Source organism: Paenibacillus harenae (assembly GCF_030812415.1).
GTDB classification, from domain to species: Bacteria; Bacillota; Bacilli; order Paenibacillales; family Paenibacillaceae; genus Pristimantibacillus; species Pristimantibacillus harenae_A.
Window position 1 is genome coordinate 230,686 of the sequence record NZ_JAUSST010000005.1, and the last position, 57,671, is coordinate 288,356.

Annotated in this window: 57 protein-coding genes (2 of these 57 only partly in view); 46 read left to right on the forward strand and 11 right to left on the reverse strand. The window is 51.4% G+C overall.

Annotation, left to right across the window (positions count from 1 at the left end; genetic code table 11):
• A protein-coding gene (locus J2T14_RS19200) for a response regulator transcription factor (protein WP_307473319.1) crosses the window boundary here: on the reverse strand, positions 1-512 show its 5' portion. 160 nt of this gene lie to the left of the window's left edge; the window shows 512 of its 672 coding nt (coding positions 1-512); its start codon is at positions 510-512; its stop codon lies beyond the left edge, outside the window.
• Between the two features lie 134 nt (positions 513-646).
• Here J2T14_RS19200 and J2T14_RS19205 point away from each other — a divergent pair, with 134 nt between their 5' ends.
• On the forward strand, positions 647-1,876 hold the full coding sequence (locus J2T14_RS19205; RefSeq protein ID WP_307473321.1) for an RNA polymerase sigma factor: 1,230 nt from the start codon (positions 647-649) through the stop codon (positions 1,874-1,876).
• 71 nt (positions 1,877-1,947) lie between these two features.
• Here the strand turns inward: J2T14_RS19205 and J2T14_RS19210 are convergent, their stop codons facing one another.
• Both J2T14_RS19210 and J2T14_RS19215 read right to left on the reverse strand, forming a co-directional pair.
• Positions 1,948-2,805: a class II fructose-bisphosphate aldolase gene (locus J2T14_RS19210; protein ID WP_307204558.1), complete on the reverse strand. Its 858-nt coding sequence runs from the start codon at positions 2,803-2,805 to the stop codon at positions 1,948-1,950.
• A gap of 477 nt (positions 2,806-3,282) precedes the next feature.
• Positions 3,283-4,338, reverse strand: a complete 1,056-nt coding sequence (locus J2T14_RS19215; protein WP_307204876.1) for an LLM class flavin-dependent oxidoreductase — start codon at positions 4,336-4,338, stop codon at positions 3,283-3,285.
• A gap of 503 nt (positions 4,339-4,841) precedes the next feature.
• On the opposite strand from J2T14_RS19215, the gene J2T14_RS19220 reads away from it, so the two are divergent.
• Positions 4,842-5,858: an SDR family oxidoreductase gene (locus J2T14_RS19220; RefSeq protein ID WP_307473323.1), complete on the forward strand. Its 1,017-nt coding sequence runs from the start codon at positions 4,842-4,844 to the stop codon at positions 5,856-5,858.
• Positions 5,859-5,912: 54 nt separating this feature from the next.
• Here the strand turns inward: J2T14_RS19220 and J2T14_RS19225 are convergent, their stop codons facing one another.
• Positions 5,913-7,610: a M3 family oligoendopeptidase gene (locus J2T14_RS19225; RefSeq protein WP_307473324.1), complete on the reverse strand. Its 1,698-nt coding sequence runs from the start codon at positions 7,608-7,610 to the stop codon at positions 5,913-5,915.
• Between the two features lie 204 nt (positions 7,611-7,814).
• Here J2T14_RS19225 and J2T14_RS19230 point away from each other — a divergent pair, with 204 nt between their 5' ends.
• Together J2T14_RS19230 and J2T14_RS19235 are read left to right on the forward strand one after the other, a co-directional pair.
• On the forward strand, positions 7,815-8,147 hold the full coding sequence (locus tag J2T14_RS19230) for an ArsR/SmtB family transcription factor (RefSeq protein ID WP_307473327.1): 333 nt from the start codon (positions 7,815-7,817) through the stop codon (positions 8,145-8,147).
• Positions 8,148-8,168: 21 nt separating this feature from the next.
• Positions 8,169-8,681 (forward strand): SRPBCC domain-containing protein, encoded by a 513-nt coding sequence (locus tag J2T14_RS19235; protein ID WP_307473329.1) that lies wholly within the window; start codon positions 8,169-8,171, stop codon positions 8,679-8,681.
• Between the two features lie 70 nt (positions 8,682-8,751).
• Here J2T14_RS19235 and J2T14_RS19240 read toward each other — a convergent pair whose 3' ends face one another.
• Both J2T14_RS19240 and J2T14_RS19245 read right to left on the reverse strand, forming a co-directional pair.
• Positions 8,752-9,552 (reverse strand): aldo/keto reductase, encoded by an 801-nt coding sequence (locus tag J2T14_RS19240; protein WP_307473838.1) that lies wholly within the window; start codon positions 9,550-9,552, stop codon positions 8,752-8,754.
• A 91-nt stretch (positions 9,553-9,643) separates the two neighbouring features.
• Entirely contained in the window at positions 9,644-10,855 is a 1,212-nt protein-coding gene (locus J2T14_RS19245; RefSeq protein ID WP_307204566.1) for an MFS transporter, read from the reverse strand.
• A gap of 158 nt (positions 10,856-11,013) precedes the next feature.
• Between J2T14_RS19245 and J2T14_RS19250 the strand changes: the two genes are divergently transcribed.
• The 3 genes from J2T14_RS19250 to rlmN all read left to right on the forward strand — a co-directional run bounded on the left by J2T14_RS19250 (position 11,014) and on the right by rlmN (position 13,834).
• Positions 11,014-11,406 carry a winged helix-turn-helix transcriptional regulator gene (locus J2T14_RS19250; RefSeq protein ID WP_307204567.1) on the forward strand — a complete coding sequence of 131 codons (393 nt, stop codon included), beginning with the start codon at positions 11,014-11,016 and terminating at the stop codon, positions 11,404-11,406.
• A gap of 29 nt (positions 11,407-11,435) precedes the next feature.
• Positions 11,436-12,272 (forward strand): YitT family protein, encoded by an 837-nt coding sequence (locus J2T14_RS19255; protein ID WP_307204569.1) that lies wholly within the window; start codon positions 11,436-11,438, stop codon positions 12,270-12,272.
• A gap of 461 nt (positions 12,273-12,733) precedes the next feature.
• On the forward strand, positions 12,734-13,834 hold the full coding sequence (gene rlmN, locus J2T14_RS19260; protein WP_307473331.1) for a 23S rRNA (adenine(2503)-C(2))-methyltransferase RlmN: 1,101 nt from the start codon (positions 12,734-12,736) through the stop codon (positions 13,832-13,834).
• A 64-nt stretch (positions 13,835-13,898) separates the two neighbouring features.
• Here the strand turns inward: rlmN and J2T14_RS19265 are convergent, their stop codons facing one another.
• A complete protein-coding gene (locus J2T14_RS19265) occupies positions 13,899-14,816 on the reverse strand; it encodes an ArsR/SmtB family transcription factor (protein WP_307204571.1) in 918 nt (305 codons plus the stop codon).
• 412 nt (positions 14,817-15,228) lie between these two features.
• Here J2T14_RS19265 and J2T14_RS19270 point away from each other — a divergent pair, with 412 nt between their 5' ends.
• From J2T14_RS19270 to J2T14_RS19300, 7 genes are all read left to right on the forward strand, one after another.
• Positions 15,229-16,554, forward strand: coding sequence for an ABC transporter substrate-binding protein (locus J2T14_RS19270; RefSeq protein ID WP_307204572.1), 1,326 nt, complete (start codon positions 15,229-15,231; stop codon positions 16,552-16,554).
• Between the two features lie 70 nt (positions 16,555-16,624).
• Positions 16,625-17,518: a carbohydrate ABC transporter permease gene (locus J2T14_RS19275; RefSeq protein ID WP_307473840.1), complete on the forward strand. Its 894-nt coding sequence runs from the start codon at positions 16,625-16,627 to the stop codon at positions 17,516-17,518.
• Positions 17,519-17,520: 2 nt separating this feature from the next.
• Complete coding sequence (locus J2T14_RS19280) at positions 17,521-18,354, forward strand: carbohydrate ABC transporter permease (RefSeq protein WP_307204575.1); 834 nt, start codon at positions 17,521-17,523, stop codon at positions 18,352-18,354.
• Between the two features lie 24 nt (positions 18,355-18,378).
• Positions 18,379-19,332: a glycoside hydrolase family 43 protein gene (locus J2T14_RS19285; protein ID WP_307473334.1), complete on the forward strand. Its 954-nt coding sequence runs from the start codon at positions 18,379-18,381 to the stop codon at positions 19,330-19,332.
• Positions 19,333-19,474: 142 nt separating this feature from the next.
• On the forward strand, positions 19,475-19,954 hold the full coding sequence (gene greA, locus J2T14_RS19290) for a transcription elongation factor GreA (protein WP_307204577.1): 480 nt from the start codon (positions 19,475-19,477) through the stop codon (positions 19,952-19,954).
• A gap of 230 nt (positions 19,955-20,184) precedes the next feature.
• Complete coding sequence (locus J2T14_RS19295; RefSeq protein WP_307473336.1) at positions 20,185-20,898, forward strand: hypothetical protein; 714 nt, start codon at positions 20,185-20,187, stop codon at positions 20,896-20,898.
• Positions 20,867-22,114 carry a polysaccharide deacetylase family protein gene (locus J2T14_RS19300; RefSeq protein ID WP_307473337.1) on the forward strand — a complete coding sequence of 416 codons (1,248 nt, stop codon included), beginning with the start codon at positions 20,867-20,869 and terminating at the stop codon, positions 22,112-22,114. Before J2T14_RS19295 ends, J2T14_RS19300 begins: the two co-directional genes overlap by 32 nt.
• A 58-nt stretch (positions 22,115-22,172) precedes the next feature.
• Here J2T14_RS19300 and J2T14_RS19305 read toward each other — a convergent pair whose 3' ends face one another.
• Together J2T14_RS19305 and J2T14_RS19310 are read right to left on the reverse strand one after the other, a co-directional pair.
• Positions 22,173-23,354, reverse strand: a complete 1,182-nt coding sequence (locus tag J2T14_RS19305) for an NAD(P)/FAD-dependent oxidoreductase (RefSeq protein WP_307204580.1) — start codon at positions 23,352-23,354, stop codon at positions 22,173-22,175.
• A gap of 31 nt (positions 23,355-23,385) precedes the next feature.
• Positions 23,386-23,820, reverse strand: a complete 435-nt coding sequence (locus J2T14_RS19310; protein ID WP_307204582.1) for a DUF1641 domain-containing protein — start codon at positions 23,818-23,820, stop codon at positions 23,386-23,388.
• Between the two features lie 436 nt (positions 23,821-24,256).
• On the opposite strand from J2T14_RS19310, the gene J2T14_RS19315 reads away from it, so the two are divergent.
• From J2T14_RS19315 to J2T14_RS19360, 10 genes are all read left to right on the forward strand, one after another.
• On the forward strand, positions 24,257-24,481 hold the full coding sequence (locus J2T14_RS19315) for a hypothetical protein (protein WP_307473339.1): 225 nt from the start codon (positions 24,257-24,259) through the stop codon (positions 24,479-24,481).
• Positions 24,482-24,598: 117 nt separating this feature from the next.
• Positions 24,599-24,886: a hypothetical protein gene (locus J2T14_RS19320; RefSeq protein ID WP_307473342.1), complete on the forward strand. Its 288-nt coding sequence runs from the start codon at positions 24,599-24,601 to the stop codon at positions 24,884-24,886.
• Between the two features lie 120 nt (positions 24,887-25,006).
• Positions 25,007-25,336 (forward strand): MGMT family protein, encoded by a 330-nt coding sequence (locus J2T14_RS19325; protein ID WP_307473344.1) that lies wholly within the window; start codon positions 25,007-25,009, stop codon positions 25,334-25,336.
• Between the two features lie 124 nt (positions 25,337-25,460).
• Positions 25,461-25,955: a glutathione peroxidase gene (locus J2T14_RS19330; RefSeq protein ID WP_307473346.1), complete on the forward strand. Its 495-nt coding sequence runs from the start codon at positions 25,461-25,463 to the stop codon at positions 25,953-25,955.
• A gap of 98 nt (positions 25,956-26,053) precedes the next feature.
• A complete protein-coding gene (locus tag J2T14_RS19335; protein ID WP_307204586.1) occupies positions 26,054-26,512 on the forward strand; it encodes a hypothetical protein in 459 nt (152 codons plus the stop codon).
• Between the two features lie 216 nt (positions 26,513-26,728).
• Positions 26,729-28,783, forward strand: a complete 2,055-nt coding sequence (locus J2T14_RS19340; RefSeq protein WP_307473348.1) for a methyl-accepting chemotaxis protein — start codon at positions 26,729-26,731, stop codon at positions 28,781-28,783.
• Between the two features lie 13 nt (positions 28,784-28,796).
• Positions 28,797-29,363, forward strand: a complete 567-nt coding sequence (locus J2T14_RS19345; protein WP_307473350.1) for a class I SAM-dependent methyltransferase — start codon at positions 28,797-28,799, stop codon at positions 29,361-29,363.
• Positions 29,364-29,721: 358 nt separating this feature from the next.
• A complete protein-coding gene (locus tag J2T14_RS19350; protein ID WP_307473352.1) occupies positions 29,722-30,516 on the forward strand; it encodes an ABC transporter ATP-binding protein in 795 nt (264 codons plus the stop codon).
• Positions 30,516-31,376, forward strand: coding sequence for an ABC transporter permease (locus J2T14_RS19355; RefSeq protein WP_307473355.1), 861 nt, complete (start codon positions 30,516-30,518; stop codon positions 31,374-31,376). Before J2T14_RS19350 ends, J2T14_RS19355 begins: the two co-directional genes overlap by 1 nt.
• A 32-nt stretch (positions 31,377-31,408) precedes the next feature.
• Entirely contained in the window at positions 31,409-32,446 is a 1,038-nt protein-coding gene (locus J2T14_RS19360; protein ID WP_307473357.1) for an ABC transporter substrate-binding protein, read from the forward strand.
• Between the two features lie 368 nt (positions 32,447-32,814).
• On the opposite strand, the gene J2T14_RS19365 is transcribed toward J2T14_RS19360, so the two are convergent.
• Entirely contained in the window at positions 32,815-33,861 is a 1,047-nt protein-coding gene (locus J2T14_RS19365; RefSeq protein ID WP_307473359.1) for an MJ1477/TM1410 family putative glycoside hydrolase, read from the reverse strand.
• 1 nt (position 33,862) lies between these two features.
• On the reverse strand, positions 33,863-34,840 hold the full coding sequence (locus tag J2T14_RS19370; RefSeq protein WP_307473362.1) for a BadF/BadG/BcrA/BcrD ATPase family protein: 978 nt from the start codon (positions 34,838-34,840) through the stop codon (positions 33,863-33,865).
• Positions 34,841-35,123: 283 nt separating this feature from the next.
• Between J2T14_RS19370 and J2T14_RS19375 the strand changes: the two genes are divergently transcribed.
• The 22 genes from J2T14_RS19375 to J2T14_RS19480 form a co-directional block, all read left to right on the forward strand.
• Complete coding sequence (locus tag J2T14_RS19375) at positions 35,124-35,936, forward strand: DUF6492 family protein (protein WP_307473364.1); 813 nt, start codon at positions 35,124-35,126, stop codon at positions 35,934-35,936.
• A gap of 14 nt (positions 35,937-35,950) precedes the next feature.
• On the forward strand, positions 35,951-37,066 hold the full coding sequence (locus J2T14_RS19380) for a glycosyltransferase (protein ID WP_307473366.1): 1,116 nt from the start codon (positions 35,951-35,953) through the stop codon (positions 37,064-37,066).
• 31 nt (positions 37,067-37,097) lie between these two features.
• A complete protein-coding gene (locus J2T14_RS19385; protein ID WP_307473368.1) occupies positions 37,098-38,483 on the forward strand; it encodes a sugar phosphate nucleotidyltransferase in 1,386 nt (461 codons plus the stop codon).
• Positions 38,484-38,597: 114 nt separating this feature from the next.
• Entirely contained in the window at positions 38,598-39,683 is a 1,086-nt protein-coding gene (locus J2T14_RS19390) for an MBL fold metallo-hydrolase (RefSeq protein ID WP_307473370.1), read from the forward strand.
• Between the two features lie 403 nt (positions 39,684-40,086).
• Positions 40,087-40,680 carry a TerD family protein gene (locus J2T14_RS19395; RefSeq protein ID WP_307204600.1) on the forward strand — a complete coding sequence of 198 codons (594 nt, stop codon included), beginning with the start codon at positions 40,087-40,089 and terminating at the stop codon, positions 40,678-40,680.
• A 41-nt stretch (positions 40,681-40,721) separates the two neighbouring features.
• On the forward strand, positions 40,722-41,297 hold the full coding sequence (locus J2T14_RS19400; RefSeq protein WP_307204601.1) for a TerD family protein: 576 nt from the start codon (positions 40,722-40,724) through the stop codon (positions 41,295-41,297).
• A gap of 119 nt (positions 41,298-41,416) precedes the next feature.
• Entirely contained in the window at positions 41,417-41,998 is a 582-nt protein-coding gene (locus J2T14_RS19405; RefSeq protein ID WP_307204603.1) for a TerD family protein, read from the forward strand.
• A gap of 110 nt (positions 41,999-42,108) precedes the next feature.
• Positions 42,109-43,380: a TerD family protein gene (locus J2T14_RS19410; RefSeq protein WP_307473373.1), complete on the forward strand. Its 1,272-nt coding sequence runs from the start codon at positions 42,109-42,111 to the stop codon at positions 43,378-43,380.
• Positions 43,381-43,417: 37 nt separating this feature from the next.
• A complete protein-coding gene (locus J2T14_RS19415) occupies positions 43,418-44,164 on the forward strand; it encodes a TerC family protein (protein ID WP_307204605.1) in 747 nt (248 codons plus the stop codon).
• A 283-nt stretch (positions 44,165-44,447) separates the two neighbouring features.
• On the forward strand, positions 44,448-45,593 hold the full coding sequence (locus J2T14_RS19420; protein ID WP_307204877.1) for an HpcH/HpaI aldolase/citrate lyase family protein: 1,146 nt from the start codon (positions 44,448-44,450) through the stop codon (positions 45,591-45,593).
• A complete protein-coding gene (locus J2T14_RS19425; protein WP_307473375.1) occupies positions 45,538-46,965 on the forward strand; it encodes a phosphoribosyltransferase family protein in 1,428 nt (475 codons plus the stop codon). Before J2T14_RS19420 ends, J2T14_RS19425 begins: the two co-directional genes overlap by 56 nt.
• Positions 46,962-48,125 (forward strand): cysteine protease StiP family protein, encoded by a 1,164-nt coding sequence (locus J2T14_RS19430; RefSeq protein ID WP_307473377.1) that lies wholly within the window; start codon positions 46,962-46,964, stop codon positions 48,123-48,125. Before J2T14_RS19425 ends, J2T14_RS19430 begins: the two co-directional genes overlap by 4 nt.
• The gene (locus J2T14_RS19435; protein WP_307473378.1) at positions 48,122-48,952 is read left to right on the forward strand and encodes an HAD family hydrolase; all 831 of its coding nucleotides are present in this window, start codon (positions 48,122-48,124) and stop codon (positions 48,950-48,952) included. The genes J2T14_RS19430 and J2T14_RS19435 overlap by 4 nt, the downstream gene beginning before the upstream one ends.
• Positions 48,949-49,983, forward strand: a complete 1,035-nt coding sequence (locus tag J2T14_RS19440) for an ATP-grasp domain-containing protein (RefSeq protein WP_307204610.1) — start codon at positions 48,949-48,951, stop codon at positions 49,981-49,983. Before J2T14_RS19435 ends, J2T14_RS19440 begins: the two co-directional genes overlap by 4 nt.
• Positions 49,984-50,115: 132 nt before the next feature.
• Positions 50,116-50,871, forward strand: coding sequence for a hypothetical protein (locus tag J2T14_RS19445; protein ID WP_307473380.1), 756 nt, complete (start codon positions 50,116-50,118; stop codon positions 50,869-50,871).
• Positions 50,872-50,956: 85 nt separating this feature from the next.
• On the forward strand, positions 50,957-52,045 hold the full coding sequence (locus J2T14_RS19450) for a toxic anion resistance protein (protein WP_307204878.1): 1,089 nt from the start codon (positions 50,957-50,959) through the stop codon (positions 52,043-52,045).
• 211 nt (positions 52,046-52,256) lie between these two features.
• A complete protein-coding gene (locus J2T14_RS19455) occupies positions 52,257-53,198 on the forward strand; it encodes a methylenetetrahydrofolate reductase (RefSeq protein ID WP_307473382.1) in 942 nt (313 codons plus the stop codon).
• A 314-nt stretch (positions 53,199-53,512) separates the two neighbouring features.
• Complete coding sequence (locus J2T14_RS19460) at positions 53,513-54,094, forward strand: hypothetical protein (protein ID WP_307204613.1); 582 nt, start codon at positions 53,513-53,515, stop codon at positions 54,092-54,094.
• A gap of 10 nt (positions 54,095-54,104) precedes the next feature.
• Complete coding sequence (locus J2T14_RS19465; protein WP_307473383.1) at positions 54,105-54,710, forward strand: sigma-70 family RNA polymerase sigma factor; 606 nt, start codon at positions 54,105-54,107, stop codon at positions 54,708-54,710.
• A gap of 17 nt (positions 54,711-54,727) precedes the next feature.
• The gene (locus J2T14_RS19470) at positions 54,728-55,339 is read left to right on the forward strand and encodes a flavin reductase family protein (protein ID WP_307473385.1); all 612 of its coding nucleotides are present in this window, start codon (positions 54,728-54,730) and stop codon (positions 55,337-55,339) included.
• A gap of 404 nt (positions 55,340-55,743) precedes the next feature.
• Positions 55,744-56,499: an RNA polymerase sigma factor gene (locus J2T14_RS19475; protein ID WP_307473843.1), complete on the forward strand. Its 756-nt coding sequence runs from the start codon at positions 55,744-55,746 to the stop codon at positions 56,497-56,499.
• An 845-nt stretch (positions 56,500-57,344) separates the two neighbouring features.
• Positions 57,345-57,671 carry the 5' end (the start) of a hypothetical protein gene (locus J2T14_RS19480; RefSeq protein WP_307473388.1) on the forward strand. It continues 720 nt past the right edge of the window, so only the first 327 of its 1,047 coding nucleotides appear in the window; it begins with the start codon at positions 57,345-57,347; its stop codon lies off the right edge, out of view.

Consider the following 57,671-nt stretch of genomic DNA (forward strand, 5'->3'; position numbering starts at 1 on the left):
ATGATTTTGCCGATATTCCGCATTAGCGTCTGCAGGATGATGAATTCGTTGCGGGACAGCTCCGCCGTCCGCGCTCCATACTGGACCGATGAGTTCGAGAGGTGGAACACGAGATGGCGATGCGCGATTTGGAGGCTGTCGTCCTGATACGTATAATTGCGCCGCAGCAGCGCGCTTACCTTGGCAACGAGAACGCCCAGGTCGAACGGCTTCTGTACATAATCATCGGCCCCCATATTGATGGCCATAATGACGTCCATATGTTGATCGCGAGAGGATAGGAACAGGATAGGAACTTTGGATACGGTTCGAATCTGCTGGCACCAGTAAAATCCGTCAAACACGGGCAGATTCACGTCCATCAATACCAAATGCGGCTGTTCTTCCGTGAACGCATCGAGTATACGCTCGAAGGAAGCAAGCTCGATAACCTCGTACTGCCATTTGCGTAAAGCGTCGGCGACGATATTTCTGATTTTCTCGTCGTCTTCGATGATCATGATTCGGAACAAAGCGATTCCTCCTGTGTAGAGGGATTGATTAATGGCATGTGTGCCTGTTTGAATTATATCATTTTTTGTTTGATGTGGCTTTTTGGCGTCTAACGGTGTCTAATCAATTGTAAGGTCAAGAGGAGGTTCTTACGATGTCAGGAGCTCATGACAAATACCCTGCTTATCCGGATGAGCAGGGCAAGATGAAACAGTTTGAAGCAGCGTACAGCCAATATCGCTCGGCGATATGCAAATATTTCACGGTTAAGATTAATCGCACGGTTGCCGATGACCTGACGCAGCATGTGTTCTTGAAGGCCGCCGAGAACCTTCACCGGTTCAATGCCAACTCCAGCTTGTTCACCTGGATTTTCAGCATTGCGCAAAATACAGTGAAAAATGAATATCGAAGCTTATCGCGCAAGAAGGATATCATTTCTGACTTTACAAGCATGGAGCCGCAATCGATCTCTCTTGACTTTGCGAGGTTTGTAGATATCCGTATTGATATCGGTTCTGCTTTAAAGCAACTGAATGAATTGGATCAGCAAATTATTACGCTTCATTATTTTGTCGATTGTACGTTGCTGGAGGTTGCGAGAATCGTCGGCATGCGCGAGAGTGCAGTAAAGAACAGGCTGTATCGTGCATTGGAGAAATTAAGGAAACTGTTGAAAGAATGGGGTGACATTGCCGTTATGTCTATTCAAGATAGAATATCAATTGTTAGCAAGAATGAGGGACAAAGCGCAGGTGTTAGCGAGAAGAAGGTACATCGGGACTTATTTGACGAGCTTAAGCGGAGCGTGGTTCAGCTTGTGTCTAAGTTCAATCATGAGCCTTCTCGGAAAGTCGTTATCGAAATCTACCCCGATTTGCCGACCTTCCACGAAGCGGTGGGAGAGGCGGGTGCGCCGAATTGGTTCATGGGTACGTACGAAGACAATACCCTTAAGATTGTATCCCCATTAAACCCTGGGCCGGAGCATACGTATGCGTCCATCCTCAAATCGACGACTCATCTATTTGCTATGTGGCTCGTGCGCGACATTAATCCGCTTGCGCCGAAGTGGCTGAGCCAAGGAATCGGCGGATACGAAGCGAAGCAGATGAGCGAATCTTACATTAGGGATACGACGGCGGAGGCGATCCGTAATGGAGCGATTCCGACGCTTGCGCAGCTAGAGAACGATACATGGGATTTTGAGACGATGGGCGGTTTCCAGTTCTCTTACCTTATGGTTGAATTCATCGATAAGCAGTACGGTCTGGATGCTTTGAATCAAGTGATTCGCAGACCGGACAATTGCAGAGGCATCTTCAATCGATCGGAGTCAGAGCTGCATGAGCAGTGGGTTCATTATATAAGCGCCCGTTTTTAAGCAAAAGAAAAAGGCTGGACTCGCTGCCTTAAGCAGCTTGTCCAGCCTTTATTGTCGCTCTAAGCGATTTATTAGGCTTTACCTGCAGAACCGAATTCGCGCATTTTGCCGGCAACCGTTTTCTTGATGGCATCGCGCCCTGGCGAGAGGAATTTACGCGGATCGTAAACTTCGGAATCCGAAGTAAGAATCTCACGAGCCACTTTCGTGAACGCGATTTGGTTTTCTGTGTTAACGTTGATTTTAGCAGTTCCCAGGGAGATCGATCTCTTGATGTCTGCTGTAGGGATGCCAGTTCCGCCGTGCAATACGAGTGGAAGCTTGATTGTTTGGCAGATTTCTTCCATTTCTTTAAAGCCCAGGTTCGGCTCGCCTTTGTAAGGGCCGTGAACGGAACCAAGCGCAGGAGCCAAGCAGTCGATGCCAGTGCGCTCTACGAGCTCTTTGCATTCTTGCGGATTAGCGTAGATAACGCCGTCAGCAACTACATCGTCCTCTTGTCCGCCGACTGTTCCAAGCTCGGCTTCAACGGAAACGCCGCGCTCATGCGCGTAAGCTACAACTTGTTTCGTTGTTTCTACGTTTTCTTCGAATGGGTGATGGGAAGCGTCGATCATAACGGAAGTGAAGCCAGCGTCGATCGCTGCTTTGCATTTCTCGAAGCTGGAGCCGTGGTCGAGGTGGATAGCCACCGGAACAGTGATTTTCATCTCTTCGATCAACGATTTAACGATCGCCGTAACGACCGTGAAGCCGCCCATATAACGAGCCGCGCCTTCGGATACGCCAAGAATAACCGGCGATTTCTCTTCTTCGGCAGCACCAAGGATCGCTTGCGTCCATTCGAGGTTGTTGATGTTGAATTGACCAACAGCATAACCTTCGTTCAAACCTTTAATCAACATTTCTTTCATCGAAACCAATGCCATTTGTTAAATCCTCCTTCAAAATAATTGCAACGTAAGAACTCGACTTTTCAATCATACCCCATTTGGCCGCCGTTTAAAAATCATCGTTCTAAGCCGGCGTACATACGAGTATGAACGGAATAATGTATCCCCGTCCACGCAGTTCCTTTAAGTCAATATGTTATCACAATTTTTATTATAAAACTACAAAATAGGCTCGTTTGATGCTCGGAATTGCATTGGTAGCGCTATCTTGGCGCATATCCGATTATAAATGCCGTCAGCATGCACGGCATGACGCGGCTATGCTGGATATCTGCTTTAAAAAATGCCCCTAGGAAGCAGAATCGATTGCTATGTTGGATTTCTGCATCAACTTCGGGACAGAAGGGCATATGAGGGGCTGTAATTTCGGAAGTTCCTGCAAATATCCAACATAGCTCCGGAGAGCCCCGTTTTGGGCCAAAAGTTATTGCAATTATCCATTATAGATTCGTCTTATTCGTTCGTGCCTTCCATCCGGGCAATCTCCTTGCGGACGATCGGCGCTACCTTGGTGCCAAGCAGCTCGATGGCGCGCAGCACTTCCTTATGCGGCATCGTGCCGACGTTGACGTGAAGGAAGAAGCGGGTGATGCCGAGATTTTTGCGCAGCAAAACGATTTTCTCCGCGACATACTCGGGATCGCCTACATATAGCGCACCTCTTAAGCTGCGGGCGGCGTCGTAAGCGTCGCGGTCGTAAGCAGCGCGCCAACCGCGTTCGCGTCCGATGACGTTCATCTGCCGCGCGGTTGGGAGGAAGAAGGAATCCGCCGCTTGCTCGTTGGTGTCGGCGACGAAGCCGTGGGAATGCGTCGCGACAGACAGCTTGCTCGGATCATGTCCCGCCCGTTCGGCTGCCTGCTTGTACAGCGATACGAGCGGTGCGAAGCTTTCGGGCATGCCTCCGATAATCGCGAATGCGACCGGCAAGCCGAGCGTTCCGGCGCGAACGGCCGACTCCGGGTTACCGCCCGTAGCGATCCACACCGGAAGCGGCTCTTGCACGGATCTCGGATATACGCCGAGATTGTCGATAGCGGGGCGCAGCCCGCCGGGCCACGATACTTTCTCGGATTCCCGAATCTTGAGCAGAAGCTCCAATTTCTCGTCGAATAGCGCATCGTAGTCGTCAAGGCTATAGCCGAATAGCGGGAACGATTCGATGAACGAACCGCGGCCTGCCATAATTTCGGCCCGTCCTTTAGAAAGTGCGTCGAGCGTAGAGAACGATTGGTATACGCGAACGGGATCGTCCGAGGACAATACGGTGACGGCGCTCGAGAGCCGTATCCGCTTCGTCACCGAAGCTGCAGCCGCCAATATAATAGCGGGGGCGCTGCCTGCGTAATCGGGGCGATGATGCTCGCCAATACCGTATACATCAAGCCCGGCTTGATCGGCCACGACGATTTCCTCCACCGCGTTGCGTATCCGCTCCGCATGGCTGATGACGATCCCGGTCGACGGATCGGGTGTCGTTTCCAGAAACGTACTAATTCCTATTTCCATATTTACTGTCTCATTAGACATTGATATTCGCCTCCTCAATAGCATTAGTTTACCATTTACCACATCACAATGTTAAGTACCTTACAACAATATAGCGCGAAGGATATCCCTCGCCGCTGATCGTAGACAAGCCTTTATTCGAAGAAGCGCTGAAGCTTGAATCTCTCAAGGAGCAGTCGAGGCAATTTCTGACGGGTAGAGATTTCTGTGGGTACGGGCAAGCCGGCAGCGTCGAGCAAGAGCGTATCTATTCTATTCTTTCCAGAAGCAAGATCCCTATGAGCTTATAGCCGAATTCCCGTTGTTCTTCACCGTATAAGGATTCATTTTCATATGAATAGGGAAATGCAGTTCCAGGGCCTTGCTAGGGCGCTCTTCTGTCGCTTTCTCGCAGTAGGAGGGTTTGCCGCACCAACGTCGAATAAGATGATGAACGCCTGTTCGCAATATTCGGAATGAGGAGAGGCGCTCTACCCGACCATACTTCGGAGGTGTACGAATTAATGAAAGCGTTATTCATTGGAGGCACAGGCACTATCAGCTCCGCCATTACGAGACAGCTGCTGGAGCGCGGCTGCGAGCTGTATCTTCTCAACAGAGGATCGAGAAACGAAGGGCTGCCGCAAGGCGTGAAGGTGCTGCAAGCCGATATTAACGATGAAGCGCGGGTAGCCGCGCTGATCGAGGACTTAAGCTTCGATGTCGTCGCCGATTTTATCGCTTTCGTACCGTCGCAGCTTGAGCGGGATTATCGTTTGTTCAGCGGCAAAACGAAGCAGTTCATGTATATTAGCTCGGCTTCCGCTTACCAGACGCCGTTGTCCGATTATAGAATTACGGAAGGAACGCCGCTGTCGAATCCGTATTGGGAATATTCCCGCAATAAAATCGCTTGCGAGGAGTACTTGATCAAGCAATATCGCGAGCAAGGGTTCCCTATTACGATCGTTAGGCCAAGCCATACGTACGACGAACGTTCGATTCCGCTTGGCGTTCACGGAAGCAAGGGTACGTGGCAGGTTGCGAAGCGGATGCTCGCGAACAAGCCGGTCATTATTCATGGGGACGGCACGTCGCTGTGGACGATGACGCATAATAGCGATTTTGCCAAAGGATTCATCGGGTTGATGGGCAACATCCATGCGATTGGCGAGTCCGTCCATATTACATCCGATGAGACGGTAACGTGGAATCAAATCTACGAGACCATAGCGGACGCGCTGGGCGTGAAGCTGAATGCCATTCATGTGTCATCAGCGTTCCTGGATGCTTGCAGCAAGGAAGACTATAGAGGCGGCTTGCTCGGGGACAAATCGAACTCGGTTGTGTTCGATAATTCGAAGCTGAAGCGGCTCGTGCCGGACTTCGTCGCGACGACGCGGCTTGACCAAGGGATTAAGAAGACGATCAACTACATATTGGAGCATCCGGAGCATCAGAAAGAGGACCCGGAGTTTGACGTTTGGTGCGATAAAGTTATCGCGGCGCTGGATGCAGCCATTGCGAGCATAAAGGAATAGCGATAGAAACGAGAAGGACGCCACTTCATGGGCGTCCTTCGTTGTTTGCTCCAGTTAAGCGAATGCCCGGTCATCCACGCTGTCCAGCCAGCTCTCGATGCTGCCGATGACGGAGGTTACGCAGCCGTCTTCGAACGGCGAGATCAGCCCGGCTTTCTTGACCAGTTCCGTGAAGGAGAGGCTTCCGCCCAGCTGGCATAGTCCAAGGTAATCGGCCCATGCGGCATCGCGGTCCTCGTGCATCTTCTTCCAGAACTGGAACGCGCAAATCTGCGCCAGCGTGTAGTCGATGTAATAGAACGGCGTGCTGAAAATATGGCCTTGCTTATGCCAGTAGCCGCCATGCTGCAGATAGGCATTATCCGCATAGTCGCGATGAGGCAAGTACTTCTTCTCGATGTCGCGCCAGGCTTGCTTGCGCTCTGTCGGCGTCGCATCGGGATTTTCATAGATAAAGTGCTGGAATTCGTCAACCGTCACGCCGTACGGAATGAAGAGCAGTCCGCTGGTCAGGTGCTGGAAGCGGTATTTGTCGGCATCCTCCTGGAAGAACAGGTCCATCCACGGCCATGTGAAAAACTCCATGCTCATCGAATGAATCTCGCATGCCTCGTGGGTCGGGAAGCTGTATTCCGGCACGGCGAAGTTTCTGCTCTCGTACACCTGGAAGGCATGACCCGCCTCATGAGTAAGTACGTCGATGTCGCCTGACGTGCCGTTGAAGTTGGAGAAAATGTACGGCGAGCCATACTCGCTGATATACGTGCAGTAGCCTCCGCTTTGCTTCCCCTTTTTGCTTACCAAATCCATTAAGCCGTTATCTTGCATGTAGCGGAAGAAGCTGTCCGTCTCCGGCGACAGCTCGGCGTACATTCGGGCGCCGTTCGCGACGATCCAATCGGGGGCGCCCTTCGGCTTCGCATTGCCGGATAGAAACGCGAGGTTCTCGTCGTAATACAGCAATTGATCGACGCCGATGCGGCTCCGCTGTCTTTCCATCAGCTTCGTCGCGGCAGGTACGATATGTTCGAGCACTTGCTTGCGGAAGCTTGCGACCATGTCGGCATTATAGTCGGTGCGGTTCATCCGCGCGTATCCAAGCTCGACGTAATTGCGGAAGCCGAGCTTCTTGGCAATCGTGGTCCTTACTTTAACGAGATCGTCGTATAACCGGTCAAGCGTTTCCTCGTTGTCGGCCATGAAGCCGAAGGACGCCTCCGAGGCGCGGCGGCGCATATCGCGGTCGGTCGATTGCTGGAACGGCGTGAGCTGGGGCAGCGTTCGCTCCTCGCCCTCGAAGAGGATTTTGGCGGAGGCGATCAGCTTCGAATATTCCGTCGTTAATTTATTTTCCTGCTGCAAATATTCAATGACTTCAGGGCTGAACGTCTTCAGCGACAGCTCGGCCAGCTGGAACAGCTGCTTGCCCCACTTGCTCTCCAGCTCTGTGCGGAAGCGGGAGTTCGTAAGCGCCCGGTAGTAGTCGGTTATGTATTCCTGCACGACAGGTCCGTTCTCATCGTAAAAGTCTTGCTCCGCCTTATAAAATTCATCATTGGTGTCAATGGAATGACGGATGCTCGCGATGGTCTGCAGCGTATCGAATTCGCTGCGAAGCTTATTCATGCCGGACATGGCGGCGTCCTGCTTCTCGTAGCTGTCCGCCGACGTGAAGCCGGCCAGCAGCTCCTTGAACTTCTGCTCGAATGCTTTGACATCGGGACGCTCGTAACGATACTCGCTGAATTTCATTAACGTGCACCTGCCTTTTCCGAAATAATAGGAGGATTGGGGATGAAGCCCATTTCAAATAGTCTATTCGAGATTCGGTTATGCTAATCCTGCTCTAGTGCGGTTAAAAATCTTTTGAATATTCCTTGACAGGAATATTCGGTATGGGGTATATTAAGGATGCGAGATACGAAAACGACTGAACAACAAAGGAACAAAAGGCAAATGGACACGACTACATTTAGCGCGCTTTCCGAGCCGAACCGCTTGCGCATCGTAGAGCTGCTGCAAGCAGGGCCGATGACAGTAGGGGATATAGCGGAACGTCTAGGTTTACGGCAGCCGCAAGCATCCAAGCATCTGCGTGTATTATTGGAGGCTGGACTGGTCGAGGTGCAGGCGGATGCCAATAGGCGGCATTACAAGCTCCGAGAGCAGCCTTTTCAAGCGATGGATGAGTGGCTGGATGCTTATCGCCGCATGTGGGAAGAACGCTTCGACAACTTAGACCTTTATTTGCAGAAGCTTCAAGCTGAGAAAAACAATAAGAATAACTAAAACATGGGAGGAATTACAAAAATGGCAAATCAAATGATTATGAAGGTAGAAGGTCAAGAGTTCGTTATGGAGCGCGTCTTCAACGCGCCGAAGGAGCTTGTATTCAAAGCGTTTTCCGAAGCAGAGCATTTGAAGCAATGGTGGGGACCCCGGGGCTGGACGCTTACGGCATGTACGATTGATTTCCGCCCGGGCGGCGTGTGGCATTATTGCATGAAATGCATCGACGAGAATCAAGGCGATTTCTTCGGCTTCGAATCTTGGGGGAAAGGCGTCTACGGAGAGATCGTGGAGCAAGAGAAAATTGTATATACCGATTATTTCTCGGATGCAGAGGGCAATGAATCGGAAGATATGCCGCCGTCGCTGATCACGTTAGTATTCGAGGAGCAGGACGGAAAGACGAAAGTATTGAGCCGTTCGCGTTTCCATTCGGCCGAGGCACTTCAAGCAAGCGTAGAGATGGGAATGGAGCAAGGCATTCGGGAAACTTGGGATCGTCTTGTCGAGCATCTGGAAGCGGTGCAGAAATAATCGGATGGAATGGAAGAAGAGCCTCGCTGCTGAACGATGCGGCGGGCTCTTCTTTTTTGCATGGCATGCCTTAAAAATCGAAGTTGTCCGGGTCGGGGCCGACGCGCCGGTTCTCGTTCAACGCTTCGATCTGTTCCATGTCGTCGCTAGTGAGCTCGAAGTCGAATACATTGGCATTCTCGATTATACGGTGCTCCTTCGTCGACTTCGGTATCGTAACGACGCCGCGCTGGAGATTCCATCGGAGGATCGCTTGGGCGACTGATTTGCCATGCCGTGCCGCGATCTGCCGTAGAACGGGATGCTCGAACAGTTGCCCTTGCATAAGCGGCGACCAAGCTTCAAGCTGAATGCCTTGCTCTTTGGTGAAGCTGTGCAATTCCTGCTGCGTCAGCAACGGATGCAGCTCGACTTGGTTGACCATCGGCTTGAATTCAGCCGTCTCCATCAGATCCTTCAGGTGATGGATTTGGAAGTTGCTGACGCCGATGGCCTTCACGCGTCCTTGCTTATAGAGAGCTTCTAGCGCTCGCCACGCTTCTTTATATTTGCCCGCAACGGGCCAGTGAATGAGATACAGGTCGAGATATTCAAGGCCCAGCTTGCCAAGGCTCGTCTCGAAAGCCGCGAGCGTCTGCTCGTAGCCGAGGTCGGCATTCCATACCTTCGAAGTGATGAAGAGCTCATCTCTAGTCAGTCCGGATTCGCCGCCGCTCAGCGCCTCACGGATGCCTTGGCCGACTCCGGCTTCGTTCTCGTAGATCGCAGCCGTATCGATGCTGCGGTAGCCGTGCTTGATCGCCGCTTTGATGGCTTCTACCAGTTCAGCGCCTTCTTCGACCTTGAATACGCCGAGGCCGAACCAAGGCATCCGAACGCCGTTTCTTAAGGTTGTCGTGGCTTGCAGGCTAGTTATTGGATTTGTTGTAGTTGTCACGATGGTACATCCTCTCGATGTTGTATTAGGCCGAAGCACGCAGCTTCTTCTCTTTCCTACTGTCCTTTGCCTCTAATGCGCGAACCCATCCGGTTAACATAACCGCACCGGCGACCATGAGCGATCCGATCCATGCGGTATGAATGATGCCGATGCCTCCGGCAATGACGCCGCCGAGATAAGCGCCGATCGCAATGCCCGCATTGAATGCGGCAATGTTGAAGGCAGAAGCGACATCGACCGACTTCGGCGTATAGCGTTCAGCCAGCATGACGACATAGAGCTGCAGGCCCGGCACATTCATGAACGCCAGCAAGCCCATGGCGATTATCGTCAGGAGACCGGCCGCCTTGAACGGTGCGGTGAACGTTAGCACGAGCAAAATGACGGCTTGCATTGCGAACATATAGAACAAAGCCTTCACGGGATTGCGGTTGGCGGCCTTGCCTCCAATAACGTTGCCTATGGCTATCGCAAGTCCGTATACAAGCAGAATGACGACAATCGCCTTCTCGCCGAATCCGGTTATATCGTGCAGCAGCGGGGATAAATAAGTGAAGACGACGAACGTTCCGCCGTAGCCGAGCGCCGTGATGGCGAAGGCCAGCAGCAATCTTCCGTTCGTGATCACTTTAAGCTGGTCGCGCATAGTGGTTGATGCCCCTTTGCGCAAGCCCGAAGGGACGAGAATCAGATTCGCAATGAACGACAGGATGCCGATGGCGACGATCGCGACGAAGGCGATTCGCCAGCCGAACTGCTGGCCGATCCAAGTGCCGATCGGCACGCCGGTAACGGTAGCGACCGTCAGTCCGGAGAACATGAGGGCAATGGCGCTTGCTCTTCGGTTCTCCGGCACGAGATCGGCTGCGATCGTTGAGCCGATCGACATGAATATGCCGTGTGCTAGCGCGGATACGAGCCGTCCGATGAGCAGGACGGCAATGCCGCCCGCCAGCGAGGCCAGCGTATTGCCGATGATGAAGACGATCATAATCGCCAGCAGCAGCTTTTTGCGAGATACCCTGGCGGTAAGCGATGTAAGGATGGGAGCGCCAAACGTGATGCCTAGCGCATATAGCGATACGGTTAATCCTGCAGTTGTGATCGATATGTGCAAGTCGTCGGCGATAAGAGGCAGCAGCCCCACGCTGATGAACTCTGTCGTCCCGATGGCGAAGGCGCTTATCGCTAACGCAAGCAGCGCAAAGGTACTTCTTCTTTGAGTCGTTGTCATACGTTTTTCCTCCATAGTAGTAATGACCGGCCGGTAAATGCTATTATGGATGAATCGAGCTGCGATGAATAGTACGTACTTTCAAGTACTATAGATACTGCGAAGTGCTATAGGTACCGAGAAGTGCCTATTAGACGGCAAGGAGGAATATGATCGATATGGTACAAAAAAAATACAATATATCGGTGGAAGCGACGCTTGAGGTGATCGGCGGAAAGTGGAAATGCGTCATTCTGTGCCATTTGACGCATGGGACGAAGCGTACGAGCGATTTGAAACGATTAATGCCTGCTATTACGCAGAAGATGCTGACGCAGCAGTTGCGGGAGCTGGAGCAGGACGGTATCGTCAACCGCATCAGCTACAATCAAGTTCCGCCAAAAGTGGAGTATGAGCTTAGCGAGTACGGCTGGAGCTTGAAGCCGATTCTAGATTCGCTCTGCAATTGGGGCGAACTCCATATCATTAAAGAGTACGGCGATATCAACGAGGTGCTGGAGGACAGCATCTTGAACTACAAGGATAAGGACGAGGAGACGGTTCTTCGTTAACTGCGGTTATACGGGACGGGTGATATGCGATGAAAAAAAGGCTTCTAGATATACTTATTATTGTGATTGGCGCGTTCCTGTTCGCGCTTGGCGTCAATCTGTTCGTCATTCCGAACGAGCTCGGCGAAGGCGGCGTTACGGGTATTACGATTATTTTGTACTACTTGTTCGAATGGTCGCCGGGTATCGTCAGTCTGGTCATCAATGGTATGCTGCTCATTGTAGGTTACCGGTTTCTCGATCGGACGGCAGTTCTGTATACGATCATTGCGGTTGCGAGCAACTCGCTGTTCCTTGTATTGACGGAGCACTGGCGCATAGAGTCGGATGAAATCGTCGTGAATGCCATATTCGGCGGCATGTTCGTCGGGATCGGCATCGGCCTTATTATCCGGGTCGGCGGCACGACGGCGGGTACGACTATTTTGGCCCGAATCGCCAATAAATATTTGGATTGGAATATCAGTTATGCGCTGCTATTCTTTGATCTGATCGTTGCGTTCTCTTCCTTCTTCATCATAGGAGCGAAAGCGCTCATGCTAACGATTATTATGCTCTATATCGGAACGAAGGTGATGGACTTCATCATTGAGGGCGTCAATCCGAAGAAGGCCGTTACGATCATCTCCAAGGAGCATCAGAAGATTGCCGACCAGGTCATTTCGATTATGGATCGGGGCGTTACGATTCTTCACGGGCAAGGCTATTATACGAAAAACAAGCAGGAGATTCTGTATATCGTGATCGGTAAACAGGAGCTCAGTATGCTGAAAAAAATCGTCAAGGCCGCGGACAAAAACGCGTTCATTACCATTCATGACGTGCGCGACGTATTCGGCGAAGGCTTTATCGATATATCGAAGTAATGGCATAAGTGCAACCGCACCGCAGCTTGCGGCTGCGGTTTTTGTTGTTTAGGGCGATCAGCCTTGGTCAAGCTCCAGCGGCGTCAAATAATGACTCGTATACGACATGGTCGAGGATGGCAGTTTGGCAACCGCTGAGGATGAGATTGATTTCGACCATCATATGGTGAAGATGGCGTTGGCAGCGACAAATTTCCGGACATAACGGGGCTTGCACGCGCTATGAAGGAGACCGGCGTGGAAAAGTACGATAATGAATGGTGGCTGGTCAGCAGCTAGTGGCGAACATTGCTATGATTGAAGAGACGCATCGCGTGCCATACCTAGCGGGAACGCGCAACTTTTTTATAATATGTCACGACTATATCCCTCCTTGTGTTCCGGCTGAAATTTTGGGACAATATGATATAGTTTGTATGAGGCGAACGAGGATCGATACAGCTTTGAAAAGAGGGCAATCAATGAGCAAACCATCCATTTACGGATTAACGCTTGCGCAGTTGACGGACTGGCTGCAAGAGCGTGGACATAAGAAGGGCAGAGCGGCGCAAGTATGGGATTATTTATACCGCAGAAGAGTTACGGCTTATACAGAGATGACGGAGCTGAATCCGGCATGCGCGGAGCTGCTTGCCGAGCAATTCACCATACAGACATTAACCGAGCATGTGAAGCAGCAGTCGGCTGACGGAACGGTTAAGTTTCTATTTCGTCTGACGGACGGCAATCTGATCGAGACGGTTATGATGCGCCATAAGTTCGGACTATCCGTCTGCGTGACGACACAGGTCGGTTGCAACATCGGCTGCAGCTTCTGCGCGAGCGGTCTGCTGGCGAAGAGCCGCGACTTGTCAGGCGGAGAGATCGTGGAGCAGATCATGAAGGTACAGTTCCATCTAGATAGCGCGGGCGCCGGAGAGCGAGTGAGCAATATCGTCGTTATGGGCATCGGCGAGCCGTTCGACAACTACGCCAACATGTCGGACTTTATCCGCGTCGTCACCGATCACAAGGGCTTGGCTATCGGACCGAGGCATATTACGGTTTCGACGAGCGGTCTGGCGAAGAAGATCGTCGAATTCGCGGATGATACCGATCTTCCGGTTAATCTCGCCGTGTCGCTGCATGCGCCTAACGATGAGCTTCGCACGCGCATTATGAAGATTAACAAAGCGATACCGATCGAGAAGCTGATGCAGGCTATCGATTATTACTTGGAGAAGACGAAGCGGAGAATAACGCTCGAATATATACTGCTGAAGGACGTTAACGACAAGAAGGAGCATGCGCTCGAGCTCGCCGAGCTGGTTGGCGCTCGCAAGCAGCTTGCCACGGTGAATCTCATTCCGTACAATCCGGTCGATGAGCATAGCCAGTATCAACGGAGCGAGCAGGAATCGATCCGGATCTTCTATGATACGCTTAAGAAGCAAGGCATTAACTGCAGCGTTCGTCTGGAGCATGGCGCGGACATCGATGCGGCGTGCGGCCAGCTAAGGAGCAAGCAGCTGCGCAGCGGCGACAACGATGCGGAGACGGAGCATGGAGCGGCGTTAGCCTGAAAAAACAACAAAACGGGGAGATGCCGAGGACTTATGTCCAAGGGATCTCCCCGTTTCTCGTTGATTAGCTTTCCTTCACGTCGAACAAAACGCGAGCCATCAAGTCCTGGCTGTAATTGCCGAAATGTTTGCCGAAGATCGTCAGCCCGCGCTTGTTGACCGTTTTATCCGTTACTGCAAGGCGGAATGTCAGCTCGCTCTTGTAATCGAGGTTGATCTGATCGATCGTAACATCCGATATGCGGCATCCGTCGATGAAGCTGCCTTCCTTATTGACCCGAATGAGCTTGAGCATGCCGTATTGATTCAGATGCGGCGGCCACCAGTCAGGGTTGAACGTTCCTCTCGTTACGCCGAAGTCACCCGGACTCGTCCAATACCCGATTTCAATCCCATTGATATAGAAATAGATGTCGGACGGATAGTTCTCGCAGATGCCGGGCGCTTCCGAACCAATCTCCATAGAGAACTGGATCTCGCGAAATCGCTGATTAGGCTTTAAGTAGTTAGGGATTCTGTATTCCAGAAATCCTTCGGTGAGCCAAATGATTTCCGAGTCGATACGCTGCGGATCGGCAAAATAACGCGGGTCGTCAAAGTCGCCGATAATGCTGTCTTTGGTAGCGAGTCCGCATGTCGGCGAAGCTTGATAATTGCTATAATGACCGATTTGCAGATTAACCTCGTACAGATTATCGACGTCTTTCTTCTGAATATCGATCATAAGCAAATCCTCGTTCAAATAACATAGCTTCTGGATGCCATGTTTGCCTACGGTCGTATTTATTTCAATTAGTCCGCTCTCTTCAAGCTTCTTCACATGCATCGTAATCGCTGCATTGCTCAGATTAAGCTTATTGGCGAGATCGTTCATGTTAAGGGATTGATTTTTGGCGAGTACTTCAAGAATTTCGATTCGAATCTCGGAGCTTAGCGCTTTGAACACGTTAAGGCCGCTCATTAAATCTTTGATGTAGATCATCTTAACAACCTCTCTCTAATGATATTATTAACTGATTCATATCAATATGAAATAAAGAAAGGTATCCTTCCTTTGTTCTACCCTTCACATCTTACTATATCCGTACTTTGCTTGTATACAATCCTTTAGTAAAATATTAAAAAGGGGTAAATCCGGTACTCTTAAAGCATATTATGGATCAACCGCCCAGAAAGGTTTACATTTATGTTAATAGATTCACATTTTTATGTTTACAACGACATCAACCTGTGATATTTTAGTTGTGTAAGCGCATTCCTCAACTAAACTATAAACCATTTCACTTAAACATGAAATAGGTAATCATTTCTTTCCATCGTTGATGTGAAGCCGTGATGAGATGGCGTAGTTGCGGGTATGCGCAATCAAGGAAGACAATTAGGGAGGGTCAAGCATGAAGAAAAAATGGGTAATTGTAATGCTGGTGGCTGCACTCGCCGTATGGTTGACAGGTTGTGGCAAGAGCAATAGCGGCGGAGAGAAATCGGTTATCGATGGCGGCGCTGGCGAAGGCGCAACCGAGCTAAGTTATTGGACGTTCGTTGAGCTGCACGGACAGCATTTCGAGACGATGCTCAAAAAATGGAACGAAGCAAATCCTGAACGTCAGATCAAGCTTAACGTAACGGTTATGCCTTACGACGATATGCACAATAAATTGCTGATTGCCGTACAAACCGGAGAAGGCGCGCCGGACATTGCCGATATCGAGCTCGGCAAATTCCCGAACTTCTTGGCTGGCACTCCCCAACTGGAGCCGTTGAACGACGTTGTAGAACCGTACAAGGATACAATCGTTCCATCGCGTCTCGATCTATACAGCAAAGACGGCACGAACTACGGCTTGCCTACTCACGTAGGCGCTACGGTCGCGTTCTACAACACTGAAATTCTTGAAGAAGCAGGCGTCGATTACAAAGAAATCGTAACATGGGATGATTACAAAAAAGCGGGCATTCAAGTCTATGAGAAAACAGGTAAATTCATGGGTACCGCCGACACGAGCGCAACTTGGCAGTCCGGCATGATGCTCGCTCAACAAGGTTCGGATTTCGTAGACGATTCGATTACGCCGCAAGTAGACTCGGAGCAATTAATCAAAGGCCTTAACATCCTGAAGGACCTGCAAGCAAGCAATGTCATCTCCACAATTGCCGGCGGACAGCCGGATACGGAGGAAGCATACGGCGAGTATAACGCCGGCAACTACGCTTCCGCTATGATGCCGTTATGGTTCATGTCCCGTTTTACGAACTACATGCCAGACCTGGCTGGCAAGATCGCAATCGCTCCGCTTCCCGTTATCGAGAAAGGCATGCCAAGATCGCTTGGCGGCGGCGGTACGGGTACGGTCGTGACGAAGACGGCGAAGGACGTCCAGCTGGCGAAGGACTTCCTCGCATTCGCGAAGCTGTCCTTGGACGCGAACGTCGAGATTTGGAACACGCTGGGCTTTGACCCGGTTAACAAAGAAGTGTGGGCGAACAAAGAGGTTACGCACAACCCTGAGAACAAATTCGTGAAATACTTCCAGAACAATCCGTTCGACGTATTGAACGAGATGCAAGACGAAATCATGCTCATTAAGTCCACTTCCGCATCGCCGACGATCAACAATATTTTGTGCACAATCGCATTGAACGAAATTTTCGAGGATGGCAAAGACGTTGCCGAAGCGCTGAAATCGGCGCAAGCGCAAATCGTGCAAGAGTTGAAGTAAACGATTCTGTGATCGAGGTAGGAGCTGCCCTGCATAAGGGCAGCTCTATCATGAAAGAAGGAGTTACATGATGATAAAAAAATTTCTGTACTCTCAAAAGGTCGCTCCTTATGTGTTCGTCTTGCCGTTTATAGCAGTTTTTGCCATTTTTTGGGCTTATCCTTTGGCAAGCTCGGTAGAGATGAGCTTCCAGCATACGATGCTCGGCCAAGAGGCGGAGTGGATTGGATTCGACAATTATACGAAACTCATGAGCGACGGCGTTTTCCTGAAGGCGGTTACCAACAGCGTGGTTTATATGGCGCTGACCCTTGTCATCCTAATTCCGTTGCCTATGCTGTTTGCCGTTCTAATAAATAATAAGTTTATGTGGGGCAGAGAGTTTTTCAAGTCGACGTTTTTCTTCCCGGCGCTTACTTCGGTTGTCGTAGCGGGAACGATCTTCCGCCTCATGTTCGGAGAGATGGAAGGCTCGCTTATCAACAGCTTCCTCGGCTTATTCGGAATTGAGCCGGTCAAGTTCCTTAAGGGGCAAGTAACGGGTTTTGTCGCGTTATTGGCGCTGGCGAGTTGGCGCTGGATCGGCGTTAATATGCTCTATTTCTTATCCGGACTTAAGAGCATTCCCGATGAGTATTACGAAGCGGCTTCGATCGACGGCGCTTCGTCGTTCCAGAAGTTCACGATGATTACGATGCCTTTGTTGAAGCCGACGACCGTTTACGTGGTAACGATAAGCATCTATGCCGGCCTTGCGATGTTCATTGAGAGCATGATGCTCTGGAACGGCAATAATTCTCCGAAAAATATCGGTCTTACGATTGTCGGCTACCTGTATCGCCAAGGGATCGAGAAGAATGATCTTGGATATGCGGCTGCGGTTGGAATAGTGCTGCTGTTAATCGCGATGATCATCAACATCACGCAGCTCATCTTTACCGGCACGTTCAAGAAGGAGGATTAACGATGAAGAAGCACCTGGTTGGCAAAACACTCCTTTTCGTTTTCTTTACCATTATATGCGCCATCATACTCGTTCCTTTCTATGCGATAACGATCGGGGCCTTCAAGCCGGGCAAGGAGCTCGTCAGGCAAGGGCTTAACCTGTCATTTGACTTGTCCGTGATGAGCTTCGATAACTTCGCATTTCTGTTTACGGGCGACCATGCCTACTTCACATGGTTCTTCAACTCGCTCCTGCTCACGGTCGTTCAGGTCGTGTTCACGCTGCTTGTCAGCGCGACAGTCGCTTATGGCTTCTCGGCCTATGAATTCAAGGGGAAAAACTTCCTGTTCATATGCGTGCTGCTCATTATGATGGTGCCTTTCGAAATTTTGCTGCTGCCGCTTTACACGTTGACGTTCAACCTCGGCATGATGAACAGTTATTCGGCCATTATATTGCCGGGCATCGCGAATGCCGCCACGATCTTCTTCTTCCGGCAGTACTTGCGCGGCATACCGAAGGAAATCATAGCTGCCGGGCGGGTTGACGGCGCAAATGAATACAGCATTTATATTCGTCTTATTTTGCCTATCATGAAGCCGTCGTTCGCCGCCATGGCGATCTTGAACGGCATGAATAGCTGGAACAACATTTTATGGCCGTTCATGGTCATTAGCGATGCCGGCAAGTATACGCTGCCCATCGGCCTGAAGACGCTGCTGACGCCTTACGGGAATAATTACGACTTGCTGATCGTTGGCTCGTTCTTCTCGATCTTGCCGATTCTCGCGCTGTTCCTCGCATTCCAGAAGTACTTTATTGACGGTATGACAGCAGGGGCTGTCAAAGGATAATGTGATCCAGAAGGAGTAAAACGTATGAACAACAACTTGATTAAGCTAAGCGCGGATCCTATTGTCTTGCAGCGCGCAGATCCTTGGGTCTATAAGCATACGGACGGTTACTATTACTTCACGGCATCCGTTCCGGAATACGACCGAATCGAGGTTCGCCGTTCGACGACGCTTGCGGGACTTCAGGACGCCGAGCCATCCGTCGCATGGCGAAAGTATGAGACAGGACCATTAAGCGCCAATATATGGGCGCCGGAAATCCATTATATCGATAATAAGTGGTATATTTACTTCGCTGCCGCCAAGTCGGCAGAGACGGATAACGGACTTTTCGACCATCGCATGTTCGTACTGGAGAATGAGTCTGCAAACCCGCTTGAGGGTATTTGGGTGGAGAGGGGGCAGGTTCGTACGCGCTTCGAGTCTTTCGCGCTTGACGCGACAATGTTCCGGCATCGCGATGTCCTTTATTATGTATGGGCGCAGAAAGACCCGAACATCAAAGGCAACTCGAATCTATACATCTCGGAGATGGCTAATCCCTGGACATTGAAAGGCGATCAGGCGATGATCTCTACGCCGGAGTACCCGTGGGAGGTTATCGGCTACCTCGTTAACGAAGGGCCTGCCGTTATTAAGCGCAACGGCCGTATCTTCATCAGTTACTCGGCTAGCGCGACCGATTACAATTATTGCATGGGATTGCTTACGGCAGACGAGAATGCGGACCTGCTTGATCCGGCTTCATGGACGAAGTCGCCGGAGCCGGTATTCCGCACGAATGAGGCAGTGGGCCTATATGGGCCGGGGCATAACAGCTTCACGGTGGACGAGAACGGGCAGGATGTGCTGATCTACCATGCGCGCGATTACAAGGAAATCGAAGGCGATCCGCTATACGATCCGAACCGCCATGCCCGTGCGCAAGCATTCGGCTGGAAGCCGGACGGGACGCCGGATTTCGGCTTGCCGAAATAATATTTTTATAATAATTATGCTCAGGAGAAGCGTATCTGGAAGGTAGGATATGCTTCTTTTTTTGGTAAATGAAGGATGAGCATTTCAATTTTGGACGATTATCGGTTAAACTAGATAGATATTGCTAATGGGAGTTGTCCAAATGTCGAAAGACGAAATCATAATGACCCAAGAAGGGCTTGAGAAGCTGGAAGCCGAATTGGACGAATTGAAATACGTAAAGCGCAAGGAGCTGGCTGCGCGTATTAAGTTGGCGATCAGCTACGGCGATCTGAAGGAGAATAGCGAATACCATTCGGCCAAGGAAGATCAGGCGTTCATGGAGACGCGTATTACGATTCTGACCAAAATGCTGAAGAAGGTACGCGTTGTAGATGCGGCCACCCTCGATACGTCCAAGGTGAATATTGGCCTCACTGCTGTTCTTAACGATATTGAGTTCGCGGAACGGATTGAATACAAGATCGTCGGCAGCGAGGAAGCAGACGTCGAGGACAATAAAATTTCGTACGAAAGCCCGCTTGGCAAAGAACTGATTGGCAAGAAAGTCGGAGATATTATCGAGGTTACCGCGCCGATGGGTATTATTAAATACGAGTTGCTTGAAATACGAGCGGATTGATCGATTGACAACCTAGTTTATCCGTTATCACCTATGAGCCGTGCACTCGTCCGTCTGGACGAATGACACGGTTTATTTGCGTTCGGAAATTAGGCCTTTAGTTTTATTCGGCAAAGTTAGGTATAAAGTCTCGCTTATGAGGCTTGTAATTATTTTATAATAGATCCAATATAGTTCGACAGATTATGACATTTTTATTATATAAATTAGACAAGGTGATGATGAGAAAAATGATTTCACCCTTCTTTAGGAAAAAGGACGCAAAAGAGCAGCAGCATGATCCCGGTGCTGAACCAATGGTCCCGCAGGCCTCGCCCGAAGGCGATTCCGCCGAGTCTGATTTAGCGGTAGCCGTAGAAGATTCGCTATCGTCCACGCCGTTCATGGCGAACAAGTCGAATCTGGACAAGAAATCGCTCGATCTCGTATTTGCCGTTGAGCAGATGATTCAAGCCCGCCAACATGCGGAGATCAACATTTACGAGCTGCAGGATCGGTTGAACCATTCGAGCGGCCATATCGAACGATTGAGCCGCGACCTGAAGAACTTGAACAAGGTAATCGAAGAGCGAGAGAAAAGCATTCTCGAGTTTGAGCAGAAGCTCATTGAGAAGAATCTGAAGGTCGACCAAGTAATTGAGGATTACCGGGAGCTTCAGTCTACGCTGTCATCGGAAATCGATGAACTGAAGAGCGTTATAGATCTTGAGCAGCAGAAGTACGCCAGTATTGTTCAGGCGCATAACGAGGCTAATGCCGAGAAAATGAAGAAGATCAATGAGATGGAAGAGCGGATCGGCAGGCTGGAAGTAGAGAACTCGCATGTAAAGCAGAAGTACGAGAACGTTCGCCAGGAAAAGGCATACTTGTCCAACATGATTAGCGACTTTACGAGCCGGATGTCTATACCGATTGGCCAGAACAAAAACAATCGCAATGATTGAGTTATCGTCCATTGAACAGACAGGGACCGGCTTTCGGATGGAGGTCATCATCACTCGCAATCAGGAGCCGGCTCTGTGCATCATCGCCATCGATGAGTTTACTTATAATGAAATAATCGCGCTGCATCCTCTTACGGCGGGTAGAGTGAGAATGTCCCTCTATGCCAAGTGGGACCCGTTCCGCAATCGGCATTATAGCTCGCTGATTAAGATGGATGAGCGCTTCGGCGAGACGTTATATTTCGCTTGCGCCGAGTCCTATGCCGTGCAGCTAGAGCAGCTGCGTCTGAGCGACTCGCTTCCGGAGAAACCGGCTGCTGTTGCGGAGAAAGTAGAAGAAGCGCCCGAGCAGCGAAAGAGGGTTCTAGGGCGGAAGAGAGCGACATTCATCGGCAAGCTTGCATCGCGCCTCGCTATGGTTGTTTGTTTGTTCTTCCTGTTCGCATCGCGCACGGAAGACGGCATGTTCTCGAACCATGCGGATGCGCTAAGTCCTGCATCGATTGATACGGTACTCGACGAGTATACCGCAAAATCTGTGCCGACTGCGGCGGGGCCGGTGATTGAAGAAACAATACCGGTCGAAGACAAGAAGGAGGAAACTTCTAAACTTGGATACGAGGTGTTGGAAGCGAACATCGATAAATATACGTATTCTGTTCCGAAGGGTTATGTTGCTTTGACGTTCGACGATGGCCCCTCGGAGTATACGGAGCAGATTGTCGATATCTTGAAGGAGCATGATATCGCGGCAACCTTCTTGTTCGTAGGTCTCAATGTGAAGCATGATCCCGAGGCGGCGGCGTATGCCGTAGATAATGGGATGGCCGTAGGCAATCACTCTTGGGCGCATAACAACTTAACGAAGAGTACCGATGAAGAGAATACCGATAGCATCGCAAGGGTGAACGAGCTGATCGAATCGGAGTCTGCTGACGAGGACACGGTCGTTAACTTGTTCCGCCCGCCTTACGGGGCGATCAATGACGAGGTAAAAGCGGTAGCGAAGAGGGAACAGATGAAAGTGCTTATGTGGAATCGCGATCCCGTTGATTGGAAGGCAAAGACGAAGAAGCAAATATTGAGCTATTTCAAACAAAAATCCCCATCCGGCGGCATTTATGTTATGCACGAGAAGAAATTAACGGTCGAAGCGCTTCCTGAAATCATCCAATATTTGAAGAGCAAACAACTTAAATTCGTCATATTCAAATGAAATAAAGGCCGGGGGCTTCGATTGAAGCCCCTGGCCTTTATTTGTAATCCCGCTTGGCTTAGTAAGCCAGTGCGAATAGACCGTGGATATGCGACAGGTAGCGGATGTTGCTCGCTTCCTTCATCAGCGATGCAGGCAAACCTTTGAGCTGCGTTGCGTTGCCGCCGATTGTGCCTACGCCGTCTTTGCGGCCCAAGCTGCCGAGCGTTCCGGAGAACACAGGCTCGAACTTGTTCATGGAACCGCCTTTGAACAGAACAGCCAAGTTATGGCCGACGGTTTCGCCCATTTGCCAAGCCAGCTGTGCGGTTGGCGGGTATGGACGCTCGCTGCCCTCCGGGAATACGACCGCGCAGTCGCCTGCGAGGAATACGTCCGAGTGGGAAGTCGATTGAAGCGTTGGCGTTACCGTCGAACGGCCGCGATCCTCTGCAAGGCCGCTGCTGCCGACAACAGGGTTGCCTTTAACGCCGCCAGTCCAGATGATCGTGTTCGACTCGATGGTACGGCCATCCTTCAAGGATACCGCTGTTTTCGTTGCTTCCGTAATCGCTACGCCAGTGATGAACGTAACGCCGCGTTTCTCAAGGCTGGATACCGCACGCTCGATCAGCACTTTAGGGAAGATCGGCAATACGGCCGGGCCAGCTTCTACGCAGTACAATTCAATATCATTGAAGTCGATGCCTTTGCTTTTGCAAACTTCAGGCAGCTTGTCGGCGAATTCGCCTACGAGCTCGACGCCTGTCAGGCCGCCGCCGCCAACTACGATAGTAGCGTCGGCTTTGTTGCCGGAAGCTTTGTAAGCGTCCAGGCGAGCTTCAACATGCTTGCGAATGCGGTTCGCATCGGCAACCGATTTCAGTACCATGCTGTTCTCTTCCAGTCCAGGAATTCCGAAGTAGTTCGTTTCGCTGCCGAGAGCAACGACAAGCGCGTCGTAACCGATCACTTTGCCGCTCTCGAACTCGACGATTTTGTCGTCCGGTCTGATTTGCTTGACCGTGTCGACAACGATGTCAACGTTTTTGTCGCCCAGCAGCTTGTTAAGAGGAAGGGAAACGGCTTTCTCCTCGATAGTGCCGCCTGCAAGACGGTGAAGCTCCGTAATGATCTGATGAGTAGGGAAACGGTTTACAACGGTAATCGTCGCTTCCGATGCAGACAGGTGTTGACGCGCTGTCAGAGCGGATAGAAGACCACCGTAACCGCCGCCCAAAATAAGAATATGTTTCGACATGTCCATCCTCCATTCTTTGCTTATTCGTTAATTAGCTGTTTTTTTTCTCAGCAAGCACGTTCAAGAAAGCTTGAGCGAAGCGAAGCGTTTTTTGAACTTCCGGGTCTTTCAGCATTTTGAGCATTGCGAATAGGCCGACCGTCGAAGAAGTGTCGGCTTGCGAGCGCTCGCCCGCTTCGATAGCGGCTTGAGCGATGCCTTTTGCCTTCTCTTGCACCGGTTTAACGAATTCGCCGATACCTTGCGCGAAATCGTTGATCAATACTTTGTCGGTCGCGATGCCTTTGGCGAAGTCGTAAGCAGCGGTCATTGCAGTGACCATTTCGGCGAGCTTAGGCAGGTTATCCACGAGCACGGTCAGAGAGTTCTGTACCTCTGGCTGCATAAGCTGATCGAGCACGTCTAACGATTTTTTTTCTTCCGCGAGGTTAGCGGAAACCTCTTGTTGAGCAGTTGGTTGTGACATTGGGGAACGTCCTCCTTTGCATAGGGATGTAAGTGAGTAATAGGCTCGATGGTGTCAAACGCCTCAGGTAAGGTGAGTAAGGCATGAGATTGTAACATTTTTCACATAGTAAAAGAGCATAGTCCTTCACGGTTATGTTACAAGTAAGTCTTACTGTGCCGATGTCGAGCAACGGCGAGTTTGACGCGATCGATTATTAACTCTTTGCTTCTATTCTACATCCTTTATCGGAAAAATAAAAAGCAAATTTATTGAAAGTCGAAAAAAATGTCGAAATCGCAAACAAATAGAGCAAAATGGTGGAAAAACGTGCTGAAAATGTTGGTGTAGAAGGTAAAGGGGCCAAATTGACGGGTGGAAACCGGCCGTATTGAATAGAACCGATTGGCCACAATAAGCTCAGGCGTATCGTTCAGCTATTTAAGGAGATGATTGTATGCTAAGAAAATCGGTTGTAATGTCCATGCTGTGCGTAACGCTTGCTCTCGGGTCGGGAGCATCCTCCTTGAAAGCGGAAGCGGTTAATCGGGAAAATAGTCAGGCTCTTTGCCTAAGCCCGTCAGCTGTTGCGCTGAAGCGGAATTTGACTAAGCTGTGGATCGACCATGTTGTATGGACGCGTTTATACTTAGTAAGCACGATTGCCGGAGTAGGCGACTAAGAGCAAGTTCTCGCAAGACTGCTGCGAAATCAGAAGGATATAGGCGATGCGTTCAAGCCCTATTATGGCGAGGAGGCCGGCAATAAGCTGACGGAGCTCCTGACCGAACATATCGTATTGGCCGGCAAGCTGCTTGATGCGTTGAAGAGCGGCAAGACGGGCAATGCGGCAACGTACAACAAGCAGTGGTACAAAAATGCCGACGACATCGCGAAGTTTCTAAGCGCCGCGAATCCGATTTGGTCTTATAAGGAGATCAAAGACATCATGGACGGTCATCTCGGATTAATAACCGAAGATGTATCGGCAAGGATGAACAAAGACTGGAACGCGAGCATAACGGCGTTCGATAAGGGATTGAATCATAGATCATGTTCGCGGGAGTGCTCGCAGAGGGAGTCGTGAAGCAGTTCCCGGCGAAGTTCAAGTAGCTCCTTGACGCTGCTGCCGTCAATCGGGTATTCTCTGCTTACAAACACGGAGTTGCCGTAAGGCGGGCGGAGCAGATAGGGGGAGCGTGCAGTTATGCAGCCATTCACGCAGCGGGTCATAGATATCATTAAGCATATTCCGGAGGGGCGCGTCATGACGTACGGGCAGGTGGCCGAGCAAGCGGGAAGCCGCCGCGGCGCACGGCAGGTCGTTCGTATTCTGCATGCCATGAGCAACGCTCATAAGCTGCCTTGGCATAGGGTCGTGAACGCCAAGGGCGAGGTAGCGATTCCGGATGACGAGGGACGATTTCTTCAAATGATGCATTTGCAAGGCGAGGGCATAGAGGTTAGCGAAAGTGGCAAGCTCGACCTCGAGCGCTATCGCCATTCGCCGCTTGCATGGGAGGAAGAGCGGTTCTAATGAGGGACAGGAGAGGGCTGGCTGCCGACATGGGCGGTTAGCCCTCTTGTTTGGGTTGACATCGCTATTTAGATTGTATACGATTAAATTATACAAAATAAGTAGATCGAAGGAGCGGATGAACATGTCTATTTATAATATTGGCGTGAAGACGATCAAGGGCGAGGAGCAGACGCTTGCGCCATATAAGGGTCAAGTCATGCTTATTGTGAATACAGCAACGAAATGCGGCTTCGCGCCGCAATTCAAAGGACTGCAGAAGCTCCATGACGACCACAAGGAGGAAGGCTTCGCCGTCCTCGGCTTCCCATGCTCGCAGTTCAACAATCAAGAGCTGGCTAGCGACGATGAGATCGCGCAGTCCTGCGAGATTAACTTCGGCGTATCGTTCCCGCTGTATGCGAAGATAGACGTTAACGGCAGCAACGCGCATCCGCTGTTCCAATATTTAACGAATGAGGCGCGCGGCGTACTCGGATCGAAGCTTATTAAGTGGAATTTCACGAAGTTTCTCGTCGACCGGGACGGCAATGTCGTTAAGCGGTTCAGTCCGACCGATGACCCAGCCAAGATCGAAAGCTGGATTCAGAAGCTGCTGAGCGCGGCAACGAGAGCATAATCCGGATTTTTTATGATTTTTTTCTCATAAAGTCTAATTTGAATCCTCATTTTCGAACCTTTATGATGGTATAGACCATCCGGAAGGGAGAATTCATCATGACCAACGAAATGAAACAAATTGATGTACGCAATTTTACCGTATCTACCGAAATCTTTTTTAAGCCGGACCTCGATATTTACTCGCAAATGATATATATCGTCTTAAGCTCCCGGACGTCGGAGGCGTCTTCGTTGACTTTATCCGAAATATCCAGGAAAGGGCGCATGACGGTCAAGCAGGCGATCAAGGCGATGCAGACGTTGGTCGACCAGCAGTTGATTCCGCATAAGCTCTTTCGTCAGATGATCGGCGAGTTCCAGGATGACCGCCTGTCATGGGCGGCCAAAGGTCTGCTTACTTACTGCAAGGAGCATAGAGAAATTTCGCTGCAGGAGCTGCTTGCGCTGTCGGACCAATCCGGCGAGGACGAACAAAGCATCCGCAAGGCGCTGCTCGAGCTTGCGCTGACCGGTTATTTGGAGGAATTTCCCGAGCTTAGAAAATTAGCGACCTAATAAGCATGCAAGTATGAAGGCATTCGTGAGATACGGGTGCCTTTTTTGCGTTGAATCTCCGATAGCAAGGGGAAAGAATAGAAAAATATTCTATAAAATATTGTCGAATTTTGCGTTGGAGCATATTCGCCATATGAAAAAAAAGTTATTGTAAAGGTGTAATGGGAGCGATGACAAGCCAACAGTAAAAAGCCAAGGCACAGGAGCGATGACAAAGTGAAAGACAAGAAGCGGGTCAATTTTTTAAGCCGTAATGTATCATTGAGATGGAAGCTGCCGATTTACATTTCGTTGTTAGTGGCAGTCATGTTTGCGGGAGCGGGAACGATGATTTATCAAAGCAATTCCGAACTTCTGCTCAAAGAAAGTAAAGAGACCTTGATAACCAGCGGAAACCTGATAGGTGAAAATTTGTGGTCTTCGGTGTTGTCGGAGAAGCAAAGCGTGGCTTTGGCATCCAATCACAATACATTTAAGTCATTGCTGACATTAAGAAACTCTGGCGAAATGGCAGACGATGACTTTTTTTCAAATCGTAATGAGCTGTTGCTTGGAGCTAATCTCATCTTGAAAACAAGCATCGAACAAACAAAAGGCGTACAGGCATTCCAAATCATGGACCCTAAAGGGATTATTGTTGCCTCGTCATCCGAAGGCGATGTCAAAGGCGAACGGGCGGATCGCGAATATTTTCAAGAAACGATACGGGGAAAATCATTTGTCAGCGATGCCATTGTTTCCAAAAGCACGGGTAAATTGGTCATTCCTTTTACGGAACCGATAACCGATTCGAACGGAATAATAATAGGGGTTTTCAGCGGGACGGTTGATGCATCGTTTTTTGTCAATAAGTTGGAGCGCGTGAAAACGGATGGATCCATATCCATATTAAGCCGTTCGGGAGTTGTTATGTACGACAATATTAATCCTGACACTGTTGGTCAAAAATTGAACTCGCCAGGTCTTGATGAATGGTTGAAAGAAAGAGCTGCCGGAACTCCCATTCAGGGAAATTCGGAGTCGGGTAATGGATTTGTAAGCTTCACCAAAATTCCCGATGCCGATTTCGTCATTACCCTGACGGAATCTTACGAACAGATTAACAAACCCGTAAAACGCATGATGTACGAGTTGGTTATGGTAACCATAGTGTCGATGCTGCTTGCTATTGCGGTAGGCATCTTTATTTCCCGCATGATGACACGGCCGATCATCAAGCTGTCCAAATTATTCAAGCAAATGGCCGATGGCGATTTGACTGTCATGGCTGACGGGAAATACAAGAGTGAATTCAAAGATCTCGCAGATAGCTTCAATATGATGGCTTTGAACAACAAGGAATTGATAAGCAGCATGAATATGTCAATCGGCGTGTTGAAGGTAAGTACGAATGAGCTGGATTCTTCTGCGAAGCAAACGTCGGTATCGATTACGGAGACTACGACAACAAGTACCGAAATCGCAAGAGCTATGGAAACGCAATCGAAAGAAACGGAACAAATCGTAGATAAGTTCCATGGATTCGGGGAGAGTTTCGTTTCGCTTCGAGAGAAGACGGAATTGATTAAAGTGGAGGCCGAAAAAATCGTTGGCATTTTCCATCAAAGCCGTGAAGTGATTGAGAACCTTATTCGCGTGAAAGAACAAAATGAACAAGAGGTTCAAAAAATCTCGGAAATCACAGGCAAACTACAGCATAGTTCTACCAACATCAGTCAAATTACGGGGGCTATCGCCGATATTGCCAATCAAACGAATTTGCTTGCTTTGAACGCCTCTATTGAAGCTGCCAGGGCGGGTGAGCACGGACGAGGGTTTTCTGTCGTTGCATCGGAAATTCGTAAGCTGGCCGAACAAAGCGCGAAGCAGTCCCAGGAGATTAATGAAATTATTGGGCAAAACCTTGATTTTGTTCATGAAAACAATCTTAGCGTAGCGGAAATTCGAAATGTTTCTATGTTACAAGAGCAATATGTTGCAGAAACCAAAGATGCCTTCCAAGGGATCTTTGAAAATGTTTCCCATATTGCAAATGAAATTCATGAAATGTCCAGCCGTGTCATGGATATGGAGCGCGATAAGGACGATGTCATGGATTCCGCTCAAAGCTTGTCGGCGACAGGAGAAGAAGTATCGGCTTCGGTTGAAGAGGTCACTGCGACGATGCAGGAGCAATCCGCAATGGCGCAACAACTTGCCGGCATGGTCGAAACGATTGACTCCCTCACCAAAGATTTGGCGCAGGCGGCATCTAAATTTAAAGTGGAATAGGTGATATTCGGTCATGACCATTGTCGCGGGAGCTGTACTGATCGGGCTCGTCTCCATCGTCTATAGAAGCTGGCGCAACGGCATATCGCCGATGCCCTCCTCCGCTCAGGCCCGCAAGGCCGTGTCCACGGTGATCGGCCGGATGAACAGACCGGTGAGAGTCTTTGAAGCGGGCTCCGGCTGGGGCAATCTGGCGCTGCACATCGCTGAGCGATGCAAGGGGAGCACCGTGGAAGGCATCGAGAACGCCTCCCTTCCGCTATGGATTTCGCAGTTGGCAAGGTTGGCGTTATGGCGGGACAATGTCGCGTTCAGAAGAGGCGACCTCTACCATGCGGCGTATGAGCAAGCCGATGTCATCGTCTGTTACCTTTATCCTGGCGCTATGAATCGATTAAGCGGGATTTTCAGAGAGAAGGCGAAACCGGGAGCGCGCATCATCAGTATTTGCTTTGCTTTGCCTGATTGGCTGCCCGATGGGGTTATCGTATGCAGTGATGTTTACCGCACGCCCGTATACATATACGATGTGCCTGATCCAACACGAGAAGAGTGGACGATGCAGCTTGAATCGCATTAAGGAAGCGGAGTCGAATCTGCGAAATGCAGCTGGTTAGTTTCATGCGGGTAACGAAGGGGGAGGCTGTCCTTTATGTCATTGCATATGGCATGGGGGCAGCTTCTTTGCGTTGCTCATTGCCGGATTATCTTGTAAGATTTCATATCATCAAACAACTGAACTGATAAATACCGATCATAAACCTTACATAAAAATGCTGTTTTGGATACAGTGAACAATCGTTTTCAGCAAATTTGGCTACTTTGAATATTGTTTCGGGCATATACCGCTGCTAATATGTTAGTTAAATTAACATAAATTCAATCATCGATCTGATCCAATAGATGCCGATATCGATTCAGACAAAGGAGAGGGACATATGGCGGGAACAGCGGAGAAACGACTTGTAGCCTTCGATCATGTGAGTAAGATGTTTAGTACCGGAACGTTAGCGTTGAGCGACATTCATTTTACGATTCAGGAGGGGGAGTTCGTCAGCTTTCTAGGGCCTTCCGGCTGCGGCAAGTCAACGGCTCTTCGGATGGTAGCCGGACTGGCGGAACCAACGACCGGGCTTGTAACGGTGAACGGCAAAACGCCTAAGCAGCTCGTACGCGAATCGAACGACATCGCCTTCGTGTTCCAGGATGCCAATCTGCTGCCATGGCGCACCGTGCTGGACAATGTCGTGCTGCCGATGGAGCTGCGGGGCGGCAGCCGCAAGGAGCATAAGGAAACGGCGCTTCACGCGCTGGAGATGGTCGGCTTGAAGGATCATATGAAGGCTCATCCGAGGCAGCTGTCGGGCGGCATGAAGATGCGCGTATCGATTGCAAGGGCGCTGGCCGCGAAGCCAAAGCTGCTGCTGATGGACGAACCGTTCGCCGCGTTAGACGAGATAACGCGTCAGTCGCTGCAAATGGAGCTGCTCGACATCTGGCAGAAAGAGAAGATGACGGTGCTGTTCGTTACGCACAACGTCTACGAAGCGGTTTTTCTATCGTCCAAAATCGTCGTGATGTCGGCTCGTCCGGGCAGAGTGTCGTCGATCAACGACGTTGACCTTCCGTATCCGCGGGAGCTCGGAATGAGAACGACTCCGAAATTTTCCGAATATGTAGACTTGGCATCGGGTCATCTGGAGCATGGCGCAGACCGAAGGGGGCTGGGATAATGTCGATATCAAGTGCCGAAACGGCCGGCAAGGCAATCGTTCCTATCGGGGGCCAAGCAAAGAAGAAACAGGGCTGGAATCGATTCAAGCAATATTATCTGGGTCCGATAATCGCATTCCTCTTGTTTATGACGCTATGGGAGATCGTCCCGACGATGTTCGGTCTGAAGCATTTTATATTCCCGAAGCCGTCGGATGTGTATAAAGCGGCCATAGACGATTGGAGCATCCTGTCTGCGGCCATTCAAATCACGGTCGTCGAATCGCTCATCGGATTTGCGGTTAGCGCGGTCGTAGGCATTCTGTTATCCGTGCTGCTCGCGAGCTCGAAGATTATGGAACGAAGCATTTATCCGTATGCGATTATTTTGCAGACGATTCCCGTTGTCGCCGTCGCGCCGATCGTCGTCATTTGGTTCGGAGCGGGCTACAAATCGATTGTCGTCATTTCGTTCTTGATCGGTTTCTTCCCTGTCATATCCAATACGCTCATGGGGCTGAACTCCGTAGATAAGAACATGGATGAGCTGTTTACCCTATACAACGCGTCCAAGTGGAAGAAGATGCTGAAGCTGCGCATTCCGGCTGCGATGCCTTACATTATGGCCGGTCTGAAAATTTCCTGTACGCTGTCGATCGTCGGCGCGATCGTGGGCGAATACGTGGCGGGCATCGGCGGGGGCAAGGGCGGTCTCGGTTATGCGATTACGGTCGCCGCGATTCAAGTGAAAACGCCATTCTTATTCGCATGCGGCATTGCGGCTGCTATTCTAGGCATTGGTTTTTATCTAATAGTCGGTACTTTTGCCAAGTGGGCGTTGGGCTCGTGGCATGAGTCGGCTATGAAGGTTGAAAGATAAATAGAAATGGATAGAGGCGGAGGAGAGAGAACATGCAACATTTCAAAAAGGGTAAAGTGCTTATTTTATGTCTATTGGTGGCGGTATTCGCGGCAGCCTGCGGCGGCGGAGGCGACAATAACGAATCGACGAACGCTCCCGCGGCAACGGATGGAGGGGCGAACGCGGCTGCGGATGCGCCGGTAGAGAAAGTGAAGCTCGTACTGAACTGGTTCCCGAAAGCACAGCATGGCGGCGTGTATGCGGCGCAAGAGAAAGGCATTTTCAAGGGCAATGGACTTGACGTTGCAATCGAGCCGGGCGGCCCGCAAGTATCGGCGATTCAGATCGTCGCTTCCGGCGCGGCGGACTTCGGTCTGGTGCATGCCGACCAGATGGTCATCGCCAGAAATCAAGGCATTGAGCTAGTGGCTGTGGCAGCGGCGCTGCAAGGCAGCCCGCAAGCGCTTATGTTCCATGAGAGTGCGGACATTCAGTCGTTCGAGGATCTGGCAGGCAGATCGGTGTTCATTCAGCCCGGCATTACGTATTGGGACTTTCTGAAGAGCAAGTACGACCTGAGCAAAGCGAAGGAAATCGCTTATAACGGCCAGCATGTTAACTTCATCGCCGATAAGGAATCGGTAAGCCAAGCGTTCGTAACTTCCGAGCCGTACTTCCTAGAGAAGGAAGGCGTGAAGACGAAGACCATTCTGATCTCCGAGGCGGGTTACGACCCTTACAATATCGTATTGTTCGTAACGAAGGACTATTTGGCGAAGAACAAAGAAACGGTTGCCCGTTTCGTCAAAGCCTTCTCCGAAGGTTGGATATCCTATAAGGATTCGCAAGCGGAAATCAACGAAGTCATTCATGCGGCGAACCCGAACATCGAGCTTGACGCTCTGAACTTCGAAGGCGAAGCGCAAACGAGCTTCGTATACGGCGGCGACGCTGCCGAGCACGGCTTCGGCTACATGTCCGAAGAGCGCTGGTCGACGCTGATCACGCAGCTTGCCGATCTTGGCCTTCTCAAAGAGAAGTTCGATGCGAAAGAGATTTTCACGACCGAGTTTTTGCCGGCTAAATAATCGTTCGTCAGAGCAGGGCCGGACCGCGCAAGCGGCCGGCTCTTTGCGATGATTAGCGTTAATAGGGCCTTGTTTTTGCGACTGACCAATCGACTTACGTCCAAAACGCGTCGAACGAAATAACTGGAATTTCTCCCGTTACAGCGGCTCTCCACGTCCACCTTTCTTAAATAGATGGGATTTCTCCCGTTAATATCACTGTTTTTCAGTCGGATGTATGAAATCGGTGATATTAACATGAGGATTTCCCGTTATTCTAGACTTCTTGGGTCATTTACTGATAAATATCTGGACGAATTCCATTTATCTGAAACAAAGTTGATTAGTTTATTTGCTCAGTGAGCCGTCGTCGTTTTTTTAACGCGAATTTATTGTCCTGCAGGCTGCACGCCGGCGATGACGTTCATATTATCCAATGCTCTGTTGCTGCGCGCCGCGTAGCAATAGAAGCCTTCGGATTGACAGAGGGCAGCGTAGCGCAGCACACGGATCTTGTTCGCGAGCGAGAAGCCGTCAGGCGAATCGACATAATCGACAGACAGAACGCGCTTGCCTGCGTCGGCTATATGGCGGATATAGGCTAAGCGGTAATCGGTCTCCTCTTTTTCTTGCCGCTTGGTCTCGTCGAACCACAAGTCTTCGATACCGATGCCATCGATTGCGTCAACATACCGGCCGTCCGTATCGTATTGAATGATGCCTTCCCCGTTCTGGGGGAAGATCCGGAACGATTCGTTTTTGCCTTTCGCGTATTCGGAAATTCGCTGTACGAAGGCAATCATGCGTTTGGCGGCATCCTGCTCATTGACGGGATCGCTATCGAGTCTCGCTTCGAGCCCTTCGCCGTAGCTTTCTTCATCTCCCCAATAATAATAGGCGTCGATAATGTCCATATATAAGCCGTCGAATCCCGCATCGATAATAGCGTCTAGACGGGGGCGGATGATGTTGCTCCACCATTCCTCTTCCCAATAACGAACCTTGACGCTTTCCGGCCAATCCGGGTTGGCGACAACTCCCAGCCACTCTGGAGCTTCCTTCTCGATGCGGAGTTCGCCATCTCTGAATTGACCCCATTCGTCTTGCCAATACGTGCGGAAGTAAGATGCCTCGCCGATGCTTAAGTAAGCAATCGGCGAAACGCCGGCAGCCTTTAAAGCCTCGATTTGCTCTTTGCTGTAGCTCGTCTTATCCGTCCCGTCCTCAGTCGGATCAATGACGGCTACCGTATAGCCGCTATCGGCCGCTTGTTCCGGCATGAAGTTTTGCAGCTGATATAGCCATGTTTTCCGTTCGCTTGGCAGTTCCGCATAACGCTCAGCCATTGATTTGGAGGTTATAACGTAATAAGTGAACACGCTTGCCAGGCTCAAGACGACGATTGCAAGGAGTATAAGCCATTTACGCATGGTCATATTATCCCGCCTTGCTGAGCTTCTGCTTCAAGCTCTCTTCGTCGAATTCGATTCCAAGCTTGCTTAGGGCTAGCAGCACGGCTCCCGCGACAGGGGGGAGCATAGGGGCAGCGACATTATAGGTCCGATTGCGGCCGTGAGCAAGTTTCTCTCCTAGCGCACGGAAGAAATAAGGGCTGTTGGCGACACTGCCTATGAAGGAGACCGGAATGGTGCCGCGATCGAAGGAGCGTGCGAGAAGCTCGATGCCGACGATCATCTGGTCGATAGCGCGATTGCAAACCAGGATTGCGAGGGACGAACCCCCCTCTGCAGCCTCGGTCAAGCTTGGGGCGAATTGACCGAAAATGCGATTTCTTTCCCTGGCATCCGCTTCGAAGCCGTTGCGCGCAAGCAGGGCCAGCTCGTCCAAGGAGGAACAGTCGAAGTGGCGAAGCATGGCGCCGAGCAGTTCACTGTCCGTGGCATCCGTGTTGCCTGCCAGCGCTTCATACACGGCGTCATAGGCGATAAACCGTGCCGCGCTCGCTGCATAATGATGAAAGCTATAATTGCTAATGGCTTGACCGCTCTCGGTAATCGCAAATATGTTCGAGCCCGTGCCTGCAATTGCAATGATACCCGGCCGAGCCATAAGCGCTCCGTAATGCGCCGCTACCGTATCGTTGACATGCCACTTGGGACAGTTGAGACCGGGTACGTCGGTTAATTGCTTCACCCATTCCAGATCGGCAGGTGAATCGTAGCCGGCTATACCGGCGGCAATTCCACGAACTTGACTCGGCGCCACGCCAGCGTCTGCGATTGCCGAGGCGATCGCTTGCCTGACATTAGTGGCAGCGGCCAAATCTTTATGAATCGATGCCGCTCCCTCGGCCACAATCGATGCGAGCATATTTCCCGCTAGGTCGGCTACTGCCACACGCGTATAAGTTCCACCCCCGTCAATTCCAATAACCACTTCCCTGATGGTCGTCATTCAACCAGCTCCGTTCTCCGTATATGTATTTGCCGATTACTAGTTTAGCACATTTTTCCTTTGCTATCTCACTTGACGACATCGCTAAGCCCGTCCCAAAACCCTTGCGCCTACCCTTTCTCTCTCTATTCTACACGGCGGTATTTCCGGCTGCATAGTCTGAGAAACTCTCAATCTATGAATGGGAAATGGCCTCTTTCGATAACGCTCTTTCCTTTGCCCATTCCATCCCTTTCGGGGCGGCATATGATAAGCAAATAATTGCGAAACGGAGATGAGAGGGATGACGCTTGTTCTGCCAGAAAAATCGAAGTCGAGTCGCAAAACCAAAATCGATGTGCTCATTCCGGCGATCGAAAAAGACCTGGGGACGCTGCCCTTCGTAATCGATGCCGTTCGCAAGCAGTCGGCGCATGTCATCGGCAACATCTATGTCGTCTCGCCGCTTAAGCCGTCGATCATAGAATTATGCCGGAAGAAAGGGTGCAAGTTCGTCGACGAGAAGAAGGTGCTCCCGTTCACGAAGGACACTATCCATTACCGGTCTGCCAAGTGGGATCGCGCAGGCTGGCTCTACCAGCAATTGCTGAAGCTCTGCGGCGATCGGATATGCAAGGAGGCTTTTTTCCTCGTCATCGACGCCGACACGGTTCTCATTCGTCCGCATCGTTTTCGCTCGGGGGGGAAGACGGTTCTGTATTGCCGCAATTGGAGTCAAGACGAATACTTTAACTCGTACCGCAGATTAATGAAGCGGCGGGCAACCGCCAAAGTTTCCTTCGTAACGCACTATATGCTGTTCGAGCGGGCCAAGCTGGCCGAGATGAAACGGCTTATAGAGAAGCAGCACGGCAAGAAGTGGTACCAGGCCATCTTGAGCAGCATCGACCGGAAGAAGCAGTTCGGCTTCTCCGAGTACGAGACGTACGGCAATTTTTTGTACGCCCGCTATCGGGATCAGCTTCATTTGACAACCAACCGCAATAAAGGCCTTCAGATGAGCGTTCGGCGCATGTCGGGGCAAAGATGGACCGAGCTGAGAGGCAAATATCGCTCTTTATCGTTTCATAAGCGAGGAATTTACAAACGAAAATGAAAGGCGGCCGCAGCGTGTCGAAACTGGAGGTAGTATGGGAAGGGCCTGTGGGCAGGAAGAGCGGAACGGGCATAGCAAGCAGAGAATATGTTCAGGCGCTTAGAAGGCAGGGCGTTAGCGTCAAGGTCGGCGCTGCCAAGCATAGTAAGTTGTTGCCGCTGGGCGGCCGCAGGCCATTGATCTATCACCGTACCGCGGACACGATCAGCTTCAGCAAGCTGAGGCCGTTCTATAAACCGATCATATTGAACACCGTCTGGGAAACGACCAGAATGCCGACGCGGTGGCGTTCCAACATCAACAAGTTCGATGCGGTGTTCATCCCTTCGATGCAGAACAAGAGGGCGTTGCGGGCAAGCGGCGTGAAAGTGCCGATCTATGTCGTGCCGCATGGGGTGCATACGAAGAAGTACCGCCCGGGGAACAAGAAATTCGCTCTTGCAGAGGCGAAGGGGCGATTCGTATTCGTATCGGTATTCGGCTTTCAGCATCGCAAAAATCCGGAAGGGCTGCTCAGAGCGTATTGGGAGCAATTCTCCGCCAAAGATAAAGTGCTGCTCGTCATCAAAACCAATGGCTACAGCAGCGGCGAAAACGAACAATGGATCAAGAACAAGATCGCCAGCTATAAGAAGAAGCTTGGCATTCGCAAACAGACGGCTCCCATAACGGTCATAGGACGCCATCTAAGCGAGAGACAGGTCGCGGGCATCTATACGCTTGGGGATGCCTTCGTGCTGCCGACTCGCGGGGAAGGCGTAGGCTTGCCGTTCCTTGAATCGCTCGCGAGCGGTACGCCCGTCATTGCGACGGGGTGGGGCGGACATATGGACTTTTTATCGAAGAGAAACTCTTTCTTGGTCAACTATAAATTGACTAATCCGTCCGCCAGGATGGGCGGCAAGCATGGGATATCGCGCTCTTTCCGCCATTTGTTCGCGGAGAGCGGCCAGCAGTGGGCGGAAGCGGATATCGGAAGTTTGAAGCGGCAGATGAAATACGCCTTCGATCATCCGATGCTATGCAAGAAAAAGGGCCGGCAAGGCATACGCGATGTACGGGGGATGACATGGGGCCGCTCGGGTGCGGCGATGAAGCGGGCCGTCCGTCAAGTATTAGGCAAAGGGTGATCGACGGCGCTGCAATAAGGAGGAATGGAAGATGCGAGTTGTGTTGTTATCGGGAGGTTCAGGCAAGCGGCTCTGGCCGTTGTCCAATGATATCCGGTCCAAAATCTATCTACGGCTTCTGCCTGACGGGGACGGCGGCGTGGAGTCGATGATCCAGCGTATAAGCAAGCAGTTGGAGGCGGCAGGGCTGCTGAAGTCGGCTTATATTATGACCCACAAAAGCCAAGCTGAAATAACGAGAAACCATATCGGCGATCGGATTCCGCTGCTGACCGAGACCTATAAACGCGGAACGTTCACGGCGATTGCAATGGCCGCCAGCTACTTTCATTCGGAATTGGGCATGCCGCTGAACGAGACAATCTGCGTGATCCCTGCCGACGCCTATGTGGAAGCGGATTTCTTCAACGCCTTGCGCGAAATGCCAGCCGCATTGGCCGAGTCCGGCGCCGAACTGGCGCTGATCGGCACGCAGCCGACCTATCCAAGCCAGCAATACGGCTACATTGTTCCGAAGAAGACGAAGGGGAGCGACGAGGATCGATTTATTCCGATCGAGCAATTCGTGGAGAAGCCGGATCAGCGGCTGGCGAAGCGGCTGATCCGCAAGCGCGCGATGTGGAATTGCGGCGTATTCGCTTTCTCGCTGCAGTTCATGCTGGAAGCCTTGCAGGCGAGGGGCTTTCCTACGGATTACAAGGAGTGGCATGCCCTCTATGAACATCTGCCGGAAATCAGCTTCGACCATGAGGTCGTAGAGAAGACGTCCCGCGCGATCGTATTGCCTTATGCCGGAATTTGGGACGACCTAGGGAATTGGAATACGTTAACCAGCCATATGGAGAGTACCATTATCGGCCCTGGCCATATGACGGACAGCAGCGAGCAGACCCATCTGATCAACGAGCTGTCCTGTCCCGTGCATATCATCGATGTGCCCAACGTTATCGTGGCAGCCAGCGCAGACGGCATTCTTGTCGCTCATAAGGACAAGTCGAGCCTGATCAAGGAGAGGCTGGGAGCGATCCTTCCGCGTCCGATGTACGAGGAGAAGGCGTGGGGAAGGGTGAGCGTCTTGCACCATGCGAGGTCTGAGCGGGTTGAAGTCGTTACGAGGAAGCTGGAGATCGAGAGAGATCGGCATACCAAGTACATGATGCATATAAAGCATACGAAGCTGTGGACCGTGGCATCCGGCGAAGGCCAGTTCCTGTGCAACGGCAAGCTGCGCCGGATAGAGACCGGGGACGTTCTGCATATTGCGAGCGGGACCCGATACGGGGTTAAAGCCTCAGAGGCGCTTGTCATTATCGAGAACGACATCGGAGGCAGCCCGTCCGAGGAGGATGAAATAAGCCTGGCCGAAACCTGGGAAAGCGCTTTGGGTTACGAGGGCGGAAAGCGATCAGAGCCGTAATTTGGACTTCTTGCTGCTTTTTATTATATGATTGGTAATAGACTCGCAACCTGGCATCGGCCCGGCAGACTTCTCCATATGAGGTGAGCTGTTATCTTTATATTTATTATCGAATTGATCGTCGTTCTAGCGGTTCTTGCGTATCTTCTGCTTAACTTCTATCCGGCCTTTGGCGGCAAGCCCACGAAGGAGCGGAAGGAAGCGCTAAGCGCATCCAGACAGTATGAGAACGGCAAGTTCGTCAATGCCATCGCTACTTCTATGAAAATGAGCCTGAAAGAGCAGTTAAAGGTAGCTTTTCAGTTTATGAGAGGCAATCCGAAGAGCCGGCCAAGCGAGCCGGTCAAGGTGGAAACGTTGAGCGCCGCCCGCCTGCAGAGGGCGAAGCGGCCGGCGGTTACTTGGCTTGGCCATTCGGCGCTGTTGCTGGAGATGGACGGCAAAACCATTCTGATCGACCCGATGTTCGGCAATGCGCCTTCGCCATTTCCGATAATCGGCGGGAAACGCTTCAGCAAGCTGCTTCCGATCGACATCGAACAGCTTCCGCCCATTGACGCGGTGCTTATTTCCCATGACCACTACGACCATCTCGATTACGGCTCGATCATGAAGCTGAAAGACAAGGTTAGACGTTTCTTCGTTCCGCTGGGCGTTGGCCCGCATCTGCTGCGCTGGGGCGTCGACAGCCGGAAGATCGTCGAGGGAGATTGGTGGGATCGATTCGATTACGAAGGAATGACGTTTGCCTGCACCCCCGCCAGACATTTCTCGGGAAGAAGCTTGACGGACCGTAACGCAACGCTGTGGTGCTCTTGGGTCATCCAAGGGCATGAGACGAGCGTGTTCTTCAGCGGCGATAGCGGTTACGGTCCTCACTTCGGCGAGATTGGGGACAAGTACGGCCCGTTCGATCTTACATTAATGGAATGCGGGCAGTACGACGATCGGTGGTCCGCCATACATATGATGCCCGAGCAGACGGTGCAAGCGCATCTCGACGTTAGGGGAAAGGCGATGATACCGATTCACTGGGGCGCATTTACGCTGGCGCTTCATAGCTGGACCGAGCCGGTCGAGCGTGCGGTGAAGGAAGCGGCGCGGCTGGGCGCGGTCATTGCAACGCCGAGGATCGGCGAGACCGTCTATCTTGATGCGGCCGAACTTCCGGGCTCGGCTTGGTGGACAAGGGACGGATAGGCGTTTTTCCCATCCTCGACTTACGTTCCCAACATCTAAATGGTATAATATGTAGCATAAACGGCTGTAGCCGTCCCCTGGCGGCAAGGCTTGCGTTTCGCGGTGGATTATAAGCGGATTATAAATGTGAAACTTATAATATCTTATAATTTTAAATATTAGGAATTACGATGAATCGGTAACCGGCTGTGTTGGCATAATAATGATGGCATGCCTTGTTATGGACAAGCCGCATGTGCAAATTTTCGCTGCGAAAGCGGGACTAATGGCTCATTATTCGAATAGCCGAGCCGAAAAAAAAGTTGAAACCTTTCCCGAAGATACAACGTTATAGTACGACATATCTGAAAATTTGCGAAAGTCGCCGTAAGCGACTCTTTTGAGGAAAGGAGGTGAACATATAATGGCTTCGATTAATCTAGTAAAGGGTCAAAAGATTGATCTGACGAAAGGCAATGCCGGACTAACGAAGGTTATCGTCGGTCTTGGCTGGGACCCTGTCCAGACGAAAGGTTTCTTCGGAATGAAGAAAGCAGCGAACATCGATTGCGATGCATCCGCCCTTCTTCTGAACGATTTCGATAAATTGGCGAAAGACAATCAACTTGTATGTTTTCACAATAAGACGAGTCCGTGCGGCTCTGTCATTCACTCGGGCGATAACTTGACGGGCGATGGAGACGGAGACGACGAACAAATCCACGTAGATCTGGCGAAGGTGCCTTCGGAGGTTCATAAGGTGCTTGTCGTGGTTAATATCTACGATTGCGAGAACCGCAAGCAGGATTTCGGTATGATCCAGTCGGCATACATCCGCATTATGAACGGAACGAGCGGCGCCGAGTTGATTAAATTCAACTTAAGCGATAATTACTCCGGTTCGACCGCGCTCGTATGCGGCGAGTTATACCGTCATGGCTCCGAGTGGAAATTTGCCGCGATTGGTGAGGGAACGCATGCTCCCCATATCAATCTGCTCGCAAACCGCTATAAATAATAATTTCTATTTAAAAACTAATGAGAAGAGGCGAATGAAACATGGCTATTAACTTGTCCAAAGGTCAGAAGGTAGACCTGACGAAATCAAATCCAGGTCTGAGCAAAATCACGGTAGGTTTAGGTTGGGACACGAACAAATACGACGGCGGCAAAGACTTCGACCTTGACGTATCGGTCTTCTTGACGAACGCGGCCGGCAAAGTCGAATCCGAGAAAAACTTCATCTACTTCAACAATAAACAGAACGAGAACGGCTCCGTTGTACATACGGGCGACAACCGTACGGGCGAAGGCGAAGGCGACGACGAGCAAATCGCGATCGATCTGAACTCGGTTCCGGCTAACGTAGAGAAAATCGCATTCACGATTACGATCTACGAAGCGAACGAGCGCAACCAAAACTTCGGTCAAGTATCCCGCGCTTACGCTCGTATCCTTAACGAAGCTACGAGCCAAGAGCTGATCCGCTTCGACCTCGGCGAAGACTTCTCCGTTGAGACTGGCGTAGTTGTAGGCGAGCTTTACCGCCACAGCGGCGAATGGAAGTTCAACGCAATCGGCAGCGGCTACAGAGACGGTCTTGCGGGCCTGACTCGCGACTATGGCTTAGCATAAGCAACAACCTTACACAAGCTCAAGGCTTTCCATTCGGAAGGCCTTGAGTTTGCCTAATCTTACAGGGTTTTATACAAGTCCGCCTGACCGAACATTCATGAAGAAAGTAGGCGATTTGCATGACAATCAGTCTTTCCAAAGGACAGAGGATCGATTTAACCAAAACAAACCCGGGTCTCACGAAAGTCGTAGTCGGACTGGGCTGGGACACGAACAAATATAGCGGCGGCAACGACATCGACTTGGACGCCTCGGCTTTCCTTCTCTATGAGGATGGCAAGGCGAAGGGCGCCGATGACTTCGTTTTCTACAACAACAGGAGCGGCGGAGCGGGTTCGGTTCTTCACACGGGAGATAACCGTACGGGCGAAGGCGACGGCGACGATGAACAGATTCAAGTCGACTTCAGCAAAATCCCGGCATCGATTCACCGGATCGGCATTACCGTAACGATCTACGACAGCCAAACGCGCGGTCAGAACTTCGGTCAAGTATCGAATGCCTTCGTTCGCGTGGTAGATGCCGCAACGGATCGCGAAATTATGCGTTATGATCTTGGAGAGGATTTCTCGACCGAGACGGCAGTCGTATTTTGCGAGTTTTACCGTCATGGGACGGATTGGAAATTCCAAGCGATCGGCAGCGGCTTCCAGGGCGGCTTGAGCGCGCTTTGCAAGAACTACGGGTTGGATGCGCAATAGGAAATGCGATTTGGTGATGAGGCGATAAGCTGAATCACCTTTCTTCAAGTTAAATCATGAAGAAGTACCGTTAATGCCTGACACAGCATAGGGCCAAAGGGTGAGTGAAAATGACCGTACAAATTATTAAAGGCCAGAAGGCCGATCTGACGAAGACGAATCCGGGTTTAACCGAGGTAGTCGTTAGCTTAGGCTGGCGGGCGCCAAGCTCTATTGAGCTTGATACTTCGGCATTTCTTCTCCGGGCAAACGGCAAGGTAGCCGGAGACGACGATCTTATTTTTTATAATAATCCAACGACAAACTTCATTGCGTATCAAGATGGACAAGCCGGCGGCGATAATAAGCAGTTCACGATCAAGCTGCAGCAAGTTCCGGCTGCCATGGAGAAGATCGCATTCTCGCTAACGATCTATGACAGCGATAACCGCAAGCAAAATTTTGGACAAGTGGGGAATGCCTTCATCCGGTTCGTCAATAAGCAGACCGGCGTCGAAGTGCTTCGATATGATCTTGGAAACGACTTCTCCGTTGAAACGGCTATTGTTGTAGGAGAATTATATAGATACAATGGTGAGTGGAAATTCAATGCGGTTGGAGCAGGGTTTGCCGGTGGACTGGGAGCGCTGTGCGGCAACTTCGGCATTGAAGTGAATGACGAGCCGGCAGCGCCTGATCCGCAGCCGTTACCGGAGCCGCCGGCCGCAAGGCCTGCGACACCGCCTGCGCAGCCGCAAGCCCCTAAGCAAGAATCGCCGCCTGCACCGTTGAACCTCAACTTGAACAAGATCGAGCTGAAGAAAAAAGGCGATACGATCAATCTGAAGAAATCGGCGGGCGGCTTAGGTGAAATTCTGATTAATCTCAATTGGAACCAACAGCAGACGAAGAGCGGCGGGTTCTTCGGACGAAGCAGCAAAGGGGTGGACCTGGATCTGGCTTGCTTGTACGAGTTGAATAACGGCGAGAAGGGCGTTATTCAGGCGCTTGGCGGAAGTTTCGGTCAATTGAACCGGGCGCCGTTCATTGCGCTTGACGGCGACGATCGGACAGGCTCGGTCAAGACGGGCGAGAATTTGCGCATTAACGGGGCGAGAATCACCGACATAAAGCGAATTCTTGTGTTTACCTTCATCTACGAGGGTGTGACAAGCTGGTCGCAAGCCGATGGCGTTGTGTCGGTGAAGCAGGAAGGCGGCCCGGAAATCGTTGTTCATATGAACGAACATGATAATAGCAAAGGAATGTGTGCCATTGCCATGATTCGCAACGTGAACAATGAGACGTTCAGCATTGAACGGCTCGTTCAGTTCTATAACGGACATCGGGAAATTGACCAAGCCTATGGCTGGGGAATGCGTTGGGTAGCAGGAAGCAAGTAGCAAGTAGTTCGTTACGGTAGTCATCGCACGATAGGAGGTGGACAAGGTGGTAGATTTTTTTAACAGTATCGTAGAAAACTACGGTCATTTTTTCTCATGGCAAGAGGTTGTCGATACGATGACAAGTCCGGAGAGCTGGAGCATTATTGCCATTCTGGTCCTGCTTGAAGGGCTGTTGTCGGCGGATAATGCGCTCGTGCTTGCGGTTATGGTTAAGCACTTGCCGAAGGAACAGCAGAAACGCGCATTGTTCTACGGTATTCTCGGCGCTTATGTCTTCCGCTTCATCGCGATCGGCTTAGGTACGATTCTCGTCAAGATTACTTGGATAAAGGTGGCAGGAGCTCTATACCTGCTTTACATCGCTTATTCCGGTATATTTAAGAAGAAGGGCGAGGAAGGCGAGACGAAGAACAAAGGCTACGGCTTCTGGCGCACGGTTCTTATGGTCGAACTGATGGATATCGCATTCAGTATCGACAGCGTTATCGCCGCTTTCGGCGTCAGCGAAGAAGTGTGGGTATTGTTCGTCGGCGGACTTCTCGGCGTACTGATGATGCGCGGCGTCGCGCAAGTATTCTTGAAGCTGATCGACAAGTTCCCTGAGCTCGAAACGACGGCGTTCATCATGATCGCTATTATTGCGGCTAAGATGCTTGCGGCCGCTTTGTTCCATTTCGAGGTGGACCACTTCATCTTCTTCGGTATTCTTGTCGTCGTCTTCGGCGGCACGATCCTGTTAAGCTCCATGAAGAGGAAGCGGGAAGGAAAGCAAGGCGCTTAATTGATTGGCTTGAACCGCATGAATTCCCGCCACATAAGAAAGTTATAGTCTGTTGCGAACGGCTCCGTCCTTTGGGTAGTAACACACATCCCGTAGATTGCATGCGAATGCGTCCGCGGAGTGTACTTAGGCGGAGTCGTTTCTATATCATGAACCATGGGATCTATCGACAGCACTAACGATTGCCGAGTAACCATGCATTCGAATTAAGGAGGAGACGGCTCTGAGATATTTTAACTATTTAACGCGAGAAGAAGAGACTGCTTTGTTCGTCAGTCCGCCCATACCTTTCAACCAATCCTCCGACAAAGATCTGCTCGCATACGCGGTAGGCGCTGCTTTATATATGCCGGCTACTCGGCAAACGATTGCGGAAGACATTCTAAGCGCAAAGCATGAAGGACTGGTGTCCATCGTCATCGATCTAGAGGATGCGGTAGGGGATCAACAGGTGGAGCTTGCCGAAGAGATGCTCATGCAGCAGCTTTTTCTCATTGCCTCCTATGTGAAGATCGGCGTGCTGGCTGAATCCCAGCTCCCGCTTATTTTCGTGAGAGTTCGTGCCGTCGAACAGCTTAGATCGCTGTTGGGACGCTTCGGACAGTTGATTACGCATATTACCGGCTTCGTGCTGCCTAAGTTTACGCCGGAGAACGGCGAGGCTTATTTCTACGAGATTGCTTCATATAACAAGACGAGGGGCGAATCGAGCCCTATGCTATACGGGATGCCGATCCTGGAGACGGCATCGGTTATTTACCGCGAGAGCAGAGTGGAAACGCTGCTCGGCATTAAACGTATATTGGACAAGTACCAATCATGCGTGCTTAACGTTCGAATCGGAGCTACGGATTTCTCGAGCTTATTCGGGCTTCGCCGAAGTCCGGATATGACGATCTACGAGATTGCGCCGATTCGCGATTGCATAGCCGACATTATTAATATTTTTGGTAGAGTCGATTCCGGGTACGTTATCTCCGGTCCGGTATGGGAATATTTCTCCAACCGGGAGCGCGTGCTCAAACCTCAGCTACGCATAACACCGTTCGAGGAGGCGCTCGGCCATGTCGGCCGCGATCTTCGTTCGCTTTATATATCCAATTCCATGGACGGACTGATTCGGGAAGTGATCATGGACAAGGAAAACGGCATTACGGGCAAGACGATTATTCATCCGACGCATATTAAACCGGTACAGGCGCTATATGCCGTGACGCATGAGGAGTATATCGACGCTACGAGCATTATTTCGAACAATAACGGCTATCTTGGCGTCATGAAGAGCCAATATGCGAACAAGATGAATGAAATCAAACCGCATTTGAACTGGGCAAGGCGCATACTGGCGAGATCACAAATTTACGGGGTGTTACATGAGCAGCAGCATTTTATCGGATTATTGCCCGGACATGAGCAAGTATACAGTTAACATATTGGACCGGATCGAGGTTCGAATAGAAGTGACCCATAATCCGTTCGAGCTGCCTGTCGATCTGTTCTTCGCGATGGCGGCGAGAATCAATAAGAAACGTTCCTTCCTGTTCGTCAGCAAAATGCTCGGTAAGCACATTCCCGTCAATCCGCATACGTCGCTTCTAAGCGGCGCAGCGCTCGCGCTGCTGCTTCTCACCAAGCAGGATGGGGCTACGGCGCTGCGCGCACGGGCGCTGCTGCAGCAGGCGCTGGAAGGGCTGAGGGACGAGAGTCTCGCGCAGGCCGCGTACGAGGCGCTTATGGCTGGCAAGCTGGCCCCGTCCGCGCCGCTTGCTTTCATCGGCTTCGCCGAGACGGCAACCGCGCTCGGGCATGCGATGTACAACGTGCTTGCGGAGCGGGCGACGTATATTCATACGACGCGAGAGGAAATCCCCGAGTTAGTCTCGGTCATCAGCTTCGAAGAGGAGCATTCCCACGCTGTCGCCCACCGCTGTTACGCCTTGAAGCCGGAAGTGTTGTCCGGCACGGAGCCGATTGTGCTCGTAGATGACGAGATTACGACCGGCAAGACGGCGCTCAATATTATCCGCGATATTCAATCGAAGTTTCCGCGCAAGAAGTATTTGATCGCTTCGTTGCTCGATTGGCGCTCGGAGAGCGATGAGCGCGCATGCGAGGAGCTGCAAGCCGAGCTTGGCATTGAGATCGAATCGATATGCCTGCTGAAGGGCCGGATTACGGCCGTAGGCAGCCCGCCCGAGGCAGCTCCTATACCTCGTGATCTGTCGGGCCTGCCGGAAGCCGAGCTTGCTATCGTTCATATGGGAGATAGCTTGGAGCAGATAGAACTAGCGATAGGCTCGGTAGATTCGAGCGGTCATCCTAACGGCGCTCCGTATACAATTGCAACGGGCCGCTTCGGTATCGAGGCTGCGCAGCGCCTTGCAATAGACAGCGACATTAGCCGTATCGCTACAGAGCTACGGCAGCATCGCGGCGGCGAGCGGACGCTCGTAATGGGCACGGGGGAATTCATGTACGTGCCGATGCGCATCGCGGCGGAGATGGGAGCGGGCGTCCGCTATCAATCGACGACGAGAAGCCCGATTCACACGTCGGACGAGCCGGGTTATGCGGTGACGAGCGCACAGCCGTATCCATCTCCTGAGGATGGGGATGTCAGGCACTTTATCTACAATGTCGCCCCGGGCCAGTATGACGACATATTCGTAATATTCGAACGGGATATGGATCCAAGCCGGCTGGCACCGATGCTTCATATTTTGCGCAGGCTGGCAGGCAGCAAGGTGCACGCGGTATTCCTGACCGCGAATTCGCACGGTTGGGAGAGCACGATGCGATGAGGATAGAGAACAACGCGGATGCCGATGTACGATTGCATGGGAAGGTTATTGCTCCTCCGACACCGATCGGCAGCTATGATCCCTCCGACGTAACGTTTCTATTGAAAGATATAAGCTCCGTTCAGCTTGAACGGACGACCGAGGAGCGGGAAGCGGCGATTCAGTCAGGCGTTCATTATTCGGAAATGCTGCCAACCGAATACGAGCCTTCCTCTTCGTATATCGAGCTGTTCCATCGGACGCTAGCGCAATCCGCGCAGGATGTGGCGCTTGCCGCGGCCATCGTCGCAGAGCGGATTGCGGAAATGCGGGGCAAGGACGTCGTACTCGTCTCGCTCGCGAGAGGCGGAACGCCGGCGGGCATTCTGATCAAGCGGTACTTGGCTTACCGGTACGGCTGGGACGTTAAGCATTACAGCATCTCTATTATTCGCGGCAAAGGCATTGACGAGAATGCGATCCTCTATATTTTGCAGCAGCATGGCGCGGATACTGAGCTTCAGTTCGTGGACGGTTGGACGGGCAAGGGCGCCATTCGCGGCGTGTTGGCCGAGGCCGCAGAACAATTCGAGCGCAAATACGGGTACCGAATGAACGATGATTTAGCGGTGCTCGCCGATCCCGGCCATTGCTGCACGACATTCGGCACGCGCGACGATTATTTGATCCCAAGCGCATGCCTCAACGCGACCGTCTCCGGCCTAATCAGCCGCACCGTGCAGCGGGACGATCTGATCGGCCCAAGAGACTTCCATGGCGCGAAGCATTATGCGGAATGGAAGGAAGCGGACTTGTCGCATACGTTTGTCGATACGGTATCGGCCTGCTTCCCGGCTATTGCAGACGAAGCGGCTAGGCAGGCGGAAGAGATGGAGCGTCATCCTGCGGCAGCAACGTGGCAAGGGCTGTCCGACATTCGTATGCTCCAGCAGAAGTACGGCATCGACAACGTTAATTTCGTAAAGCCGGGCGTCGGAGAGACGACGCGGGTGCTGCTGCGGCGTATGCCGTGGAAGATTATCGTGAACCGCCTGGACAACCCTGACTTGAGGCATATTATGCTGCTGGCCGAGGATCGCGGCATACCGGTAGAGGTACTGGAAGGACTTACTTATTCTTGCTGCGGCATTATAAAGCCGCTGAAAGGCGATTCGGAATGATCTATGCAAGCGATTTGGACCAGACGTTAATTTATTCGGCAAGATCGATAGGGGTACCGACCGATTCGTACGGCATCGTGCCTGCGGAGCGGCATCAGGAGAAGACGATCGCTCACATTTCGCAGGAAGCGCTAAGACTGCTTGCATACTTGCCGTCCGATGTGCAGTTCGTGCCGGTGACGACGCGGACGGAGTCGCAATATCGGCGCATTCATATTTTCCAAGAGGTGATCGTTCCGCAATTTGCGGTGACGAGCAACGGCGGCAACATCATGAAGAACGGCGTGCCGGATCGTGAATGGCGCGTTAATATCGAGCGGAGGCTTGCGGCTGGCGCGGCTTCGGCGGCGGAAGCAAGGACGCATTTCGCGGGGGTGCTTGCCAGCGATTGGGTACTGCGCGAGGACCTGTGCGACGAGCTGTTCTACTCGATTTTGATCGATCGCGAGCGGATGGAGCTGGAAGCGGTCATGGAGAAAGCCGAGGCAGTGAAGTCGCTAGGCTGGGAAGTATCCATTCAAGGACGCAAAATCTATATCGTGCCGTCCGTCATTAACAAATGGGATGCGATCGCCCATATTAAGAGCCGTCTCGGCGGGCTCGAGGTGATCGCATCCGGCGATTCGCTGCTTGACCGTTGCCTGCTCGATCAGGCGGATTACGCCATCGCCCCCGCTCATGGCGAACTGTTCCGCGAGAAGCAGCGCGATCCTGCGTCAGTGAGGACCAGGTTCACAGAGCGCTCAGGCATCTTCGCAGCCGACGAAATCGTTAGTTACGTGCATCATATTTCACAACAATTGAAAGCGGTGAACAATCCGGCATGAAGAAAAAGGTCAACCTATATTTTAACCGATGGTTCTCGGTCTCCTATCTTTATATGAATCATTTGCGGAACAATCCGGACGGCGTGGAGTTCAAAATCTTCGGAACGCATCCCGATCCGATGCATATGTCGCTGCAAGGCTGCGATTATGCCGAGGTTGAACCGGTGCTGGAGGGGGTGGAATACGTCGAGTACCTGGTCGATTTCTGCCGCAAGCATCAGATCGATGTATTCATCCCGCGCCTTAAGATGCTGGATATTGCCAAGCATGTTCATCTATTCGACGAGATCGGCACGAAGGTGCTCGTCTGCCGGGATACGGTGCTGCTGGAGTCTCTTGTGGAGAAGGATCAGTTCTATAAGTCGCTTGCCGGCAAAGGCATAATGGAAATTCCCGCATACGAGATCGTGAACAATGCGGATGATTTCAAGGCCGCTTACGAACGTCTCGTTGCCGCCGGGCATCAAGTCTGCTTCAAGCCGAATAATTCGGAGGGCGGTCTTGGCTTCCGAATCATCGATAATGAGCGCGACCGGCTGCAGGAGCTGTTCGGTTACGTGACGCAGCTTACGTCCTTCGAGGATGCTTACCGCACGCTGGCTAGCGTCGACACCTTCGAAGATCTGATGGTCATGGAGCTGTTGCCGGGCCACGAATACAGCATCGACTGTCTGTCCGACGAGAGCGGCCGCTTGTTAACGGCGGTGCCAAGACGGAAGGAGAGCGGCCGCCTGCGCGTATTGGAAAACAATGCGGAGCTGATCGAAATCGCGAACCGAGTCGCAGATACGTTCCATATTCCGTACAACTTCAACATACAAATGAAATATAACGGCGATACGCCGAAGCTGCTGGAGATTAATCCAAGAATGTCCGGCGGTCTTCATGTAACTTGCCTATCCGGCGTTAACTTCCCGTACCTGGCGGTGAAGACGGCACTGGGTGGAGAGGTTGGACCCATTGCGCCGGAATTCGGCATCTGGGCAAGTCATATCGAGCAACCTATGCGCATGCTTGATTGGTCCAAATAATCGTATTTACTAGGTGAATCCGACCTCTGAGGCCCGTGCGCGAGTTGACATGACCCTTCTGTTATTTCTACAATATAAGCGATTATAAGTTGCACAAGTAACTTAAAGACACGGCTTTAGGAGGTAGGATTCATGGGATCGAAAAAAAATATGCTAATTGGAGCCGGCGTCGGTTACGTAGGTGCAGTCATTTCGAGCTGGTTCCTGCCGGAATTGGCATCGCTTGTCATTCCGGCTGCGGGAGCGATGGTCGGGGGACTCATTCCCAGTCGCAGCAGAACGCGGAATTCTATTGATGCTACGCCGTCTTCGCAGCAACTGCCAAGCGGTGGATATAATGGCGGGGAGCCTATACAAGGGGGGCCGAATCAAGGGCATTCATACAGTCCGCACCTCTTCAACCCGCAGCAGGGCGCACCTATTCAGCAGCAGCCGGAACCGCCTCGAGCCGCTCCAGTCGCAGAGGAGAAGCCGAAGCCCGTGGTTAGCGCTGAGTTTGCTCCCGTGATCGAGTATTTGGAAGTGCTGGAAGACATGATTATTTCCGAAGGGCAGAAGAATACGCTCGACAGCGAGATCGTCGACAAGTCGTTGTCGTTGTTCGCCCGCGTACAGCGGGTCATTCCGCTGCTGGATCAATTGGGCGACGGCAATATTAATCATACGATTCGGAGACTGGTGCTCAAAGATTTGAACGGCTTCATTAATCCGTTCCTGCGCCTCAGCGGGGAAGCGAAGAGCAAGAACCGCCGCACGCTGCTGAATGGCCTTAAGGATGTCGATACGAAGATTTCGGATATAGCGTCTACGATCGAACATAAGGACTTGCTAGAGCTGCAGACCAAGGCGGAGCTTATTCACCAGCGCTACAGAGGCTCCGATTTATAGAAGTACGAAGGAAGATCATTCGCGCCGCGAGTGAGGCTTAATGCTTAATAAATCGTTGTAGGAGGGATTTAAGGTGTCCGTTCAAATGATGAATTTGAAGAAGGAAGACGAACAGAAGGTGGAGCAGGAGGCGTCGCAGCTCATTCAGAAGGTGTCGCAGACCGACACGCTATCGCTTGATTTATTAATGGACGAGATCGGCAAGCTGGGCACGAAGACGCAGGAAAGAGCGGGACAGACGCTGAAGATGCTCGACCGTCCCGTTAACGACCTGATGTCGGGCAACCGCGCCGAAGTGTCCAATATGATTCTGAAGCTTCGCAGCGAATGCGAGAGCTTGCAGCAAAGCAAGAACGTCGGCTTCGTCGGTAAGCTGCTGCGCAAGAGCCCGCTTAAGAACTACGTGTACAAGTATCAGACCGTGAAGACGAATGTCGATTCGATCGTTACAGGCCTCCGCGATGGCAAGGACTCGCTTGAAGAGAACATCGTCAACATGCGCCAATTGAAGAGATCGTCGATTGACGAGATTTATAACTTGAATACGAAGATCGCCTTCGGCGACAAGCTGAAGCAGCTATTCGAGGCGGAAATCGCCAAGCCGGAGAACGAGTCGCGCAAGACGCATTTGGAGCGCGGACTTCGCAAGGTCGTCACGCGCGTCCAATCGATGACCGAGATGATTATGCTTTATAATCAAGCGATTGCCGCTACCGATATAATTAACGACAACAATGACAAGCTGATCGACTCGGTGAGCAACGCCATCGATAAGACGACGAACTTGATCACGGTGTCGGCGATGATCGCCCTTGCACTGAACGATCAAGAGAAGGTTATCGCAGCCGTTGACGCGACGAATCGTACGATCGAAGAACAGTTCAAGGAAAATGCTCGCTTGCTTCGGACGACTACGGAGAAGACGAATGAGTTGTTATCCAAGCCGTCTATGTCGATGGAAGCCGTCAATCAAGCAATTGGCGATTTAATGGCCGCGCTCGATTCGTCCGAACAGTCGAATCGCCGCATTATCGATAGCTGCAAAGACTACACCGTCAAGATGACGGCGATCAACGGCCAGATGAATCAGCGCCTTGGCTTGAACGCTGCTTCGACGCCGCAGGCGATAGAAGGTTCCGGGTCAAGCGACGAGCTTAGCAGCTTTTTGAAGTAATAGCTGGAAGGAAGAGGGGGACGCTGAGGCGTTCCTTTTTTTTATTGCGGTTAAATCCGATTGAAACGATTGGAATTTGTTTGTATGGACTAGCATTGAGGATTGAAAGCGGTTATTATAGAAGGAATTATACTGGTTACTGGTGACATCCTATTGCGGAAATCGCGGCTGCGAACCTAAGCAGCGTCATCGAGAAGGAAGTGTGCGATACATGTTGAAGCAGAAAATATTGAACCGATCCACGGGGATTTTGACATATGGCATTACGCCGCCGAAGAAAAGCCATACGCCGGAGAAGATGAAGGAAATCGCGCAGAAGCAGCGCGAACGGCTAAGCGGACTAGAACTGGATGGGCTTATTCTTTACGACGTGCAGGAAGAGGATGCCCGTATAGAGGATGAGCGGCCTTTCCCTTATCTCGAGACGATGGATCCGAACACGTACTGCAAGGAATATCTGAACGAGCTGGACGTGCCGAAGATCATCTATCGCTGCGTCGGCAACAATACCGAAACGGAAATGTCGGATTGGGTGGTCGCGGATAGCGAACGGGACCGTTATTCCGTATTCGTCGGCGCCTCCTCCAGCAAGCAGCAGGTGAAGCTGGATCTGCTGGACGCCTACGAGCTGAGCAAGAAGCTGAATGACCGCATCGTGCTTGGCGGCGTTGTCATTCCGGAAAGACATATGAAGAAGAACGACGAGCATATCCGGGTCGCGACCAAGACGGCCAAGGGCTGCCATTTCTTCATTTCGCAGGCAACGTACAATCTGGAAGCGTCCAAGAACTTCCTGTCGGACTACTACTACCATTGCAAGGACAATGACCTTGAGATGGTTCCGATTCTGTTCAATCTAGCGCCATGCGGCTCGCAGAAGACGCTGGAGTTCATGAAATGGCTCGGCATCAGCATCCCGAGATGGCTGGAGAACGATCTGGTCAAATCCAACGATATTTTGGACAAGTCTATTAATCTATCGCGGAAGATTTTCGAGGAGCTCTTCGAATTCGGTCTGGAGAAAGGCGTGCCGATCGGCTGCAGCGTGGAGAGCGTGTCGACGAGAAAGGTCGAGATTGAGGCGTCCATCCAGCTTGCCAAAGATATAAGAGCCATTATGGACAAGAAGCTGCTCAGCGCTGCCCGTCGTTAAATTGCCTCCTGCGGATGCGGATTGACCGGATTGATCGTTAACATACTGCCGAGCCCTCTCACATACAGTAGTTGTAACTGGATGAAGAGGAGAGGAGGCTTTATGGGACCCTCGATCCTGCTGGGCGTTATCATCGTCGTGTTGATTGTCGTAGCGAGCAGTGAGAAGGCGGAAGCTATAGCCGAATTGAACGATGGATAAACGAACGGTTGAAGCCCCAGCGATGGGGCTTTTTATTTGAATGGGGCCTTAGTGCCCGCTATCCTTACGTATGCGAATTTGATAGAATAGAGACAGAGAAGGTTAATGCTGGAATGGCGGAATGGAGGGGCGCGCGCTTGGAGTTTTCATTCGAGTTGATGGATGATTCGCAGATCAACATTTATTATCAGTACGGCAGTACGACGTTCATGTTTAATTTGTTTACCCAATACGGCGAGTGGACCCTGCATCCTTTTGACGGCATCCTGCTACAGAACAAGGAAATGTGCGCGCTGGTCGTATCGGAGCTGCTCAAGAACAAAGACTTTCACGTCTTGCTGGCACGGGAGAACATCACGCTAACCGCGCTGCGGACGACGATCGAGCTGAATCCGCGTACCGTGCCGGAGGAGAGGCAAGGACGCCGCGGTTCGGACAGAGATTACGACGACAAGACGGACTTTATCGAATCGAATACGTTCGAAGATATATTAGAGATGGAGAAGGAGCAGATGCAGGAGCGCATCGCCTTCTTCCAGGACATTATCAGTCGCATGTACATGGACGGCTATGGGCCGGAAGACGAGGATTTCAACAAGGTGCAGTCGCTTATCCGCATCTATAAGGAGACGCTGGAGCGCCTCTCGGATATGAACGGCTTTGACATGAAGCGCAGAAACGACAGAAGATGGTGACGGTGAGACGATGAATGAATTAATCCAGCTATCGCGTAGCGGCGATCCTAACGCATTCAAGGAGCTGCTGTCGATCCATAAGGACAAAGTGTACCATTTTGCCTATCGGATATTGCGCAATAAACAGGAGTGCGAGGATGTCGTGCAGGAGACGTTCATCCGCATTTTTTTGAACCTGCATCGGTTCGACGAGAAGAAAAACTTCACGACGTGGATGTTCGAAATATGCAAAAATGTTTGCTACGATATCCTGCGCCGCGAGAAGGTGCGCAAGAAGCTGTCGCTGGATGCCGTCAACCCGGAATTAACGGATCATAATTCCTTCTTGGATATTTTGCCGGACCGGGATAAGCTGCCGATCGATCAAGTGATCGAGAAGGAATTGAATACGCAAGTACATACGATCATTAATCATCTGCCGGATCAATATAAGGAGCTCGTCTATCAGCGCTATATATTGGAGATGTCGCTGGAGGAGATGAGCGTGCAGGACAGTCTGCCGATTAATACGGTGAAGACGAGGCTGTTCCGTGCGCGTCAGTTTATTAAGAAAAGATGGGGCGGCGTATTTTTGCGCGCGAACCTGTTGATGCTATCGATGATCAAGTTCGTATAGGAAGAGGTGGCGGATTTATGAAAAGCTTGGATGCGGAGCAGCTTAGCGAGCGGGACAGCTACAAGCTGCTGATTGGCAGTATTCTGCCTCGCCCGATTGCTCTCGTGACAACGATAACGGCGAACGGAACGGTTAATGCCGGGCCTTTCAGCTACTTCAATATCGTAACGGCCAATCCTCCGCTTATATCGGTGTCGGTACAGCGCAAGCAAGGCGAAATGAAGGATACAGCAAGAAACGCGGTAGAGAGCGGCGAATTCGTCGTTCATATCTCGGACGAGACATATGTCGATCAGATGAATCGGACGGCGGCCAATCTCGGGCCGGAGGAGAGCGAGATTGAGCTCGCGGGCTTGACGGCCGTCGCAAGCAGCCGGGTTGCCGTGCCTGGCATCGCCGAGGCGAGAATACGGATGGAATGCGTACTGGAGCAGACGATCCCGCTTGGCGAGAAGGAAGGCGCTCCCGCGTGCGATCTGCTGATCGGCCGCGTCGTCTACTTCCACGTTGACGAGGAGCTGTACGATAACGGCCGCATTAAGGTGGAGGCGCTGAAGCCGGTGAGCAGGCTGGCCGGCAGCGACTACGCGAAGCTCGGCGAGACGTTCTCGCTGGAGCGGCCCAATTAGTTGGATAAAGTGGAGAATTACGCTATGAACGGCGTGGTTCTCCTTTTTTTGTTGTTTAACAAGCACCTCCTCCGTTCGTTGTTACTCGATTAGTATCTATATTGGATTTTTGCAGGAAGTAGACAAGCAATTAGCCGTTGTAGTGGTCTATATTGGAGAAACGACCCATAGTTAATGCAATTATCCAATGTAGCCGGAACATCAACCGATGCTGACCTGATAACGCGTACTGACTGCTTTATTTGAAAATAAAGGGTATGAGCGGAGAAGAAGAGAAAAGGGTAGTAACAGAACATTTTTTTTGGAAAATACAAAATCGGCTTCAGAAAATGGCGGGACGCTGCATCTATATAACGAGTGTGTGGAAAGGAGACGAGTGCGCATCGATGAGGGAACTCGGCGTGATGAACAAAACGACGGAGGAGCTCGTCGAACAAGCGCGAAGAGGGGGCGAGACGGCTTTCGCCGAGCTGGTGCGCCGACATCGGAGCAAAGCATTCTTATGGGCTAGCGCCATGGCTGGCGATAAGCATCTGGCGGAAGATATTGTCCAAGAAGCGTTGCTTAACGCTTATTTGAAGTTGGATTCATTGGCAGACCCGGCACGCTTCGTTTCATGGCTACATACGATCGTTAAGAACCAGGCCCGAATGAAGATGCGTCAAAGCTCCACCAGGCGCGGGCAATTGGGAGACGGAGCGCTGATTGACATCGTAGCCGCTAGAAACTCAATCGTTGACGAAGACGGCAGTTCTCATAAAGCGATGGACAAGGTGAGGGAGTTGCTTGGCTGCTTGACGGTTGCCGAGCGGAATGTATTCGCTGCCCATTATTTAGAACAGATTTCCCCTGCAGAGATTGCGAAGCGGATCGATACAACGATAGACAGCGTCTATCATACTTTGTCGCGGCCCGTATCAAAATTCAGGAAGAGAACAAGCGGCATTCGCTCTCCGACTATATTCGGGAGAGGATGGCTGTCATGGGGAGAGGCCTGTAATGGCGGAAGCAACGCCGTCTTGGCGAAGTTCCCCATGGAAGCAGTGCAAAAATTCGTTGGCAAGTGCCTGCTATGCCGTACTCAGCCAAAAATTGAAAGAAACGCACACGGTCTCGGATGTGATGGGGCTGACGGGACAGGCGTTCCGCCTGACCGTTGAGGATGTTCGGATCGATGTGTCCGGGCCATGGATGTATTTCTGGGAGCCAATCGTGCAGGAGGGCTTGGCACAGCTTGGCATGGCCTGCCGCATTACGGGCGATGGAGGCGCAGCGCCTTCACCGTACATGCTTCATAAGAGCCTTGAGCATATTCGGAGTGTAATTGCTGCAGGCTCCGCTGTTATCGCATGGGGGCTGTTCACGGCCGGGTTCGGTGTTATATATGGCTACGACGACGAGCAACGCCTGCTCTACGCCGAGGATGCGCGCAAAAAAGGCGCCATTCCTTATGAGAGCTTAGGAAGAGGCGCTTCAGATGGATTATTTATTGTTTCTATTACGGAGGAGCTTAAGCAAATCAAGGCTGATTACCGAACTTCCACAAAGAAGGCTCTGCAGATGGCGATTAGGCATGCCTATCGTGAGCGCACCTTCGTCGGTTATACGAGCGGTATTGCAGGCTATGGGCGCTGGAGGGACGCCTTTGCGCAAGGCTGTGCGGATGCGCTTGGCAACGCCTGCTGCGTACAGTTGACCGCCGATGCGCGGCGACATGGCGCTATATTTCTACAGCGACTGTCAAGTAGATTTACGGTGATTGATCCGCGTGTGGCTGATTTGGCGGAAGAGGCATCCGTCTGCATGTCAGAAACGGCATGCTTGCTCCAGCAGTTAGGCGAGCTGTTTCCGTTCCCGCATGGCGGCAATCCGCTGGATGCCAGTTATGCCGTGCAAGCGGTAGGTTTGTTGGATGCGGCCAAGCGTCGGGAGGAACAAGCTTATGAGCGCTTCGGCTGCATAATTGCTTGTTTATCATGACCAATCGAATGAGGAGTGACAATAGATGCTAAAGCAATTGGAGCGTTACGAGTTCACGGGCTATCATGCCTCGCACATAGGGGCTCTGAAATCTTGCGCCGACTACTACAGTATGGACATTTCGCCGGCCTGGCTATTCGGAATGACGGGGCAGGCATTCATGATGGTTACCGATGAACATCTCATTAGCCCGAATGTAGGCTTACCCGAGGAAGAACAGTTTACCCTTGCAGCTAATATAGGGCTTCGTATCCAAGGCCGCCATACGATTCAGACAGATGAGGCGTTCAAGAAGCAGCAGCAAGAGGTATGGGAGCAAGCACGCACAGCCCTCAATCAAAACAAGCCTGTA

Coding starts and splice junctions, on each gene's coding strand:
- J2T14_RS19460 (WP_307204613.1), top strand. CDS start 53,513: ATGGCGGAATGGAGGGGCGCGCGCTTGGAGTTTTCATTCGAGTTGATG.
- J2T14_RS19285 (WP_307473334.1), top strand. CDS start 18,379: ATGAACAACAACTTGATTAAGCTAAGCGCGGATCCTATTGTCTTGCAG.
- J2T14_RS19280 (WP_307204575.1), top strand. CDS start 17,521: ATGAAGAAGCACCTGGTTGGCAAAACACTCCTTTTCGTTTTCTTTACC.
- J2T14_RS19350 (WP_307473352.1), top strand. CDS start 29,722: ATGGCGGGAACAGCGGAGAAACGACTTGTAGCCTTCGATCATGTGAGT.
- J2T14_RS19465 (WP_307473383.1), top strand. CDS start 54,105: ATGAATGAATTAATCCAGCTATCGCGTAGCGGCGATCCTAACGCATTC.
- J2T14_RS19475 (WP_307473843.1), top strand. CDS start 55,744: ATGAACAAAACGACGGAGGAGCTCGTCGAACAAGCGCGAAGAGGGGGC.
- J2T14_RS19440 (WP_307204610.1), top strand. CDS start 48,949: ATGAAGAAAAAGGTCAACCTATATTTTAACCGATGGTTCTCGGTCTCC.
- J2T14_RS19425 (WP_307473375.1), top strand. CDS start 45,538: ATGAGCAGCAGCATTTTATCGGATTATTGCCCGGACATGAGCAAGTAT.
- J2T14_RS19445 (WP_307473380.1), top strand. CDS start 50,116: ATGGGATCGAAAAAAAATATGCTAATTGGAGCCGGCGTCGGTTACGTA.
- J2T14_RS19215 (WP_307204876.1), bottom strand. CDS start 4,338: ATGGAAATAGGAATTAGTACGTTTCTGGAAACGACACCCGATCCGTCG.
- rlmN (WP_307473331.1), top strand. CDS start 12,734: ATGAGCAAACCATCCATTTACGGATTAACGCTTGCGCAGTTGACGGAC.
- J2T14_RS19455 (WP_307473382.1), top strand. CDS start 52,257: ATGTTGAAGCAGAAAATATTGAACCGATCCACGGGGATTTTGACATAT.
- J2T14_RS19245 (WP_307204566.1), bottom strand. CDS start 10,855: ATGACAACGACTCAAAGAAGAAGTACCTTTGCGCTGCTTGCGTTAGCG.
- J2T14_RS19255 (WP_307204569.1), top strand. CDS start 11,436: ATGAAAAAAAGGCTTCTAGATATACTTATTATTGTGATTGGCGCGTTC.
- J2T14_RS19315 (WP_307473339.1), top strand. CDS start 24,257: ATGCTAAGAAAATCGGTTGTAATGTCCATGCTGTGCGTAACGCTTGCT.
- J2T14_RS19400 (WP_307204601.1), top strand. CDS start 40,722: ATGGCTATTAACTTGTCCAAAGGTCAGAAGGTAGACCTGACGAAATCA.
- J2T14_RS19240 (WP_307473838.1), bottom strand. CDS start 9,552: ATGCCTTGGTTCGGCCTCGGCGTATTCAAGGTCGAAGAAGGCGCTGAA.
- J2T14_RS19345 (WP_307473350.1), top strand. CDS start 28,797: ATGACCATTGTCGCGGGAGCTGTACTGATCGGGCTCGTCTCCATCGTC.
- J2T14_RS19405 (WP_307204603.1), top strand. CDS start 41,417: ATGACAATCAGTCTTTCCAAAGGACAGAGGATCGATTTAACCAAAACA.
- J2T14_RS19225 (WP_307473324.1), bottom strand. CDS start 7,610: ATGAAATTCAGCGAGTATCGTTACGAGCGTCCCGATGTCAAAGCATTC.
- J2T14_RS19270 (WP_307204572.1), top strand. CDS start 15,229: ATGAAGAAAAAATGGGTAATTGTAATGCTGGTGGCTGCACTCGCCGTA.
- J2T14_RS19375 (WP_307473364.1), top strand. CDS start 35,124: ATGACGCTTGTTCTGCCAGAAAAATCGAAGTCGAGTCGCAAAACCAAA.
- J2T14_RS19265 (WP_307204571.1), bottom strand. CDS start 14,816: ATGATCTACATCAAAGATTTAATGAGCGGCCTTAACGTGTTCAAAGCG.
- J2T14_RS19205 (WP_307473321.1), top strand. CDS start 647: ATGTCAGGAGCTCATGACAAATACCCTGCTTATCCGGATGAGCAGGGC.
- J2T14_RS19430 (WP_307473377.1), top strand. CDS start 46,962: ATGAGGATAGAGAACAACGCGGATGCCGATGTACGATTGCATGGGAAG.
- J2T14_RS19295 (WP_307473336.1), top strand. CDS start 20,185: ATGATTTCACCCTTCTTTAGGAAAAAGGACGCAAAAGAGCAGCAGCAT.
- J2T14_RS19275 (WP_307473840.1), top strand. CDS start 16,625: ATGATAAAAAAATTTCTGTACTCTCAAAAGGTCGCTCCTTATGTGTTC.
- J2T14_RS19470 (WP_307473385.1), top strand. CDS start 54,728: ATGAAAAGCTTGGATGCGGAGCAGCTTAGCGAGCGGGACAGCTACAAG.
- J2T14_RS19385 (WP_307473368.1), top strand. CDS start 37,098: ATGCGAGTTGTGTTGTTATCGGGAGGTTCAGGCAAGCGGCTCTGGCCG.
- J2T14_RS19360 (WP_307473357.1), top strand. CDS start 31,409: ATGCAACATTTCAAAAAGGGTAAAGTGCTTATTTTATGTCTATTGGTG.
- J2T14_RS19365 (WP_307473359.1), bottom strand. CDS start 33,861: ATGACCATGCGTAAATGGCTTATACTCCTTGCAATCGTCGTCTTGAGC.
- J2T14_RS19370 (WP_307473362.1), bottom strand. CDS start 34,840: ATGACGACCATCAGGGAAGTGGTTATTGGAATTGACGGGGGTGGAACT.
- greA (WP_307204577.1), top strand. CDS start 19,475: ATGTCGAAAGACGAAATCATAATGACCCAAGAAGGGCTTGAGAAGCTG.
- J2T14_RS19410 (WP_307473373.1), top strand. CDS start 42,109: ATGACCGTACAAATTATTAAAGGCCAGAAGGCCGATCTGACGAAGACG.
- J2T14_RS19325 (WP_307473344.1), top strand. CDS start 25,007: ATGCAGCCATTCACGCAGCGGGTCATAGATATCATTAAGCATATTCCG.
- J2T14_RS19310 (WP_307204582.1), bottom strand. CDS start 23,820: ATGTCACAACCAACTGCTCAACAAGAGGTTTCCGCTAACCTCGCGGAA.
- J2T14_RS19395 (WP_307204600.1), top strand. CDS start 40,087: ATGGCTTCGATTAATCTAGTAAAGGGTCAAAAGATTGATCTGACGAAA.
- J2T14_RS19210 (WP_307204558.1), bottom strand. CDS start 2,805: ATGGCATTGGTTTCGATGAAAGAAATGTTGATTAAAGGTTTGAACGAA.
- J2T14_RS19235 (WP_307473329.1), top strand. CDS start 8,169: ATGGCAAATCAAATGATTATGAAGGTAGAAGGTCAAGAGTTCGTTATG.
- J2T14_RS19250 (WP_307204567.1), top strand. CDS start 11,014: ATGGTACAAAAAAAATACAATATATCGGTGGAAGCGACGCTTGAGGTG.
- J2T14_RS19450 (WP_307204878.1), top strand. CDS start 50,957: ATGATGAATTTGAAGAAGGAAGACGAACAGAAGGTGGAGCAGGAGGCG.
- J2T14_RS19335 (WP_307204586.1), top strand. CDS start 26,054: ATGACCAACGAAATGAAACAAATTGATGTACGCAATTTTACCGTATCT.
- J2T14_RS19435 (WP_307473378.1), top strand. CDS start 48,122: ATGATCTATGCAAGCGATTTGGACCAGACGTTAATTTATTCGGCAAGA.
- J2T14_RS19355 (WP_307473355.1), top strand. CDS start 30,516: ATGTCGATATCAAGTGCCGAAACGGCCGGCAAGGCAATCGTTCCTATC.
- J2T14_RS19305 (WP_307204580.1), bottom strand. CDS start 23,354: ATGTCGAAACATATTCTTATTTTGGGCGGCGGTTACGGTGGTCTTCTA.
- J2T14_RS19230 (WP_307473327.1), top strand. CDS start 7,815: ATGGACACGACTACATTTAGCGCGCTTTCCGAGCCGAACCGCTTGCGC.
- J2T14_RS19220 (WP_307473323.1), top strand. CDS start 4,842: ATGAAAGCGTTATTCATTGGAGGCACAGGCACTATCAGCTCCGCCATT.
- J2T14_RS19330 (WP_307473346.1), top strand. CDS start 25,461: ATGTCTATTTATAATATTGGCGTGAAGACGATCAAGGGCGAGGAGCAG.